The organism is Ramlibacter sp. Leaf400, from assembly GCF_001424545.1.
GTDB lineage: Bacteria > Pseudomonadota > Gammaproteobacteria > Burkholderiales > Burkholderiaceae_C > Ramlibacter.
In genome coordinates, this window is record NZ_LMQL01000014.1 from 110,387 (window position 1) to 164,670 (window position 54,284).

Sequence of the window (54,284 nt, forward strand, 5' to 3'; positions counted from 1 at the left end):
CGCCACCACGCTGGAGTGGCAGACGGCGCAGACGCCGCCGGCGCACGGCAACTTCGGCAAGGAGCTGCCGGCCGTCTACCGCTGGGCCTACGACTACGGCGTGCCCGGCCTGAAGACCGACTACATCCCGCAGACCGTGCCGCCCTCGGAAGTGGCGGCCGAAGCCTGGGTGCGCCAGCAGCCGCAGCCCAAGGGAGTCGAGGAATGACGATCGCGCTGGTCTTCCTCTCGGTGATGATGGCCGTCATCGTCGGCTGGCTGCTGCGCCAGACGTTCAACGTGCAGCCCTGGCAGGCCCAGGCCGCGGGCCCGGAGTTGCCGGCCCTGCAGGCGGGGCGGCCGCCGATCACCACGGCCCTGTGGGTGTTCCTGGGCGTCGCCACCTCGCTGTTCGTGCTCTTCGTCAGCGCCTATGCGATGCGGCTGGGCCTGGCCGACTGGACGCCGTTGCCGCGCCCGCGCCTGCTCATGCTGAACACCGCGCTGCTGGTGGGCGCCAGCCTGGCGATGCAGTGGACGGTGCTGGCCGCGCGACGCGGGGCAGCAGCCCACGTGCGCAAGGGCCTCGCGGCCTCGGGCGTGCTGACGGTGGGATTCCTCGCCGGCCAGCTGGTCGTGTGGCAGCAGCTGCGGGGCGCCGGCTTCTTCGTCTCCACCAGCGCCGCCACCGCCTTCTTCTACCTCTTCACCGCGGTGCACGGCCTGCACGTGCTCGGCGGGCTGGTGGCCTGGGCGCGCGCGTCGGCGCGGGCCTGGCGCGGCGCGGACACCGAGCGCACGCGGCTGGCGATCGGCCTGTGCGCGACCTACTGGCACTACCTGCTGGCCGTGTGGGTGGTGCTGTACGCGCTGATCGTCTCCGATGCCGTCGGGCTGGCGATCTGCTCGTCTGCCCCCTTGTGACACGCGTGAGGGAACCATGACGCCCCCCCCCGAAGCCACCGCAAGCGCCGCCACCCTCGACGCGCCTGCCACCCTGGAGCCGCCGGGTGTCGCGCCCGGCCGCGCGGGCTGGCAGAGCGTGGTGCGCGACGCGGCTTCGGACCAGCGGCTGTTCAAGGACGTGCCCTGGGGCAAGCCGATGATGTGGATCTTCCTGCTGAGCGACACCTTCATCTTCGGCAGCTTCCTCATCTCGTACATGACGGTGAGGGCCTCCACCACCGTGCCGTGGCCCAACCCGAGCGAGGTGTTCTCGCTCACGATGTTCGGCCAGAACGTCCCGCTGCTGCTGATCGCGATCATGACGTTCGTGCTGATCACCAGCAGCGGCACCATGGCCCTGGCCGTGAACTTCGGCTACCGGCGCGACCGCCGGCGCACCTTCGCGCTGCTGCTGGCGACGGCGGTCCTGGGCGCCACGTTCGTGGGCATGCAGGCCTTCGAATGGACCAAGCTGATCCACGAGGGCGTGCGGCCCTGGGGCAACCCGTGGGGCGCGGCCCAGTTCGGCTCGTCGTTCTTCATGATCACGGGCTTCCACGGCACGCACGTCACCATCGGCGTGATCTTCCTGGTCATCGTGGCGGTGAAGGTGCTGCGCGGCGACCTCGACCACGAGCGGGCCGGCTTCCTCACCGGCCGCAGCGGCAACTACGAGATCGTGGAGATCATGGGCCTGTACTGGCACTTCGTGGACCTGGTGTGGGTCTTCATCTTCGCGTTCTTCTACCTCTGGTAGCAGGAGCCCCGGCATGGACCAGACCGACCACCCCCACCCCCACGCGCCGCCCGCCGGCGGCACGACCGGCTCGCACGCCCATGGGCAGCAGCACCCGCTGGGCATCTATTTCAAGATCTGGGCCCTGCTGTTCGTGCTCAGCATCGCCTCGTACATGGTCGACTGGTTCCAGGTGCAGGGGCTGCTGAGGTGGACGCTGATCGTCGCCTTCATGCTGCTCAAGGCCGGCTTGATCGTCGCCGTCTTCATGCACATGCTGTGGGAGCGGCTGGCGCTGCTCTACGCCATCGTCGTGCCGCCGCTGCTGCTCATCACGCTGCTGGGCATCGGTGCCCTCGAAGCCGACTACACCTTCCTGACCCGGGGCACGTTCTTCGCGCCCGCGGCCGAGAATTCAACTGGGAGATGACACCATGACCACTCGCATCTACTGGCTCCTGCCCGACGTGGAGAGCGCACAGGACACGATGGACGACCTGCTGCTGGCGCACGTGGAGTACCGCCACATGCACTTCGTCGGCCGCGAGGACCTGGACATGAAGGACCTGAACCGGGCCAACGTGATGCAGACCTCGGACGTGGTGCGCTCGGCCGAGATGGGCCTGATCCTGGGTGCCTCGCTGGGCGCGCTGATCGGCGGCCTGGTCGCGGTGTTCTACCCCATCGTCGGCGACAAGCCGCAGTGGGGCGTGGCCGTCGGCCTGGCCATCGCCGGCGCGCTGTTCGGCGTGTGGACCTCGACCATGATCGGCGTGTCCACGCCGAGCAAGCGGCTCAAGCGCTTCGCGCCGCAGATCGAGCAGGGGCAGGTGCTGCTGATGCTCGACCTGCCGCGGCTGCGAGTGGACGAGATCACGGCGCGCCTGCAGAAGCGGCATCCGGAGGCGCACTTCGAGGGCCGCGAGGCGGAGACGCCCGCTTTCCCGTAGCGACGCGCGGGAGACCCCATGGACGACGAAGCCCTGAACATCAGCATCCGCAAGTTCCTCAAGACCGTGGGCGTGAGCTCGCAACGGGAGATCGAGCGCGCCGTCGCCCGGGCCCTGGAGGAGCGCACCATCGCCGGTAACGAGAGCTTCCCGGCCCGCATGACGCTGGAGATCGCAGGCCTGAAGCTGAAGGCGCAGTTCGATGGCGAGATCCGCCTGGCCGAGGGCGCCGCCGGCCCGATTTGACAAGGAGATCCCACCATGGCGAACACCGGCAGGCAGCCCACGCCCGACGACATCGAGGCCGCACGCGGCGAGGAGCCGATCCCGCCCGCCTCCGAGGACGAGGTCCTGGAAGAAACCGCGCGCCTGGCGCGCGAGGGCAAGAAGGAGCTGGAGTCCGACCCCAAGGAACCGAAGCCGGCCGCGCCGTGATCAGGCCGCGGCAGCCGCCACCCGCGGCTTGAGCCTGGCCTCGCGGATCGGCAGGTGCACCAGCGCCGCGCCGACGGCCAGCACGATGTCCACGTACCAGACCCAGTCGTAGCTGCCGGTGGCCTGGAACACGGTGCCGCCCATCCAGGCGCCCAGGAAGCCGCCGACCTGGTGCGACAGCATGACGATGCCGAACAGCGTGGCCATGTTCGCCGGGCCGAAGAACTTGGCCACCAGGCCGGCGGTGGGCGGCACGGTCGACAGGAAGGTGACGCCCATCACGGCCGAGAACACCAGCACCACCGGGCCGGTCTTGGGCGCCAGCAGGAACAGCAGCACGGCCAGCCCGCGCACGGCGTACACCAGCGACAGCAGCGACTTCATGCGCCAGCGGCCCACGGCCCAGCCCATGGCGATGCTGCCCACGATGTTGAACAGGCCCAGCAGCGCCAGCGCCCAGCCGGCCCATTCGGTGCTCAGGCCGCAGGCCGCCACCACGCCCGGCAGGTGCGTGGCCAGGAAGGCCACGTGGAAGCCGCAGACGAAGAAGCCGGCGGCCAGCATCAAGTAGCTGGGGTTGCGCAGCGCCTGGCCGATGGCCTCTCGCGTGCCCAGCGGCCTGGGGCCGGTGGCGCCCGCGGCCTGCAGCGAATTGCCCTTGAGGATCCACGCGGCCGGCAGCGCCAGCAGCACCAGCACCGCCAGCACCTGCATGGCGCCCACCCAGCCGATGCCCACCATCAGCGTGGCGGCCAGCGGCGCCAGCAGGAACTGGCCGGTGGAGCCGCCGGCGTTGACGATGCCGGTGGCCAGGCCGCGCTTGTCCAGCGGGATCAGCCGCATGGTGGCCGACATCAGCACGGCCGGCCCGGCCATGCCGGCGCCCCCGGCGGCCAGCACGCCGATGACCAGGATCAGCCCGAGCGTGGTGTCCATGTAGGGCGTGAGGAAGGTGCCCAGCGCGACCAGCAGCGCGCCCGTGAACAACACCCGGCCGGTGCCGATCTTGTCGGCGATGGCCCCGGCGAAAGGTTGCGTGAGGCCCCACCACAGCTGGCCGAAGGCGAATGCCAGGCTGATGCTGGCCAGGCCCAGGCCGGTGGCCGTGTTCAGCGGCGACAGGAACAGGCCCATGGTCTGGCGTACGCCCATGGTGAGGGCGAAGGTGCCGGCGGCGGCCAGCAGCACGGCCCAGAGGGCGAATCGGCGTTCACTCATCTTCGTCTCCCGGGCCGGCCGGGGCCAGCAGTTCGGTGCATTCGTCCAGCAGCGCATGCAGCGCCAGCACGCGGCGGACCCCCAGTTGCGCGTTCAGGTTCTCCTGCGCCACGCGCCAGCGCCGCTGGGCCTCGTGCCGCTTGTCGCGCCCGGCGTCGGTGGCCAGCACCCGGTGGCTGCGGGCGTCGTCGCCCGCCTCCAGGGCCAGCAACCCCGCGGCCAGCAGCGGCTGCAGGTTGCGGCTGAGCGTGGAGGCGTTCACCTTCATCTCGCGCGCCAGGTCGACCGGGCGGATGGGGCCCAGCTTGCAGACGTAGGAGAGCAGCGAGTACTGCGTGCCCCTCAGCCCGGTCTTGCCGACCTCGGCGTCGTAGTGCTGCGCCACCCGGCGCATCAGCTGGCGCAGCTTCAGGTTGGTGCAGCCCTGCGGCTTGACAACGGTGTCCATGGGCGATTATTGTAGATGCAACCGTTGCATATGCAAGTACCAGATGCGAAAAGGACCAGGAGTCGACCGATGACGCAGCACGACATGCTCGAACAATGGCTGGCGCAGGAGCGCGAGCAGACCGCCCGCTTCGAAGGGGGCGCCGGCTGCGGCGTCGCGCGGCCGGACCAGGTGGCCGGCCTGAGCGGGCTGGAGATGCTGCATGCCATGCTGGCCGGCCGGCTGCCCTACCCGCCCATCGCCCGCACGCTGGACTTCCTGCTGGTCGAGGCCGAGGACGGCCGCGCCGTGTTCCAGGGCACGCCCGGCCCGGCCCACCTCAACCCCATGGGCGGCATCCACGGCGGCTGGTACGCGACGCTGCTCGATTCGGCGCTGGGCTGCGCCGTGCACACCAGGATGCCGCCCGGCCGCGGCTACACCACGGCCGAACTGAGCGTGAACATCGTGCGCGCCCTGGGCAGCAAGGCGCAGCGCGTGCGCGCCGAGGGCAAGGTGCTGCACGCGGGGCGGCAGCTAGCCACCGCCGAAGGCCGGCTTTATGGCCCCGACGGCACGCTGTACGCGCACGCGACGACGACCTGCCTGGTGTTCGAGTTGCCGGCCGCGCGCTAGCTGTTCCAGGCGGGTCGCCCCCGCCGGTCGCACGCTGCGCCGAAAGTCGACAAACTCGAGCAGCTCGGCCTGACCTTCTACCTCTTCCGTCCGGCAACCATCCTTCCCAATCACCCCCCGACAAATCGGAGGAGTGATGAAGAAACTGTGCTGCCTGATGGCGCTGGCCGTTCTCGCCGGCATCGGTCCTGGAGAGGCATCCGCTCAGCCTGCGCCGGGGGAGATCGTCGAGTACCCAGATACCAGCCTCACGGCCTGCCCGACCCAGCATGAAGTCCTGTCCCACTTCTACTACGTGGTCGATTCCCCTTTCTACCGTGGAGCAACGTGGTGCGGTGCGGCGCAAGCCGTGACCAACTACTGGAGCGAGACCGGTCCCTTGCGGCCCTACATCCTGGAGGAGTGCACCGCGGGGCATCACTGGAGGTTTTCAACTGCCTGCAGCACCACCACTTTCTGCGACGGTTCGGGCCGGGACCACCACTGGCCTCCCATGCGCGGCATCACCATGGTGTGCATCGGTGTGGCCCCGCCGCCGGAGCCGCCACTGGATCCGGGGAATCCACCCCTCGGCTGCATCACAGGTTCGGGCGGTTTCTCCCGATGCCTTCGCGACGAGGGCGTCCTCCCCTCCGGCACGCCCCCGGGCACTCCCGCGGTCGGCGGCCTCAATCCGAATGCCGGTTCCCCTGGCAACGACGACTCGCACGCCGAAGCCCCGCCCCAGGTGCTGCCTGACGCCGGCGCCAACCAGGGTTCCTGCACGCGCGCCGAGGCGGTAGGCAACCCGATCTTCGCTGGCACCGGCAACAAGTTCCAGGAAGAGGTGGTCGCCTAGATGATTCGCAACACACGCCATGCACGTACGCTGCCCGGATGGATGCGGCTGCTCTTTTCGCTGTTCGCGGGCCTGCTCTGGTTAGGTGTCCTTGAGAGCATGCTCGTGCTCCGGTCGCTGTGGGTGAATTCAGGGCCGTCAGAGTACGTGGCAGTTCAGCTGGTCATGGCCGCAGCAGTATCAGGCTGCATGCTTATTGCTACGTCACTAGGAGCACTTGCACTTTCTTCACTTGCCTTCACGCCGACGTTGTTCCGGAAGGTCAACATTGGCTTGATCGGCGGCGGTTTGACGATCTTCACGGCGCTCCTGTTTATGGACCTGACCACGTCACGAGCGGTGATGCACGGAGAACTCTTGGAAGGAAAGAGAGCCAGCTTGGTCGTATATGGCCTTGTACTAACTCTGACAGCTGGACTGCTGCATCTGCTGCACCGACGCCGGTCTTCGTAGCCGAGTTCGCAACGGCTCAGACGGCAAGAGGCGACCGGTGTGGCAATGGCCGTACAGCGCGTTCGGGGATAACAAGCCGAGAGGGGCGTTGGTGCGAACGCTGCCGCGCGGCAACGAGCCGGCGCAGCTGATAGCTACGGAGCCGATCGAATTCGGCCTGAGGTTTCCTGGACAGCAGGAGGATGCCGAGGCTGGCTTGTCGGATAACTTGTTCCGGTGGCATCACTCCAAAGGCGGGCGCCAACTCCAAAAGCTCGACCTAGGCGAAATGTTGACCGTTGCCTACGTGAAGTCTGGCACAGACAACTGGGCGACAGTAGTTGGCGAGCCAGTCATGATCGGGATCCACGGCGCAGAACTCTAAGACCTCGCCGGCTTCCGAGTCGTCACGTGCAATTGACACCGACCAGATGCCGGGCCTTCGGCAACATGATTCCGTCCAACATTTCCGAGCAGATCATCTATGCTTAGTTCGCTCAGATCAGTGCTGGCCAGCATCATCCGTGGGCTCTTGTGCGCCATATTCGCCCTCGAGATGTTTGGAGCAGCGCTTGCAACAGAAGGCTTGTGGGCTTACCGAGATGGTGTCGATGCTTCGCCAGCAGACGCTGTGACGCTCTGCGCCGTGTTGCTCGTCATGATGATTGCTTCCGTTCTTTCCGTCTTCTCGCTGTTCGGCCCGCAGTTGAAACTGCAAACACGGGCTCTGGGCTCCTTGTCTGCCTCAGTCTCACTCCTGCTTCGAACTGCTTTGCTTCTCGCTCCAGCAAGCGTGGCGATGCCGTGGACGAGCGAGCTTCTCTCGGGCAAGAGGTTCGATGTGATCTTTGGAACTCTCGCCACCTGCGTGGCACTTGTCTTCGCGGCAGCGGACGACGTGCACGCTGCGCGCCCCGAGGCTCGCTCCTGAAGGGCGCCGGTACTGCACCCACCCTGCCCTCGCGGCTCGTGGGCTACGACAGCCGGGACCGCGCCATCCGGTTGGCGGCACTCCACCGGCGACAATGCCCCGGCCGCGCGCGCTCCTCCGTGCGGGCCCCTGCAACCTCCCGAGCCTCGCGCCCACCGACATGAACCTGGATTCGCCCCGCACCGGGACCGCCCTGCCGCTGTCCGTCCCACGCCGCCTCGGCTTGCGCAGCGAGTCCGGCCGCATCGCCTTCACCCTGTGCCTGCTCGCGGCCAGCGCCGCGGCCCACGCGCACACCGAGGAAGTCACCGCCGGCGGCTTCGTCTCGGGCCTGCTGCATCCGGTGACCGGCATCGACCACCTGCTGGCCATGGTGGCCGTGGGCATCTGGGGCGCGGTGCTGGGCGCCCCGCTGCTGTGGGCGCTGCCCATCGTGTTCCCGCTGCTGATGGTGGGCGGCGGCATGCTGGGCATCGCGGGCATGCCGCTGCCCTTCGTCGAGGGCGGCATCGCGCTGTCGGTGCTGCTGCTGGGCCTGGCCATCCTGGCGGCCTGGCGGGCGCCGGTGGCCGTCGCGGTCGCGCTGGTCGCCGCGTTCGGCGTGCTGCACGGCCATGCGCACGGCACCGAGTTGCCCGCTTCGGCCTCGCCGGCCGCCTATTCCACCGGCTTCGTGCTGGCCACCGGCGCGCTGCACCTGGCCGGCATCGGCCTGGGCGAGTTGCGGCGGCTGCCGCGCGGCGCGGCGGTGATCCGGGCGATCGGCGCGGCCATGGCGGTGGCCGGCTCCTGGATGCTGGTGACCAAGCTGGCCTGAACAAGGAAAGCCCGAGCGCCACGCCGGGAGATTCGGCCGCCCACATCGGGGACGCCGCCCGCTGCGTATTGAGGTCCTGCCGCGTCGGCAGCGAAGGAGCACCTCATGCGCAACTCATTCCCGTTCCGGGCCTCGGCCGTCGCGGCCGCGCTGGCCCTGGCCAGCGGCATAGTCTCGGCCGCCAGCCACCGCGAAGCCCCGTTCATCACCACCGTGCCCAAGGTGGACTCGAGCGACTTCTACCTCTTCCGCAGCTATGAAGGCGTGGCCCCCGACGGCAGCGGCGGACGCAGCGACTTCGTGACGCTGATCGCCAACTACCTGCCGCTGCAGGACGCGTACGGCGGCCCCAACTACTTCTCGCTGGACCCGAACGCGCTCTACGAGATCCACATCGACAACAACGGCGACGCGGCCGAGGACATCACCTTCCAGTTCCGCTTCAACAACAAGCTGAACGACGTCGCGCTGCCCATCGGCAGCAAGAGCGTGGCGATTCCGCTCATCCAGGCCGGGCCGGTGGCCAACGTGGGCGACGCCAACCTCAACCTCAGCGAGACCTACACGCTGACTGTGGTGCGGGGCGACCGCCGCCGCGGCACCGCCCAGCAGGCCACCAAGGCCGGCGGCGGCGCCACCTTCGAGAAGCCGGTCGACTACATCGGCACCAAGACGCTGGGCAACGCCGCGGCCTATGCGGCCTACGCCAACCGGCACGTGCACGCCGTCAACCTCCCCGGCTGCGCCACGCCCGCCCGCGTCTTCGTCGGCCAGCGCCAGGAGGGTTTCGCGGTCAACCTCGGGCCGATCTTCGACCTGGTGAACGCGCCGCTGTCCACCATCACCGACCCGTCCCAGATCAATGCCGCGGCCGCCAACTCCATCCAGGGCAAGAACGTCACCTCGCTCGCACTGGAAGTTCACCGCAGCTGCCTGACCCAGGGCAGCGAGCCGGTGATCGGCGGCTGGACCACCGCCAGCCTGCGCCAGGCCCGCCTGCTCAACCCGACGCCGGCCGCGGGCCACCAGGCCACCGAACGCGCCGGCGGGGCCTGGTCGCAGGTTTCGCGCCTGGGCCAGCCGCTGGTGAACGAGGTGGTGATCGGCGTCAAGGACAAGGACCGCTTCGGCGCCTCGCGGCCGCGCGACGACGCGCAGTTCCTGGACTACGTGACCAACCCCACGCTGCCCGCGCTGCTGGGCACGGTGCTGCAGGCCAACCTCGCGCCCACCAACCTGCCGCGCACCGACCTGGCCACCGTGTTCCTGACCGGCATCACCGGCGTGAACAAGCCGGCCACCGTCACGCCGTCGGAGATGCTGCGGCTGAACACCGCGACGCCGCCGGTGCCCTTCGCCAGCCAGAACCGCCTGGCCATCGTGGGCAGCCTCAAGGCCTCGCCGGCGGGCACCGACTTCGCCGGCTTCCCGAACGGCCGCCGTCCCAAGGACGACGTGGTGGACATCGCCCTGGTCGCGATGCTCGGGGGCCTGTGCGTGGCCAACGGCGATGCCAACACGCTGGGCCTGAACACCATCCCCGGCGTCGCGGGCGTGAGTTCCGCCTGCCGGCCGGCCAGCGTCCCCACGGGCGCCACTTCGCTGGACGTGCACGACGCGGTCGACCAGGCCGCCGTTCCCTTCCTCGCCGGCTTCCCCTACCTGAACACGCCCAACCCTGGCGCACAATGAGGCCCGCCATGACCAACCGAATCCTGATGAAGACCCTGGCGGCCGGCCTGGCCGGCGCATCCCTGCTGCTCGCCGCCTGCGGCGGCGGTGGCGGTGGCGGCAGCGGTGGGGGTGGCGACGCTGCGCCCACGGTGCAGTTCGTGCCCGGCACCGACGTGCCGGCTTCGGCCACCGCGTCGGCTGGCGGCGCCTTCGAGTTCGTGCTGGGGCTGCTGGCCACGACCAGCGAGACGTCCGACCCGATCACGGTCGGCAACGCCACGCTGGGCACCAGCGAAACCGAAGACTCGCGCGCGCTCCAGTGAGCCGCCCCGTCCTGCGACGGCTTGCCGCCGCCAGCGCCCTGCTGGCGGCGTGCGCGGCCGCCTTGGCCCATGACAGCTGGCTCAGTCCCGGCGCGGAGCCCGCGGGGCCGGGCCTCCTGCGCGTGGAGCTGGCCGTGGGCGCGCACTTCCCGGTGCGCGACCCGGCGGTGGCCGCCGCGAGCATCACGCGCGCCGCCTGCGTCGAGCCCCAGGACCGCGAACCGCGCGCCCTGCTGCCGCGCGAAGAACACGATCGCCACGTCGAACTGCGCGCGCGGGCCGATGCCGCGCGCGGGGTCGCCTGCTGGGCGGAGCTGCGGGCGCACGAGGTGACGCTGACGCCCGAGGTGGTGCAGGGCTACTTCGCCGAGATCCGTCCCCCCGAGGCCGCCAGGCAGCTCTGGGCGCAGCAGCTCGCGCGCGGCGTCGCCTGGCGCGAGAGCTACCGCAAGTTCCTGCGCATGGAAACGGTGCCGGCCGCGGCCGCCGTGGACGGCGCGGGGCTCGAGGTGCTGCGGCGCCCGCGCGGCCTGGCGATGGAGATCCTGCCGGTCGGCACCGAAATCCTGCAGGCCGGCCGCCCCGCCGCGTTCCAGGTGCTGCTGGACGGCCGCACGCTCGCCGGCCAGTGGGTGCAGATGGTCAGCGAGCGCCACACCCAGGGCGTGTGGCGCCAGACCGATGCGCAGGGCACGGTCCGCGAAGCCCTGCCGTTCGGCGGCCAGTGGCTGCTGCGCGCCACCCACCTGGAGCCGCCGGTCCAGGACAGCCAGCCCTGGCGCAGCCGCTTCGCCACCCTCGTGGTGAATGTCCGGTGAAGGCGCGGCCGTGACGGCCGGCGCCCTCTTCTTCCTGCAGCAACCGCTGGCCTGGCTGCCCGTGGTGGCGGTGCTGCTGCTGGTGCGCGATTGCAGCGGGCGCACCGCGCTGTCGGCCGCCGCCGTGCTGCTGGCCGCCGCCGCGGCGACCCACTGGCTGCCGCCGCAGGGTCTGCTGCGCCTGGGCGCCGCGGGCTTCGTCGCGGCAGCCGGGATCGGCGTCGCCGCGTCGCTGCGACTGCGGGGCGCCCCCGCGGTCCTGGTGGCGGGGCTGGGCGGCGTGGCCCTGGCGCTGGGCGCGGACTTCGCCATCGCCACGCCCGCCGAGGCGGCGGGTGCGCTGCTGGTCGCCACCCTGCTGATGGCCGCGCTGGCCGCGGCCTGGCGGTTGGTGCCGCCCCGCTGGCGCGAGGCTCCCGTGGCGCGGGTCGGCGTGCGCGTCGCCGGCGCCTGGATGGGCGCCATCGGCCTGCTGCTGCTGTCGCTGCAGGTCGCGCGCGGCTGACGTCGTCGCCGGCCGCGCGTCGCAGCGCGACTCGATAATCCGGCCATGCGACTCCTCCACACCATGCTCCGCGTCGGCGACCTGCAGCGGTCGATCGACTTCTACACCCGCGTGCTCGGCATGAAGCTGCTGCGCACCACCGAACGGCCCGAGCAGAAGTACTCGCTGGCCTTCGTGGGCTACGGCACCAACCCGGACCACGCGGAGATCGAGCTCACCTACAACCACGGCGTCTCCAGCTACGAGCTGGGCAGCGCGTACGGCCACATCGCGCTGGGCATGGCCGACGTGTACGCGGCCTGCGACAGGATCCGCGCGGCCGGCGGGGCCATCACGCGCGAACCCGGGCCGGTCCAGGGCGGCACGACGGTGATCGCCTTCGTCACCGATCCCGACGGCTACAAGATCGAACTGATCCAGCGCGACGCCTGAGCCGGCCTGGCTGAGCGGCTGATCCGCTGAGCCGGGACGGGCCGGACCCGTCCTACCGTCCAGGGGACCCCGCGGCCATGCCGCTGATGGCCCGCTCCGACAGGAACGGCCGCCTGGGGTGCCTACGGTGGAGACTTCCCTCACACAGGAGTCTTCCATGGACACTGAGATGTTGGTCGTGGGATTGGTGATCCTTGCGCTGATCGCCATCGCCCTCGTGCTCTACCAGCGCAAGACGCGGTCAAAGAACCTGCAGCATCACTTCGGCGCCGAGTACGGCCGCGCCGTCGAGACCACCGGCAGCCGCGACAAGGCCGAGGCGGAACTGCTGGCCCGCCGCAAGCGCGTGGACCAGCTGCACATCGCGCCGCTGTCGCCCGCCGACGCGCAACGCTTCACCCAGGCCTGGCGCTCGCTGCAGGCCCGCTTCGTAGACAACCCGCAGGACGCTCTCGCCCAGGCCGACGCGCTGGTGCAGGACCTGATGCGCACGCGCGGCTACCCCATGGGCGACTTCGAGCGCAGCGCGGCGGACATCTCCGTCAACCACCCCGGCGTGGTCGAGCACTATCGCGCCGGGCACGCCATCGCCGAACGCCAGGGCCGCGGCGAGGTGGACACCGAAGGCATGCGCCAGGCGGTCATCCACTACCGGGCCCTGTTCGCCGAGCTGCTCGAAGTCGACCAGCCCGAGCACCACGACCACCACCCCGACATGAGGACGCAATCATGAGCCGCGAAGACCGAGACCATCTGGGCACCGCCGACCTCGTCGCCGGTGCGGAACACCGCGAGAGGCACGCGGACGCCGAGCGGGCCCCTGTGCAGGAAAACGCGCAGGGCCAGGACTGGCAGCAGACGCTGGGGGGCATGCAGCCCCAGCCCACGGCGCAGGATCCCACCCGGCCGGCGCAGATACAGGGGCAGGAGCAGCGGCAATCCAGCGAGCCGGCACGCGACGTCCAGGCCGACCGCATGCCCCCGAGCGGCATGGGCGCCGGCGCCGCAGCCGAGCAGTTGGCGGCGCTGTTCCCGCCGCAGGTGGCTTCGGACTTCCGCGGCCGCTGGGACCAGGTGCAGATCGGCTTCGTGGACGACCCGCGGCGCGCGGTGCAACAGGCCGACGAACTGGTGGCCGACGTGATGAAGAGCCTGGCCTCCAGCTTCGCCGAACAGCGGGCGCGGTTGGAGGCGGGGCTGGGGCAGGACAAGGAGGCCAACACCGAGGACCTGCGGATGGCACTGCGGGGGTATCGGTCGTTCTTCCAGCGGTTGTTGTCACTCTGAGCGCACCGGTCTCGGCGCCGTATGGGCAGGGCGCGGGAGGTACGCAGGGGCGCATTGCTGTCCGTTGCCTGCGGCACCGGGTCCCCCCGGCGGGGGGCTCATGCTGTGCCTCTCCGCCTGCTTCGCTGCGCCCGCTTGCCGCGGGCTCGCAGGGCCCGCACCACTGCGCGACGCTCGCCACGCCGTTCCCGCTCGCCCTGTTCCGTCATTCCCGCGAAGGCGGGAATCCAGAGCGTCCACCTTCAGCGGACTTCAAGGAAGCACTGGATCCCCGCCTTCGCGGGGATGACGGTGGCGAAGACAGCGAACGGCGGTGACGAGGCGAGAGGCGGGACGCTGACGGTTTTCCGGCCCGCCCCCGAACCCTGCCGCGCGGGCGGCACGGCCCGAGCAACACGCCTCAAGAAGCCGCGGTCACCTCCACACCCCCCACCGTCGCCGGAGCAACAGATCCCTCCTCCCGCGGCATCTCAAACAACCAGAACGGCGCCACGTCCGGCCGCTTGCGCATCAGCAACGGCTTGGCCACGTTGTAGACCGGCACGCCATTGATCGTGCGCCCCTCCGGCGTGCCCCGGTGCGCGTGCCCATGGAACACCGCGTCCACCGGATACCGCAGCAACGGATCCTCCAGCCGGCTGCTCCCCAGGAACGGGAAGATCTCCAGCGGTTCGCCCTGGATGGTGCTGGCCACCGGCGAGTAGTGCAGCAGCGCGATGCGCCGTTGCGTGCGCAGCTTGGCGAGCGCGGCCTCCAGCTTCATCGCCTCGTTCAGCGCCTCCTTCACGAACAGCTTGATCGCCGGCTCGCCCCAGGCGCCCAGCGAGCCGCGGCCGAAGCCGCCCGCGAAGCCCTTGGTGCCGGCGATGCCCACGCCCAGGATCTCGCAGGCCTCGCCATCGAGGACGCGCACGCCGGCGTGGGTGAGAACCTCCGTCACCTTCTCCGGCGTGCCGCTCTCGTAGTCGTGGTTGCCCAGCACCGCGATGATCGGCACCGAGACGCCACCGAGTTCCTCGGCGAGCACGTGCGCCTCCTCGGCGGTGCCGTAGTCGGTGAGGTCACCGCAAAGCAGCAGCGCGTCGGCCGCGTCCGAGGCCTGGGAGAAGAAGTCCCGCAGGCTGCCGGCGGAATCCTTGGTGACGTGGATGTCGCCGACGGCGGCGAAGCGGATGCAGCTGGCGGATTTGGGCTTGGGCATGAAGGGTCGGCGGTCGAGGCAGGAGGGAAGACCCGGTCATGCTGCCGTGCCACGCCGGCGGGGGCCATGTCCATCCGCCGTCGCGATCTGTAGGCGCAGGCCGACGCTTGCTGGAGCCTGCGCGCCAGTGGCGCAGCCGGGCGCCGCGATTACGCTGACTTGACTCTTTCGGCGAGCCCGCCGCAACCCTGGAGTCGCATGAGCCGAGGCCGGCCGCCCGAAGCGGCTCGTACCGCAGTGCGCAGCACGGAGGTTATCGAATGTCCGCCACCCCGCTCGCACCTTCCCTGGAGGAAGAGGTTCTGCCCGAGACCGCCGCGTTCTACCGCCGCGCCTTGACAGTGCTGGCGGACGCCGGCGTGCCCTTCCTCGTGGGCGGCGCCTTCGCGCACGCCTGCTACACCGGCATCCGCCGATCCACCAAGGACCTGGACCTGTTCATCCGGCGGGAGGACTACGAGCGCGTGGCCGGGCTGATGCAGGCCGAGGGCTGGCGCCCCGAGCTGACCTACCCGCACTGGCTGGCCAAGGTCTACGCGGGCTCGGACTTCATCGACCTCATCTTCAACTCGGGCAACGGCGTCACGCCGGTGGACGGGCGCTGGTTCCACGACAACCCCGAGGCGGACGTGCTGGGCGTGCCGGTGCGCGTGGCCAACATGGAGGACAGCCTGCTGTCCAAGGCCTTCATCATGGAACGCGAGCGCTACGACGGCGCCGACATCGCGCACCTGCTGCAGGTCAACGCCGAGCGGCTGGACTGGGCGGCCATGATCGACCGCTTCGGCCCCAACTGGCGCGTGCTGCTGGCCCACCTGACGCTGTTCGGCTTCATCTACCCCGGCGAGCGCCACCGCATCCCCGCCTGGGTGATGGACCAGCTGCTGACCCGGCTGGCCGTCGAGAGCCGGCAGGTGCCCGAGCAGGACCCGCACATCTGCGCCGGCACGCTGCTGTCGCGCGAGCAGTACCTGCACGACGTCGAACAGCTCGGCTACGTCGATGGGCGGCTCACGCCGGCCAGCACGATGACGCCCGAGGACGTGGCGCAGTGGACCGAAGCCATCCCGGCGCGGCAGGAGCCCGACCTGCCGGGCGGAGTCGCGAGCCCCAAGCCCGTCGCGGCGGGGGCCGCGCGTGACATCCCGCCCCAGTGAATGACGACCAGCGCCACGGCGACCCGCCGGGCCGGGCGCCGGAGCGCTAGAGCGGCGTACCGGCCGTACCGGCCGTACCGGCCGTACCCGCCGCCGGCTGCGGAGCCGGCGGGTTCTGCAGCACGGTGGCCAGCAGCTTGGCGAGCTGCTCCGGATGCACCGGCTTGACCAGGTGGTGGTCGAACCCGGCGGCGGCGGCCTCGCGCATGTCCTCGCGCCGGCCCCAGCCGGTGACGGCGATCAGCATCGCCGCCGGCACCTTCTCGCGGATGCGGCGCGCGGCCGTGTAGCCGTCCATGCGCGGCATGCCGATGTCCAGCAGCACCACGTCGGGCAGGAACGCGGCCGCGGTGTCCACCGCCTCCTGGCCGTCGACCGCCATGCGCACCTCGTGGCCCAGCACCTCCAGCAGCACCGACATCGTCTGCGCGGCATCGTGGTTGTCGTCGGCCACCAGCACGCGCAGGTGGAGGCTGGTGGGCTCGCGCTCCGGCGGGCGCGGCACCGGCGCGATGGCGTGCAGCAGGGGCATGCGCACCACGAACTCGCTGCCGCGCCCCACGCCTTCGGAATGCGCCTCGACCGAGCCGCCGTGCATCTCCACCAGGCCACGCACCAGCGACAGCCCGATGCCCAGCCCGCCCTGGGCCCGCTCGCGCGCCGGCCCGGCCTGCGAGTACATGCGAAAGAGGTTGGGCAGCATCGACGCCTCGATGCCCATGCCGGTGTCGCTCACGCGGACCACGGCCTGGCCGTCCTCCACGCCCGCGACCAGCCGGATGTCGCCGCCGCGGTCGGTGTACTTGGCGGCGTTGTTCAGCAGGTTGGCGAACACCTGGGCCAGCCGTGGTGCGTCGCCCTCGACCAGCAGCGGCTGGTCGGGCAGCTGCGCCTGGAAGCGGTGGCCGTGCGCGTCCAGGATCGGCCGGCTGGTCTCGATGGCGCGCTCCAGCGGGTCGGCCAGGTCCACGCGCTCGCGCCGCACCTCGAGCTTGCCGCGCGCGATGCGGGTGACGTCCAGCAGGTCGTCGAGCAGCCGCGACATCTGGTCGACCTGGCGCTCGATGATGCTGCGGGCCCAGGCCGAGCGGCTGTCGTCGTCGCGGCAGACCTTGAGCACGTGCACGGCGTTGCGGATCGGCGCGAGCGGGTTGCGAAGCTCGTGCGCCAGCACCGCCATGAACTCGTCCTTGCGGCGGTCGGCCACCCGCAGCGCCTGCTCGGCGGTGCGGCGCTCGTGCACGTCGATGCAGGTGCCGATCCATTCGCTGATGTGGCCCTGCGCGTCGGTGTTGGGCACGGCGCGCACTTCGATGTGGCGCCAGCGGCCGCTCTGCGCATGCCACAGGCGGCCTTCGGCGACGAAGAGCGAGCCTTGGGCGCGGGCCATGAGCCAGCCCTTCCACAGGCCGTCCAGGTCGTCGGGGTGGATGGCCTTCTGCCAGCCGAGGGCGCGGTGGTCTTCCCAGGCCTGGCCGGTATAGGCCGACCAGGTCGACTGCGGCGCGGTGAAATGGCCTTCGCCGTCCGTGATCCACACGATGTGTGTGGGCGCCCGTGTGAGCGAGTCGAATCGGGATTCGCTCGGGACGGGTGCCGGGATCATCGTGGGATGCCTCCTGTGCCGCACGCTGCGGCCGAGGCAAATTATTTGCGGCCGGGCGACGCCCCAACAAGCCAGCCGTGAGAAATGCACGCCGATTTACCGGTCGAGCTTGGTAAATATCTGTTCACGGGTCATCCGGTGGACTCGGCAGTCGCCTTGCGGCGGCCACGTCGTGCGGCGCTGCGCGCCGGCTTCTTCCTTTCCTGCAACGCGACCAGGCTCTTGCCGAGCTGGCCTTCCAGCGTCCGCTCCAGCCGGCCCTGCAGCAGGGACAGCACGGCGGACTCCTCGGGATTGAGCGCCGCCGGCCCGCGCAGTTCCCGCTCGGCCTCGCGGCCGACCTCCAGCAGCAGTTCGCCTTCGGCATGGGCCGCGAAGATCTCCGGGTGCACGTAGCATTTGCGGCAGATCGCCGGCGTGTTGCCCAGCCGCGCGGCGACCCGCTCGACGGCGGCGCGGACGTTCTTCTTCATCGCCGCCTGGGTGTCCACCCGCTCCACCTCCTGCAGCGCCAGCGCCGCCATGACGGTGCCGGCCCAGGTGCGGAAGTCCTTGGCGGTGATGTCCCGGCCGCCTATCTCGCGCAGGTAGTCGTTGACGTCCGAGGAGGTCACCTCGCGCAGCTCGCCGTCCTCGTCCCGGTACTGGAAGAGCCGCTGGCCCGGCAGCTCCTGGCACGCGCGCACCACCCTGGCGACGCGGCGGTTCTGCACCTGCAGGCGCCAAGTCTTGCCGCTCTTTCCCTTGAATTCGAAGCGCAGCTGCGAGCCGTCGATCGCCACATGCCGGTTGCGCAGGGTGGTCAGCCCGTAGCTGCGGTTGTCGCGCGCGTAGTCGTCGTTGCCCACGCGGATCAGCGTGGTCTCCAGCAGGTGCACGACCGTGGCCAGCACCTTCTCGCGCGGCAGGCCGCGAAGCGCCATGTGCTCGGCCACGCGGGCGCGCAGCCCGGGCAGCGCCCTGGCGAACTCCAGCATGTGCCCGTACTTGGTCTCTTCCCGTACTTCGCGAAAACGCGGGTGGTAGCGGTACTGCTTGCGGCCGCGGGCGTCGCGGCCGGTCGCCTGCAGGTGGCCGTCGGCCGACGGGCAGATCCAGACGTCGGTCCAGGCGGGCGGGATCGCCAGCTTGCGGATGCGCTGGACCTCGTTGTCGTCGCGCACCGGCAAGCCGTTGGTGCGCAGGTAGCGGAAGCCCTCGCCGTCGGGCTCGCGCCGCAGGCCCGGGTCCTCGTCCGTGACGTACTTCAGCCCGGCCGAGCGCGCCGCCTCGACCGGATCGTCGGCAGTGGCGGGCTCATCGGTGCGCTCTTCCTTCATGGCGGGCTCCTGGACCCTGGATGCTCGCGCCCCGGTTGCTGATGAGTCGTAGGACGGCAGCGGCGCTTGGCACGAGGCAAGGCCGACACCTGCGGTAGAGCTCAGCCATTTACATCCGCGCCTCATAATTTGGGTCCCACCAAAAACCAACCCGACTTGGCCGAAACCACCCCTTCCTCGTCCGACATGCCCATCGAGCAGCGGCTGCAGCTCCTGGTCGAGGCCGTGGTCGACTACGGCATCTTCGTGCTCGACACGGACGGGCGGGTCTCGTCCTGGAACAGTGGCGCGCAGAAGCTCAAGGGCTGGACGCGCGAGGAGATCGTGGGCCGGCACTTCTCCGTCTTCTACCCGCCCGACGCGGTGGCGCGCGGCTGGCCCGACGAAGAGCTGCGCCGTGCCACGGCCGATGGCCGCTTCGAGGACGAGGGCTGGCGCATCCGCAAGGATGGTTCGCGCTTCTGGGCCAACGTGGTGATCACCGCGCTGCGCGACCCCGCGACGGGTGAGCTGGCCGGCTTCGCCAAGGTCACGCGCGACCTGACCGAGCGGCGCCGCCACGAGGAAGAGCTCAGCGCCGGCGAGGAAAGGCTGCGCCTGCTGGTCGACAGCATCTCCGACCACGCCGTCTTCATGCTCGACGAGAACGGCCTCATCCAGAGCTGGAACCGCGGGGCCGAACTCATCAACGGCTACACCGGCAGCGAGATCGTCGGCCAGCACTTCAGCGTCTTCTTCTCGCCCGAGGATCGCCTGGCCGGCAAGCCCGAGCGCGAACTGGCGCAGGCCCGCGCCCACGGCCGCTTCGAAGACCAGGGCTGGCGGGTGCGCAAGGACGGCAGCCGCTTCTGGGGCAAGGTGGTGGTCACGGCCGTGTACCGCCGCGACGGCCAGCTGCTGGGCTTCGCCAAGGTCACGCAGGACCTCTCGCTGCTGCGCCGGCTGGAGGACCTGGAGCGCTCGACCCAGCGCACCAACGAGTTCCTGGCCATGCTGGCGCACGAGCTGCGCAATCCGCTCGCGCCCATCCGCAACGCCGTCACCATCCTGCAGAAGATCGACGAGCAGGTGCCGCCGCAGGTGCGCCGGCTGCGCGACATCGTCGACCGCCAGGTCTCGCAGCTCACGCGGCTGGTGGACGACCTGCTGGACGTCTCGCGCCTGGCCACCGGCAAGATCAAGCTGCGGCGCGAGCTGGTGGACATGGGTGACGTGGTCACCCGCAGCATCGAGACGGTGCGGCCGCTGATCGAGGCGCGCCGCCACGAGCTGGTGCTGCAGCACCCGCCCGAGCGGCTGGTGGTCGACGGCGACGCCACTCGCCTGGCGCAGGTGCTGCAGAACCTGCTGGTCAATGCCGCCAAGTACACCCCCGAAGGCGGCGAGATCCACGTGTCCACCCGGCGCGTGGGGCGCGATGTGGAAGTGGCCGTGCAGGACAGCGGCCGCGGCATCGAGCCGCAGGAGCTGGAGCACATCTTCGAGCTGTTCACGCAGGTGGAAGGCGCCCAGCCCGCGACGGCCGACAGCGGCCTGGGGGTGGGTCTGGCGCTGGCGCGCGCGCTGGTGCACATGCACGGCGGCAGCATCCGGGCGCAGAGCGAGGGAACGGGGCGCGGGGCGACGTTCCGCTTCCGGCTGCCGCTGGCGCACCAGGCCTCGGCATAACCGACATAACCGACATAACCGTCATAGCCGTCATAGCCGTCATAGCCGTCATAGCCGTCATTCCCGCGAAGGCGGGAATCCAGCGCGGTGCGCCTGCCGTAGTGGGTTGAAGTCGGAAGCCCTGGATTCCCGCCTCCGCGGGAATGACGCGGGGATGCGGGAATGACGGATCATCCCCGCTGGCTCCAGGAGCGCCCCATGAACATCTCCGACACCGCCCCGACCCGCGCGCCGCTGATGAGCGGCGACGACTATCGCGAGTCGCTGCGGCGCCTCAAGCCCACCGTGTACGTCGATGGCCGCCGGGTCGACAGCGTGGTCGACGATCCCGCGCTGCAGCCGGGCGTGAACGCCCTGGCCTACACCTACGACTTCGCCCGCAACCCGGACTACGCGCCGGTCGCCCTGGCCACGCAGGCCTCGCGCAGCCGCGTCGTCAACCGCATGCTGCACCTCAACGACTCGGCCGGCGACCTGCTGAACAAGCTCGAAGCGGTGCGGCTGCTCTGCCAGGAGACCGGCTGCGCGCAGCGCTACCTGGCGCACGACGCGCTCAACGCGCTGGCCCAGGTGACCGCCCGCATCGACGACGCGCGCGGCGGCAACGAGCACCGCTCGCGCTTCCAGGCCTACCTGGAGCGCTTCCAGGACGAGGACCTCACCCTGGGCATCGCGATGACGGACGCCAAGGGCGACCGCAGCAAGCGGCCCCACCAGCAGGCCAACCCCGACACCTACGTGCACGTGGTCGAGCGCAACGCCAGGGGCATCGTGGTCAGCGGCACCAAGGCCATCGTGACCGGCGCGCCCTACATGCACGAGTTGCTGGTCATGCCCAGCCGCAACATGGTCGAAGCGGACCGCGATTTCGCCGTCTGCTGCGCGCTGCCGGTGGATGCCAGGGGCATCACCATCGTCTCGCGGCCCGCGGGCCGGCCCGGCGAGAAGCTGGAGCACGGCAGCGCCCTGTTCTCGCGCAAGTACGGGCAGTCCACCGCGGTGGTGGTGTTCGACCGCGTGTTCGTGCCCTGGGAACGCGTGTTCTACGAAGGCGAGTGGGAGCACAGCCAGGTGCTCACCTACAGCTACGCCACGCACCACCGCCACAGCTGCATCGCGGCGCGCGCCGGCTTCGGCGACCTCCTGATCGGCGCCGGCGCGCTGATGTGCGAGGCCAACGGGTTCGACCCGGGCGAGAAATCCAACCTGCGCGAGCCCATGGTGGAGCTGATCAAGATCACCGAGGGCTTCTACGCCTGCGGCGTGGCGGCGAGCGTCTACGGCACGCCCGACCCGCTCAGCGGCAACTTCATGCCCGAGCCGGTGTTCAGCAACATCGGCAAGCTGCTGCTGGCCACCCAGATCTACGACATGCACCGGCTGGCGCACGAGGTGTCCGGCGGCCTGATCGTCGCCCTGCCCGGCCCGGACGAGGACCACAACCCGGCCACCAGCGCCACGCTGGCCGAGGTGCTGCGCGCCAACCCCTCGGTGCCGTACGACAAGCGCATCGAGGTGGCGCGCTTCATCGAGGACCTCACCGCGTCCTACCAGGGCGGCTGGTATTCGCTCATCAGCCTGCATGGCGGCGGCTCGCCGGCCGCGATGAAGCAGGAGATCTGGCGCCACTACCCGGTGGGCAGCAAGGTGGACCTGGTCGAGCGGCTGCTCGAGCGCGGCGTGCTGGCCCAGGAAGGGCGGGCCATCACGAAGAACCGGCAGCCGGGGCGTTGCTGCGACACCGGCTGCACCACGCTGGGCCAGCCGGTGATGGTGCCGCTGCCGGCCCCTCGCAAGGCCGGCGACTAGCCCGTCATCGACTGCCAGAACCGGCGGGTGGCTTCCAGCCCCGCCGGCGTCCAGTGCGCGGCGGGGGACATGGCCTCGACGCACAGGGCATGCCGCTGTTCGTCGTCCGTCGCCTGCGAGTACTTTGCCGTGAACACGTCCAGGTCGGGGTCCATCAGGCCCGTGGCATCGCCGGCGGCGCCCGTCCCCACCATCCCGTTGCGCAACGCCGCACGGAAAGTCGGGCGCCGGCGCGCGCCTTCGGGCGGCGCGCACTCGGTGTAGGGCTGGCCGTCGGCGCTCGCGTCGCCACGCAGCCAGTCGTGGACCACCTGCAGCTCGTAGGAAGAGAACACGCCGAACATCTCGGCGCGCTCACCCTGCAGCAGCTTCCAGAAGCGGCTGTTCTCGGCCGGCTCGCCGCGCCGGATCCAGCCGGCCTGCTGCAGGGCCTGCAGGAAGTCGGGCAGCTGCTGCGGCTCGGACAGCCATTCGTTGACGTTGCGCCCTGCCACTCGGCAGTAGTCCGAATGCGCGCCACTGCCGGCGCGGGCCTTGTGCCGCAGGATGCGAAGCACCTCCTGGTCGATGTCGAAGCCCTGGATCACGGCGGTCGTGCCCAGGCCCGCATCGGCCAGCCGCGCGCCGTTCTGCACGCGACGCCAGAACTCGCCGCCGTCGTCCAGCCGCGGCACCAGGTCCAGCACGGCCTGACAGGCGCGCCGCGCATGGCCGCTGTCGGGGTTGTCGACGGTGACGTGCAGCGTGAAGTAGTAGGGATCGAGGCCCAGCTCGTTCAGCTCGTAGGCCGTGATCAGCAGGTGCAGGGGCAGCTGCTCGTAGGCCAGGTTGAAGCCGGCCACCTCGGGCAGGAAGCTCTCGGCGTTCCAGCCCAGCGCCAGCTGGATCAGGCCCTGCCGGTACAGGTCGTCGTCCAGGTCGTCCAGCGGATCGAGCGCATGGCGCGCCAGCAGGGCGCGATAGAGCACCACGTGGTTCTTGTCCAGGGCGCCCTCGCCCAGCTCCTCGACATAGGTGCGCACAAGGTCGGCCAGGCGCGGGTTGCGCCAGTGCTGCACCAGGCCATAGAGCCAGGCGCCGTCCACCAGCTTGGTGGGCGCGATCGAGCGCAGCACGTAGAGGGCGTGCGCGCGGTTCGTGAAGAAACGGCGCGGGGCGCCGGCGCGGCGCTCCTGCAGGTAGGCGGCGTAGCGTTCGTGCACCGACTGCGTGTTGGCTTCCATCCAGCCCAGCAGGCCGTCCGGCGAATCCGGCAGGTCGTGGGGCGCGGCCGCGAGGGCGTCGATCTCCCCGCGCAGGAAGGCCTCGGCCTCGGCCCGCGTGGGCGCGTCGGGGGTGCCCGCTTGCAGCCTTCGATAGAGCGAGGCCAGCGACGTGGGGGCGGCGGGAACCGGGCGCACCGAAGTGCCGGCCTGCAGCTGCTGCCATTCCTGGCGACCTATGTACATGGAGGGGATTCGTTCTCGTTGTCGGAGTCCCCACTGTGCCGCTCGCAGGGAGCCCCCGGTATCGGGAGCGGGCGCGCAGGGCCGTGCGCAGGCTCCTACGCCAGCGCAGGAGAACCTCAGGGCCGGCGCACGGACAGCGCGACGGCGGCGATGCGCTCGGCCCGCGCATAGGCGGGTTCCGAGAGCTCCTCGCCGAACACGTCGGGGTCCAGCTCACGGTAGCGCCAGCGCCAGCCTTTCTTCTCCAGCGCGGGCCGCAGCGACTCCAGCAGCGGGTCACGGGCATCGACCATGGCGGCGCCGGTGTAGAGCAGCAGGCGGCCGCCTGGCGCGAGCCGCTCCAGGCCCTCGCGCACGATGCGCTCGGACAGGCCCTCGCCCCACTCGCCGCCGCCGTGGCGGTAGGTGCGCTGCGCGGCGTCGTTGAGGTAGGGCGGGTTCGAGACGATCAGGTCGAACGCGCCTTCCACCGCGGCGTAGAGGTCGCCCTGCGCGAAGACGACGTCCTGCGCATCGGCCAGGGCCGCGTTCGCGCGGGCGAATTGCAGCGCGCGGGGGTTGATGTCGGCCAGCACCAGCGCGGGGTGGGCGTCCGCGCAGGCCTGGGCGGCGACCAGACCGCCCGGCCCGCCGCCGCAACCCAGGTCGAGGAGGCGCGGGCTTCCACCGCCCGCGCCCGCCACCGGCTCGCGCGCCAGTTCGTCCGCGATCCAGGCGGCGAAACGGTAGGTGTCGGGGCCGAAGAAGACCGCGTCTTCATCGGTGGTCGGATAGGCGGAATGGGCGTAGAGGCGCCCGTCCAGCGTCGAGAAGCGCACGCGGCTTCGCAGCAGGCCATCGGCCTGTTCCTGCACCAGCCCGCTGCCGCGCAACGTGGCCAGAACGTGGGCGGGCAGCAGCTCGCCCTGGAACGGGCGGCTCCAGCCGAACACGTCGCGCAGATCGCGCGCGAGCCGCGCTTCGGGACGGGCGTTCACGCGCGCGTGCGTGGCGGGGCTGACGGTGGTGAAGTCGTAGCCGCCCGATTGCAGCCAGCGGCCGATGGCCACCAGGCTCTCGGTCACGGCCGAAGCGGACGGCACCTCGCTCGACGGGCTCATCGGGGAGCGATGGAATGTCCGGGCATGGATCGCAGCTTGCCGTTCCGCACGCGACCGCCCCGTAGGCCGGCGGCGCATCGCGGCCCCGGTGGTTGTCGCCTGGACGCGCGCTGGCTCGTCCTTGCGCTAGCCGAACCGCGCGGGCAGCCAGGTCGCGATGGCCGGCAGCCAGAACACCGCCGCGAGCAGCACCAGGCTCATCACGACATAGGGCACCACCGCCTTGAAGATGTGCACCATGGTGACCTCGGGCGGTGCGACACCGCGCATGGTCATCAGCAGCAACCCGTGCGGCGGCAGCAGCAGGCCCAGCTGCATGCAGATCAGGAACATCACGCCGAACCAGATCGGATCGATCCCCAGGCGCTGCACGATGGGCATGAAGATTGGCAGCGTGATCATCATCATGCTGACCTGGTCCACGAAGATGCCCAGGAAGATCAGCATCAGCATCATGCCGGCCACGATCATCGGCGTGGACCAGCCCTGCCCCGTGATCAGCTGGACCAGCCCGTTGCTCGCGCCGGAGAACGACAGGATCTGCGCGAAGGTGGTGGCGCCCAGGATGATGAACAGGATCATCCCCGAGATGCCCGCCGTGCCCTTGAGCGCCTTGAGCAGCGCATCGAACGTGAGTGCGCGGTAGGCCAGGGCCAGCACCAGCGTCGCGAAGGCGCCCAGGGCCGCGCATTCGGTGGGCGTCGCCCAGCCGCCGGCCAGCGCGCCCACCACCACGCCGAAGATCGACAGCGTGGGCAGCACGTAGCCGAAGAAGGGCTTCCAGCGGGCCCAGCCGGTGTACTCCGGATGGTCCTCGGTCGCCGGCGCCAGCGAGGGCGTGAGCCGCACGCGCAGCACGATCCACAGCACGAAGGCGGCCGACAGGACCACCCCGGGCAGCACGCCGCCGATCAGCAGCTTGGAGATCGAGATGCCGGACAGCGAGCCCAGCAGCACCGTGAGCGCCGAAGGCGGGATCAGCATGTCCACCGCGCCGATGGCCATGATCGGCCCGGTGGCCAGCGTGGGAGCGTAGCCGCGCGCCAGCATCACCGGCAGCAGCAGCGAGCCCAGCATGGCCGTGGTGGCGATGGTGGAGCCGGAGATGGCGGAGAACACGGTGCCGGCCACCACGGCCACCACGGCCAGCCGCCCCGGCAGTCGGCGGATCAGCCGCTCGATGCCTTCGATGACCTTGAGGGCCAGGCCGGTGTGGAAGAGCACCTCGCCCATCAGCACGAACAGCGGTATGGGCGTGAGCGAGAACGCGGTGACCGAGCCCACGCTGCTGCGGGCCAGCTGCGCCAGCCCGGGCTCGCCGCCCATGTACAGCCACGCGCCGACGATGTTCACCGTGATGAACGTCAGCGCCACCGGCATGCCGATGAACAGAAGCAGCGTGGAGCCGCCCAGCATCATCCAGGCGGCGAGGACCCAGTCGCTCATGATGGGACCTTCCTCACGCCGCGCTCACCGCGTCGCGCCGCGGGGCGCGCTCGCCTTCGTGCAGGCGCTTCATGCGGAACAGCATCTCGATCGACAGCAGCAGGAAGGTGATGGGCAGCGGCGCCAGCGACCACCACTCCGGCGTCACCAGCGTCTTGATGTTGAGCGCGCCCTCGCGCCAGCTGGCCAGCGCGGCGCGGGCGCCGTACCAGGTCATGAACAGGCAGCAGGCCAGGCCGATGGCGTCGCCCACCCATTCGAGGTACCAGGCCAGCCGCGGCGGCAGCGCCGTGAGGACGATGTCGACCCGGATGTGCTGGCCCTGGCGCAGCAGCCAGGGCGCCACCAGCATGGTGGTGAGGTAGAGCATCAGCTCCGAGACCTCGTTGCTCCACTCCACCCCGCGCGGCAGGCCGGGCACGGCGATGTTGCGCAGCGCGACGTCCGCCACGATGACCAGCATCATGGCGAACATCACCGCGCAGCCGCCCAGGGCCAGGGCGGCCAGCAGCCGGCCGAACGCGTGGGAGGCGCGCCCGGTCACTTGGGTGCGAACAGCGGCTTGAAGCGCCCGGCGATCTCGGGGCTCTGCTTCTCGGCATTGGCCCAGCCGACCTGGTAGGCCTTGTCGACGAAGGCCTTGGCGGTGGCGGGATCGAACTTGATGGTCTCGATGCCGGCCTTCTGCTGGCGGGCCATCTCCTCGGTGGTGTAGCGGGCCCAGAAGCTGTTCTGCGACTCCAGCGCGAGCAGCTGCTTTTGCAGGTAGTCGCGCTGGGGCTGCGTGAGCTTCTTGAACGCCGGCAGGTTCATGATGAGCGAGACCTCGGCGTCGTAGAACCCGGGGTCGATGCGGAACTTGGTCTTTTCCTGCCAGTTCAGGTCGAAGATGCCGCCGATCGGCCAGCCGTAGCCGTCGACCACGCCGCGCTCCAGGGCGGTGTAGACCTCGCCGGGCGCGGTGGTCACCACGTTGGCGTTGAGCGACTGGAAGAACTCGCGGTACACGGGCGTGATGCGGATCTTCTGGCCCGACAGGTCGGGCTTGTCGACCTTCTTGTTGGTGTAGATGTGGAACGGCTGGTTCTCCACCATCCGCGCCAGGTACTGCATGTTGCCCTTCTCGTTCCACACCTTGTTGATGGCATCGAAAGCGCCGTTCTTGCGCTGCTCGGCCACCGGGACCTGGGTGAGCTTGAGGAAGTCGGCCTCGGGCATGACGTTCGTGTAGAACGCGCCGGTCGCCAGCGCCATGTCCACCACGCCGGTCTTGACCGCGTTGCCCACCTCGAAGGTCGGGATGGCCTTGGGCCCGCCGATGAAGTTGATCTGCAGGACGCCCTTGCCCTCGGCGTTGAACTTCTGCACCCAGGGCAAGAGGCGCTGCACGTAGATGCCGTTCTCGGCGAAGGCGCTCACCAGCCGCAGGCTGGTCTCCTGCGCGGCCGCCCCGGCCGCGAATCCGGTGGCCGCCAGCAGTGCCGCGGCCTGGCAGAGGACTCGTCGCTTCATTTCGTTGTCTCCTTTTGTTGGGCGTCGAACATAAGTGCTGGGCTGCGCGCGGTCAATCAGGCCGACGCGAGCATGCGGTCCAGGGCCTGGCCGCTCTCGTCGGCCAGTGCGGCCCCGGCCAGCTGGCGCAGGTGGTCGCCGCCATCGGTGCGCGACTCCAGCCGGGGCAGCGTGGCCATGATCCGCTCGAAGTTGCGCCAGCCGCGCGCGTGGGTGTCGCCATAGCCCTTGACCAGGCGCTGGGCGCGCGCGACCTCAAGCGCCAGCGCCGGCTGGGTGGCGGCCAGCCGCCGCACCTGCGCCAGCCAGGCGTCGATGCGGCCGTGCTCGACGGCGAAGCGCAGCGAGCGGCGGCGCGTGCCGCGCAGCGAGGCGATGGCGTAGAGCTGCAGGAAGCCGCCCAGCGAACTGGTGCGCACCACCCGGCCCTCGCGCGTGAAGGGGCCGAGGGCCGAGCGGGCGGCGCGGCTGCGCAGCAGCCAGCGGCCCATCGCGGCCGGCAGGATGTCGGCGATCTCCTCCACGCGCGGGTGCATGAACTCGTTGATCGCCAGCACCTGGCCGGGAGTCAGCCGCACCTCGCCGGCCACGCGGTCGAAGCGCGTGCGGCGGGTCTTGAGGTCGGCCACGCGGATCGCATCTTCGTAGCTCATCCACAGCGCGAGGTGGCGCGCCGTCTCGGCCAGCACCTCGCCGGTCTCGCGCAGCGGCTGCAGGCGGTCGAGGTACTCGGCCGCGTAGGCGATGTCCTGGTAGTCGGCCAGCCGCAGCACCCCGTGGCGCAGCGTGGCGTGGGCGGCGGGGGGAAATTCGCGTGCGATGCGATCGGCCAGCGCGGCCAGGCGCGGGCCCAGCGGCACGTCCGCGGGGGCGGCAACCGCCTGCGCCGCCGGGGGGGCCATCGACGCGTCGTAGCCCGCCGAGAAGGCCTTGAGGCTGGCGTTCACGCCCACGCCGCCGCGGCGGATCGACTCCTCGAACTGCGCGCGCGTGAAGGGCAGTGCGCCGGATGCGGCCAGCGCGCCGAACAGCACCGGCGCGATCGGGCCGCCGGCCTGCTCGGCCAGGGTGGCGAAATCGGCCGCGACCAGGCGCGCGGCCGCGGCGCGCGCGCCCTCGACCAGCTTGTCGGCGTCGACCCGGCCGTCGCCCATGGCGGTGCGCTCGGTCATGGAGAACACGCGGTGGGTGGATACCACGAAGGTCGTGCGGTCCGCCGTCACCAGCCCGCGCTGCAGCGCGCGGCCGGCCTCCATCAGCTCGGAGGCGATCACCACGTCCAGCTCGCCCGGCACCGGTGCGAGCGCCAGCACGGGGTGAAGGCCCTCGGGCACCGCGCCGGCCGGGAAGAGCTCCAGGTAGTACACCGTGGCGCCGGTGCGCTGCGCCACGCCGGGCACGGAGGTGGCCTGCGCCAGCCAGCCGTTGCACTCGGCCAGGTCCACCAGCCAGTCGGAGAGAACGCCGCCGCCCTCCCCGCCCATGGCGAGCAGCGCGATGGTGATGGCGCGTTGCGAGCTCATGCCGCCAGGCCCTCCAGGCGCCGGTCGATGCGGGCCTGGAACCAGCCGATCACGGCCGCTTCCACGCGTTGCCGCAGGCGGTCCCAGCGGGTCGGGTTGTTCACGATCTCGGCCCGGTAGAACGACGGGCAGAGCACGGCGGCATGGGCCGCCTCGCCGCACAGGCCGCAGCCCACGCAGCTGTCCACCACCGTCGCCACCGGATCGGTGCGCAGCGGATCGGGGTTGGGGCGGACGGTGAGCGAGGGGCAGCCCGAGAGCCGGATGCAGGAATGGTCGCCGGTGCAGGTGTCGGGGTCGACGCCGAAGCGCTCGCGCACCACGCGCTTGCCTTCGCCGATGGCCTTGCGCACCAGCGGCTTGACGCGGCGCTGCTTGTTCAGCATGCACTCGCTGGAGGCGACGATCACCTTGGGGCCCTTGACCGGCGTGGTCAGCGCCTCGCGCAGCGCATCGCGCATCTTCGACAGGCTGTAGGTGTGGTCCACCGTGCGCACCCACTCCACGCCCACGCCTCGCACCGCCTTCTCGATCGGGTGGTTGGTGTCGCGGATCGGGTTGGCGGCCTTGGACGACAGCACGTCCTGCCCGCCGGTGGCCGCCGAGTAGCCGTTGTCGATGACGACCAGCACGTTGTCGCTCTGGTTGAACACCGCGTTGCCCACGCCGCTGGTCAGGCCGTTGTGCCAGAAGCCCCCGTCGCCCATGATGGACAGCGTGCGCTTGCCGGTCTCCGGCGTGTTGAACGCCGAGGCGCCCGCCCAGCCCAGGCCGTAGCCCATGGTGGTGGCGCCGATGTTGAAAGGCGGCAGGATGGAGAACAGGTGGCAGCCGATGTCGCAGCTCACGTGGTGGTGGCCGAGTTCGCGCTCCACCAGCTTGATGGCGGTGAAGATCGGCCGCTCGGGGCAGCCGGTGCAAAAGGAGGGCGGCCGCCCGTGCACCTGGGCCGCCGCGTCGCGGATGGCGATGGCCTTGGGGTTGCCTTCCATGCGCGCCGGCTCCGGCGCAGGCCGCGCGGCCGCGGGCAGGGCCTGCCCTTCCAGCAGCGCCGGCGCGTACTGGCGCACGAAGGAGGCGATGCCCTTGACCAGCACCCCGCCGGTGTACTCGCCGGCCATGGGCAACACGTCCTTGCCGTGCAGGCGCGTCTGCACGTCGGCGCGGCGCAGGATGGCGTGCACCGCCTGCTCGATGAAATCCGGCTGGCCTTCCTCGACCACCAGCAGCCCGCGCTTGCCCGCGCAAAAGCGCGTGAACTCCGCATCGACCAGGGGGTAGGTGACGTTCAGGACGTAGAGCGGCACGCGCGAGCGGCCGAAGGCGTCGGCCAGGCCCAGCAGCTCCAGCGCGCGCAGCACGCCGTTGTACATGCCGCCCTGCAGCACGATGCCGAAGTCCTGCGCATCCTCGGCGAAGAACTCGTTGAGGCCGCGTTCCTGGATGAAGCGCACTGCGGCGGGCCAGCGCTGGGCGATCTTCTCCTGCTCGTGCAGGTAGGTCGCCGGCGGCAGCGCGATGCGCTCGGTGTCGCGGCGCGGCTGCTCCATCGCGTCCTTGAGCGTGAAGTCGGCGCGCCGGTTGTCCTTGCAGGTGAAGCGGCCGTGCACGTGGCAGGCGCGGATGCGCAGCTCCAGCATCACCGGCGTGCGGCTGGCCTCGGACAGCTCGAAGCCCTGCTCCACCGCCTGCACGATGCTGGGCAGGTTGGGCCGCGGGTCCAGCAGCCAGACCTGGGACTTCATCGCGAAGGCGTGCGAGCGCTCCTGCATGATGCTGGAGCCCTCGCCGTAGTCCTCGCCGACGATGATCAGCGCCCCGCCGGTCACGCCGCCGGAGGCCAGGTTGGCCAGGGCGTCCGAGGCGACGTTGGTGCCCACCGTGGACTTGAAGGTCACGGCGCCGCGCAGCGGGTAGTTGACCGAGGCGGCCAGCGTGGCGGCCGCGGTGGCCTCCGACGCGCTGTGTTCGAAGCGGACACCCAGCTCCCGCAGGATGTCGTTGGCATCGGTGAGCACGTCCATCAGGTGCGAGATGGGCGCGCCCTGGTAGCCGGCGACGTAGGAGACGCCGGACTGCAGCAGCGCCTTGGTCACCGCCAGGATGCCTTCGCCATGGAACTCCTCGCCCGCGCCCAGGCGCAGCTTGCGGACTTCGGCGGCAAAGGATCTTTCGGCCATGGCAGGAACGGATGGAACTGGAGGCGGGGGGCTGTCGCGCCCGAATCTACGCAGCGCCCGTGCATTTGGCGAATGGATTGTGTCGATGGGATACATTCACCGCATCGATGATCAGGGGCAACCCTGAAAACGAAGGCATGAATTTTCGCCAGCTCGACCTCAACCTGCTGCGCGTGCTCGCCGCGATCCACCGCGCCGGCTCGGTGACGGCGGCGGCCCGCGCCCTGTCCCTCTCGCAGTCGGCCACCAGCAACGCGCTGGGGCGGCTGCGCGAGTTCTTCGGCGACGAACTCTTCGTGCGCTCACCGGCCGGGCTGCAGCACACGCGCCTGTGCGCGCAGCTGGCGCCGGCCGTGGTCGCGCACCTGCTCTCGCTGGAAGCGGTGGTGACCGGCGTGGAGGAGTTCGATCCCGAGCACAGCAGCACCACCTGGCGGCTGTCGCTGTCCGACCTGGGCGAGATGCTGTTCCTGCCGCGCCTGACGGCCGCGCTGCGCCAGCGGGCGCCGCACACGCGCGTCTCCAACATCTCGGTGGCGGCGCCGGCGGTGGCCGGCGCCCTGGAGGCGCGAGAGATCGATTGCGCCGTGGGCATCCTGCAGCCGCGCCAGCGCGGCGTGCATGCGGAGCTGCTGTTCCGCGAGCAGTACGTGGCCATCACCTGCCGCGGCTGGAAGCCGCCGTCCGGCCGCACCGGCAAGTCGCTGACCCAGGCCCAGCTGGCGGGCGCTTCGCTGGCGCTGGCCTCGCCGACCGCCACCTTCCACAGCAGCGTGGAGGAGATGCTGGTGGGGCTGAAGCTGGCCGACCGCATCGTGCTGCGGGCCCGGCACTTCGGCGCGCTGCCCGAGCTGGTGACCACGTCCGACCTGCTGGCCATCGTGCCCGCCATGTACGCGGCCAGCCTGCCGGACGTGCAGACGTGGACGCTGCCCTTCGCGCCGCACTACGACGTGCGCCTGGTGTGGCATGCGAGCACCGCGCGCGACCCGGCCCAGCAGTGGCTGCGGGCGCTGCTGCACGAGCTGTTCGGGCGGGCACCCGACTAGGAGCCGACGCTCCGTCAGCCGGCGTCTTCGGGCAAGGCCGGGAGCGTCAGCGTGAACTGGCTGCCGGCGCCACGGCCCGCGCTGTGCACGGCGATGCTGCCGCCGTGCATCTGCGCGAACCGCCGCACCAGCGCCAGCCCGATGCCGAGGCCGCCTTCCGCGTAGCCGCGCGCGCTGTCGGCCTGGGCGAACGGCTCGAAGATGAGCGGCAGCATCTCCGGCGCGATGCCGATGCCGTTGTCGGCGACGCGGATCACCGCCTGGCCGCCGGCGCGGTGGACCCGGACCGTGATGAGGCCCCCCTCCTGCGTGTACTTGCCGGCGTTGCTCAGGAGGTTGGTGAGCATCTGCTCGACGCGCACGCCATCGGCTTTCAGCCGGATCGGCGCCCCCAGGTCGACGTCGACCCGGTGGGCGCGCCTGTCCATCAGCGGACGGGTGGCCTGGAGGGCGCCCAGCACGATGGGGCCGAGTTCCAGCGCCTCCAGCCGCAGCTCCACCTTCCCGCTGGTGATGCGGGCCATGTCCAGCAGGTCGTCGACCAGGCGGCTCATGTGCCGCACCTGCCGGTCCATGATCTGCAGCGCCCCCTGCACCACCGGGTCGTCGCCCGCGGGGCAGGTCTTCCTCAGGATGTGGAGCGCATTGGCCATGGGCGCGAGCGGGTTGCGCAGCTCGTGGCTCAGCGTGGCCAGGAATTCGTCCTTGCGCTGGTTGGACTGGCGCAGCGCCTCCTCGACCCGCTTGCGCGCGGTGAGGTCGATGACGTAGGCGATGTAGTGCTCGGGCTGGTCCAGCAGCGTCGTGAAGGCGATCTGGACCGGCACGCGCACGGCGTCGATGTGCCGCCGGTATTCCTTCTCGTAGGGGGCGCAGGCGCCGCGCCGGTCGGCCTGCGCGATGGCGTCGCGGTCGAGCGGCAGGTACTCGGGGGGCGTCAGCCGCGACCACCAGACCTGCCCCGCCTCGAGCTCCCCGTGCGTGTGCCCGAGCAGGCGCAGGTACTCGTCGTTGGCCTGGAGCACCTGCCCGCCCGCGTGGGTCAGGCCGATGCCGATGATGTTGGAGTCCAGCAGGCGCTGGAACCGGGCCTCGCTGGCCAGCCACCGGAGGTCATCCGTTCCTGCTTCGTTGTGCATCGGGCCATTGTTCGGCCACTGCCCCGCAGAACGAAGGACGCAATGGCTCGCGTCCGAGGTCCCGGACGTGCTAGGCCGGCGGCGCCGGGACCGCGGCCGGCACGATGGGCACGTAGCGCGGCACGGCGCCTTCGACCTTGCCGCGGGCCCGCAGCTGGCCGCACCCGCCGTCCACGTCCTGCCCCGCCGAGCGGCGCAGCTTGGTCAGCACGCCGCGGCGGTGCAGCTGGCGCGCGAGTTCCGCGGCCCTCTCCCACGCCGGGCGCCGGTAGGGCAGGCCTTCGACGGTGTTGTACGGGATCATGTTCAGGACGGCGAAGCGACCTTTCAGCAGCCGCACGATGCCGTCCACTTCCTCGGCCGTGTCGTTCACGCCGTCCAGCAGCGTCCACTGCACCTGCAGCGGGTAGCCCGTCTCGCGCGCGTAGCGGTCTCCCGCCTCGACCAGGTCGGCCGGCGTGATGCGCGGCGCGCGCGGCAGCAGCTCGGCGCGCAGGTCGTCGCGGGTGGTGTGCAGCGACAGGGCCAGCGCCGGCTTCACCGGACCGCGCGGCAGGCGTTCGAAGACGCGCTCGTCGCCCACGGTGGAGAACACCAGCGACTTGTGGCCGATGTTGCCCACCGTGCCCAGGAAGTCGATCGCGTCCATGACGTGGGCCAGGTTGTGGGCCGGCTCGCCCATGCCCATGAAGACCACCTTGCGCACGGCGCGCAGCCGTCGGGCCAGCGCCACCTGGGCCACGATCTCGGCGCTGCCGATCTGGCGCAGCAGGCCTTCGCGGCCGGTCATGCAGAAGCGGCAACCGACCGCGCAGCCCACCTGGGACGACACGCACAGGCCGCCGCGCGGCAGCAGCACGCTCTCGCAGGTCTGGCCGTCGGCCAGGCGCACCAGCAGGCGCACCGAGCCGTCTTCGCCCGGGTGCTGCGAGACCAGGGTGGCCAGGGCGTCGAAGTCGGCCGTGATCGCCGGCAGCTCGTCGCGCAGCGACTGCGGCAGGAAGGTCTCGATCGCGCGCGGGCCGTCGTCCTGCGGCCGGCCGTGCGACCACAGGCGCAGCACGCGGCGCTCGTGCGCCGGCCCGGCGCCGGCGGCGCGCAGGCGGTGGCGGAGGTCGTCGAGGGAATGCACGGGGGGGAGCTTACCTGCAGGGAAGCCCGTCATCCCCGCGGAGGCGGGAATCCAGGGCTTGCGCCTTTCGTGAAGGCTGAAGAGGAAGCCCTGGGTCCCCGCCTGCGCGGGGACGACGGCTAGTTCTTCTTCGCCACCAGCGTCAGGATGTCGTAGCTCGCCACCAGCTCCCCGTCCTGGTTGGTCACTTCCACGTCCCAGGCCACCACGCCCTGCCCCACTCCCTTGGCGTCCTTCTTGCGCTTGTCGATCTTGCGCTTGGCCGTCAGCCGGGCCTGGATGGTGTCGCCGATGCCCACGGGCTTGACGAAGCGCAGCGTGTCCAGCCCGTAGTTGGCCAGCACCGGCCCCGGCGCGGGCGAGACGAACAGCCCGGCCGCCGCCGACAGCACGAAGTAGCCGTGCGCGATGCGCTTGCCGAACGGGCTTTCCCTGGCCGCCAGCTCGTCGAAATGCATGTAGAAGTAGTCGCCCGACAGGCCGCCGAAGGCCACGATGTCGGCCTCGGTGACGGTGCGGCGGTGCGTCAGCAGCGAATCGCCGATCTGCAGGTCCTCGAAGTGCCGGCGGAACGGATGGACCTCGCTCTCGCGCACCTTCGCGCCGCGCACGTGCTCGCCAGTCACGGCCGACAGCATGGTGGGCGAGCCCTGCACGGCGGCGCGCTGCAGATAGTGCTTGACGGCGCGCACGCCGCCCAGCTCCTCGCCCCCGCCGGCGCGGCCCGGGCCGCCGTGCTTGAGCACCGGCAGCGGCGAGCCGTGCCCGGTGGACTCGGCCGCGGCCTCGCGGTCCAGCACCAGGATGCGGCCATGCGTGGCGGCCGCCGCCGGCACGAAGCGCGCCGCCACCGCCGGGTCCTTGGTGACCAGCGTGCCGACCAGGCTGCCCTTGCCCTTGGCGGCCAGCACCAGCGCCTCGTCCAGGTCCTCGTACGCCATCAGCGTGCTGACCGGGCCGAACGCCTCGATGTCGTGCACGCTGTCGTCGCCGGCGGGGTTCTTCGCCAGCAGCAGCGTGGGCGAGAAGAAGGCGCCCTCAGCCACGCCGTCGCCGCGCGGCGAGAAACCATCCTTCTCGCCGAAGACCAGCTCGGCGTTCTTCATCAGAGCCTTGACACGCTCGGCCACGTCGACGCGCTGGTCCGTGGAGGCGAGCGCGCCCATGCGAACTTCCTCAAGGGACGGATCGCCGACCACCACCTTGGCCAGCCGGGCGCGCAGCCGCCTGGCGACCTCGTCCACGTGCCGGCGCGGCACGATGGCGCGGCGGATCGCCGTGCACTTCTGTCCGGCCTTGACCGTCATCTCGCGCACGACTTCCTTGACGAACAGGTCGAACTCCTCGTCGTCGGGCGTGACGTCGGGCGCCAGCACCGCCATGTTCAGCGAATCGGCCTCGGCGTTGAACGGGACCGAGTGCTTCACCAGGTTGGGGTGAACACGCAGCTTCGCCGCGGTGTCGGCCGAGCCGGTGAAGGTGACCACGTCGGCCCCGTCCAGCCGCTCGAGCAGGTCGCCGGTGGAGCCGATCACCAGCTGCAGGCTGCCTTCGGGCAGCAGGCCGGACTCCACCATCAGCCGCACCGCCTTCTCGGTGAGGTAGCTGGTGGAGGTGGCGGGCTTGCCGATGCAGGGCACGCCGGCCAGGAAGCTGGGCGCGAACTTCTCCAGCAGGCCCCACACCGGGAAGTTGAAGGCGTTGATGTGCACCGCCAGGCCGCCGCGCGGCACCAGGATGTGGGTGCCCGCGAAGCCGCCCTTCTTGCCCAGCGGGATCGCCGGGCCTTCGTGCACCAGGTTGCCCGAAGGCAGCTCGTTGGCGCCCACGCCCGCGTACGCGAACAGCGTGCCGCTGCCGCCCTCGATGTCGATCCAGCTGTCGGTGCGCGTCGCGCCGGTGTGGGCGGAAACGGCGTACAGCTCCTCCTTGCGCTCGGACAGGAACTTGGCCAGGGCCTTCAGGCGTTCGGCGCGCGCCTGGAAGTCCAGCTTGAGGAGGTTGGGCACGCCGACCTTGCGGGCGTGCTGCACCGCCTCGGCGAAGTCCAGCTTGTCGGCATGCGTGCTGGCCACCGGCTTGCCGTTGACGGCGCTGCGCAGCGCCTGCGCGGCCTCGCGGCCGACCCAGCGGCCGGCGATGTAGCTCTGGAGGATGGGGGTGGTCATGGGGAGGTCTCCTTGATCGTTGTCGGGTGGTGGCGCGGGTCGCGCACGGCCTGGAGGCCGCCGAGGAAGAGGTCGGTGACGAGGGGCGCCATGGCCCCGTGGTCCAGCGCACCGTCCGGCTTCATCCAGGTGAACATCCAGTTGACCATGCCGAACAGCAGCATCGTCAGCGGCTTGGACAGCGCGGCCTCGTCCAGGTCCGGGCGCAGCACGGACACGCTCCTGGCGAAGGCCGCGACCACCTCACGCTCGCGGTCGAGGATGCGGCGGCGGTCGGCCGCCTCCAGGAAGCGCACCTCGCTGGTCAGCACCCAGTGCTCGTCCTGCGCGTCGGCGTACTCCTCGACCAGGCGCGCGATGAGCGTGCGCAGCTTGTCCTCGGCCGTGCCGGGGGTCTCGCCGGCTTCCATGGCGATGCGCTGCAGCCGCTCCACGTGCGTGTCGGCGATCGAGAACAGCAGCGCGTACTTGTCGCGGTAGTAGTGGTAGAGCGTCGCCTTGGACAGGCCGCAGGCCTCGGCCACCTGGTTCATCGAGGTGGCCGAGTAGCCCTGGGTCGCGAACAGCCGCGCCGCGCTGGCCAGGATGGCCCCGCGCTGGTCGTCGTATCCGGCGTGGCGGCCGCGGCCCATGGCTCGTCTAGCGCTCGTCGAACGACAGCACCACGCGATCCGTCGTCGGGTGCGCCTGGCAGGTCAGGATGAACCCCGCCGCCACTTCTTTCTTGTCCAGCGCGAAGTTGCGCTCCATGCGCACCTGGCCTTCGACCAGCTTGGCGCGGCAGGTGCCGCACACGCCGGAGGTGCAGGAGAACGGCACTTCCATGCCGGCGGCCGAGGCGCAGTCCAGGATGCTGGGCTGGTCGCGGGTGAAGGTGATCTCGCGCTGCAGTCCGTCGCGGATGATGACCACCCTGGCCTGCTCGGCATCGTCCGGGCTGGCCTGGTGCATCACCGCGCCCACCGCCCCGGCGGCCGGCAGCGGCACGCCGAAGCGCTCGATGTGGATGCGGTCCTCGGGCACGCCGGCGCCCAGCAGCGCGGCCTCGGCCTCGTCGTTCATCTGGAAGGGCCCGCAGACGAAGACGTGGTCGATGCGGTCGGCCGGCACCACGGTGCGCAGGAACTCGCCGATCTTGTCGCGGTTCATCACGCCCATGTTGATCGGCGCGTCGGTGTGCTCGTCGGAGAAGACGTGGTGCAGCACCAGCCGCGTCATGTAGCGGTCCTTCAGGTCCTCGATCTCCTCCTTGAACATCGTGGACTTGAGGCTGCGGTTGCCGTAAATGAGGGAGAAGCGGCTCTTCGGCTCGCGGGCCAGCACCGTCTTCATGATCGACAGGATCGGCGTGATGCCGCTGCCACCGGCGATGCCCACGTGGTGGCGCTGCACGCCGGGCTCGATCGGCACGAAGAAGCGGCCCTGGGGCGCCATCACGCTGATGGTGTCCCCGGGCTGGAGCGACTCGTTGATCCAGTTGGAGAACACGCCGCCGCGCACCTTGCGCACGCCCACGCGCAGCTCGCCGTCGTCCACGCCGGCGCAGATCGAATAGGAGCGGCGCAGGTCCTGGCCGTCGATCTCCTTGCGCAGCGTGAGGTACTGGCCCTGGGTGAAGCCGAACACCGGCTGCAGGGCCTGCGGCACCTCGAAGGCGACCACCACCGCCTCGGCGGTGTCGGGGGTGATGGAGCGGACCTTGAGGGGGTGGAACAGGGGGGTGTTCATCGTGGTATCTCCGTCATCCCCGCGAAGGCGGGGATCCAGGGGGAGCGCGGCGAAAGCGGAAGCACTGGATTCCCGCCTCCGCGGGCATGACGGTATCGGTTCATATCGGCTTGAAGTGCTCGAAGGGCTCGCGGCACGAGAGGCACCGGTACAGCGCCTTGCAGGCCGTGGAGCCGAAGGCCGCGAGCTTCTCGGTGTGGGCGCTGCCGCAGTGCGGGCAGGCGATGCCGGGTTCGCGGCGGAAGATGCGGATCGGCACGCCCTCGTCGGGCAGCGTGGGCCCGGGCGGCGCGATGCCGTAGTCGCGCAGCTTGCGCCGGCCCTCGTCGCTGATCCAGTCGGTGGTCCAGGCCGGTGCGCGGCGCAGCGTGGCGCGCGCGGGGCCCAGGCCCTCGGCCTGCAGGGCGCCGAGCACGCTCTGCTCGATCACCTCGGTGGCCGGGCAACCGGAATAGGTGGGCGTGAGGACCACCTCCAGCTCGGCGCCGTGGTCGATGACGTCGCGCACGATGCCCAGGTCGCGCACCGACAGGGCCGGCACCTCGGGGTCGGGCACGGTGTCCAGCACGTCCCAGGCACGCCGGACGCGGTCCTGCGCGGCCATCACCACACGCCGCCCGGATAGGCCCGCTGCAGGTACTGCAGCTCGGCCACCACGTAGCCCATGTGCTCGCTGTGCTGGCCGCGCTTGCCGGCGGAGACGAACTTCGAGGGCGCGGGGATCTCCAGGCCGGCGTGCTGCATCACGGTGGCCATGTCGGCGTCCCACTGCGGCTTGAGTTCGCTCCAGCGCGGGCCCAGGCCGCTGGCCGCGGCCTGCTCGTCCACCGCGTCGTCGGCGAACAGCTCGGCCGAGTAGCGCCACAGCTGGTCGACGGCGGCGACCATGCGCCGGCGCGATTCGTCCGTGCCCTGCGCCAGCCGCACCACCCAGTCGGCCGAGTGCTGCTGGTGGTAGCGCGCCTCCTTGACGGCCTTGCCGGCGATGGCCGCGACCTCGGGATCCGAGGAGTCGCGCAGCCGCAGCCACAGCAGGCGCAGGAAGGTGGCGAGCATGGTGTTGCGCAGCACCGTGACGGCGAAGTCGCCGCGCGGCAGCTCCACCAGCGTCACGTTGCGGAACTCGCGCTCCTCGCGCAGGTAGGCCAGCTGGTCCTCGTCCAGGCCCTGGCCTTCCAGCGAGCCGGCGTAGGTGAGCAGCGCGCGGGACTGGCCGACCAGGTCCAGCGCCATGTTGGCCAGGGCGATGTCTTCCTCCAGCACGGGCGCGTGGCCGGTCCACTCGCCCAGGCGCTGGCCGAGGATGAGGGCCGTGTCGCCGATGCGCAGCAGGTACTGCACGGCCGGGGACTGGCTGACGGAGATGGAAGCGGTGGGCATGGCGGCTCTCACATGTGGTCCACGGCGCCCGGGAGCTTGTAGAAGGTGGGGTGCCGGTACACCTTGTCCTCCATCGGGTCGAAGTACATGTCCTTGTCGGCGGGGTCGCTGGCCACGATGTGGTCGGAGCGCACCACCCACACGCTGTTGCCTTCCTGGCGCCGCGTGTAGACGTCGCGCGCCATCTGGATGGCCATCTTCGGGTCGGCGGCATGCAGGCTGCCGCAGTGCTTGTGGTCCAGGCCCGACTTGGACCGGACGAAGACTTCCCACAGCGGCCACTCGGCCTTCAGGTTCTGATCGCTCATGCGGCCTCCTTGACCGGTTCCTGCTTCGCCGCATAGGCCATCGCCGCTTCGCGCACCCAGGCGCCTTCGTCCCAGGCCTTCACGCGTGCCGCGAGCCGTTCCTTGTTGCAGGGCCCGTTGCCCTGGATCACGTTCCAGAACTCGTCCCAGTCGATGGCGCCGAAGTCGTAGTGCTGGCGCTCCTCGTTCCACTTCAGGTCCGGGTCGGGCGGCGTGACGCCCAGCACCTTGGCCTGCTCCACCGCGGCGTCGACGAAGCGCTGGCGCAGCTCGTCGTTGGAGACGCGCTTGATGCCCCAGCGCATCGACTGCGCGGTGTTGGGCGACTGGTCGTCCGGCGGGCCGAACATCATGATGGACGGCCACCACCAGCGGTTGACGGCGTCCTGCACCATGGCCTTCTGCGCGTCGGTGCCCTTCTCCATCATGGTCAGCAGCGACTCGTAGCCCTGGCGCTGGTGGAAGCTCTCCTCGCGGCAGATGCGGATCATGGCGCGCGCATACGGCCCGTAGGAGCAGCGGCAGATCGGCACCTGGTTCATGATGGCCGCGCCGTCCACCAGCCAGCCGACCACGCCGACGTCGGCCCAGGTCAGCGTGGGGTAGTTGAAGATGGAGCTGTACTTGGCCTTGCCGGTGTGCAGCGCGTCCAGCATCTGGTCGCGGCTGGTGCCCAGGGTCTCGGCGGCGGAATACAGGTACAGGCCGTGGCCGCCCTCGTCCTGCACCTTGGCCAGCAGGATGGCCTTGCGCTTGAGCGAGGGCGCGCGGGTGATCCAGTTGCCCTCGGGCAGCATGCCCACGATCTCCGAATGCGCGTGCTGGCTGATCTGCCGCACCAGCGTCTTGCGGTAGTGGTCCGGCATCCAGTCCTTGGGCTCGATGAATTCGCCGGCGTCGATGCGCTCGTCGAAGCGTTCCTGCAACCGCATCTCGTCGGCCGAACGCAACGGCTTGCCGGCCGCCTCGTCCTTGCCCATGGTGTCCATCGCCTGCGTGTACATGCCGTCTCCTGAGAGGGAAAGGCCGGGTTTAACCGACCGGTCGGTCGATAATAGGGGAATCGCGCGATGGGGGCAAGCCCAGCAACAACGCTGGGAAGAACCTCGCACTGCGGCTTCAAATCCTGCTGTCGAGCTGGGCGCCGGATCGGGCGGAGCCGCCTGCGTGCTACCTTCCCCCGCCGCGAATTGAGCCCGCACCGACGCGGCGGGCCGGCGCCAGGAACACCACATGGACAACGAACTTCTTCTCCCCCGGGTCGCCTACTTCTCGATGGAGATGGCGCTGGAGCCCGGCATGGGCACCTACAGCGGGGGCCTGGGCGTGCTGGCCGGCGACCACATGCGCAGCGCGGCCGACCTGGCCCTGCCCCTCGTCGGCGTCACGATGCTCAGCCGCCAGGGCTACTTCCGCCAGAGCATCGAGGGCGACACCCAGGTCGAGCACGACGCCACCTGGGACCCCAGCAAATATGCCAAGCGCCTGCCGGCCAAGGTGCGCGTCACCATCCGCGGCCGCGAGGTCTGGGTCGGCGGCTGGCGCCACATGGTGGGCAGCCGCTGCGAGGACTCCAAGGCGGTGCCGGTGATCCTGCTGGACACGGACCTGCCGGAGAACCACCCGGAGGACCGCAAGCTCACCGCGTTCCTCTATGGCGGCGACGAGACCTACCGCCTCTGCCAGGAGATCGTGCTGGGCATCGGCGGCGTGCGCCTGCTGGCCGCGCTGGGCCAGCAGGTGCAGAAGTACCACCTGAACGAAGGCCACGCCGCGCTGCTGACGCTGGAGCTGCTGCGCGAGCGACTGGCCGCGGGCGAGACGCGCGAGGAAGCCATCGCCGGCGTGCAGGCGCACTGCGTCTTCACCACCCACACGCCGGTGCCCGCGGGGCACGACCAGTTCGACTACCCGCTGGCGGCCGAATGCCTGGGGCCCCTGGTCAAGGACCTGGGCGTGCAGGAACTCGCCGGCAAGGAGCGCCTGAACATGACGCACCTGGCGCTGCGCCTGTCCAACTGGGTCAACGGCGTGGCCAAGCGCCACGCCGAGGTCTCGCGCACCATGTTCCCCGGCTACGAGGTGCATGCGATCACCAACGGCATCCACCCCTGGACCTGGGCGTCGGACGCGCACCGCCGGCTGTACGACCAGCACGTGCAGCACTGGTGCCACGAGCCCGAACTGCTGCTGCACGCCGACCGCATCCCCTCGGCCGAACTTCTCGCGGCGCACCGCGAGGCGAAGCAGGCGCTCATCGCCCTGCTGCAGCGCTCCGGTGGCCGCCGGCTGGAAGCGGACCGCTTCACCATCGGCTTCGCCCGCCGCATGACCGACTACAAGCGGCCGTCGCTCCTCTTCAGCGACATGGCGCGGCTGCAGGCGATCGCGAAGAAATACCCGATCCAGATCGCGCTGGCCGGCAAGGCCCACCCGCGCGACGAACTGGGCAAGCGCCACATCGCGCGCCTGCACGCCTTCGCGCGCGAGCTGGGCGACAGCATCCCGATCGTGTTCGTGCCCGACTACGGCATCGAGGCGGGACGCCTGCTCGTGGGGGGCGTGGACCTGTGGCTGAACACGCCGCAGCGGCCGCTGGAAGCGTCAGGCACCAGCGGGATGAAGGCGGCGCTGAACGGCGTGCCCAACCTCAGCATCCTGGACGGCTGGTGGCTGGAAGGCTGCGAGGAAGGCCTGACCGGCTGGGCGATCGGCGAGGACGGCCCGCACGACGACGCGCTGGACTCGAAGGCGCTGTACGACAAGCTGGAGAAGACCGTGCTGCCGCTGTACTACGAGAACCCCGAGGGGTGGATGGCGGTGATGCGGGGGGCGATCACCCGGAACGGCTCGTTCTTCCACAGCCACCGGATGGTGCGGCGGTACATGCTGGAGGCGTATACGCGCTGACGCTTGTGCCCGGCGCGTCGCCTCACGCGGCGGCGGCGTGGAACTTCACACCCAGGGCGCGCGCCACCTTCAGGACGGTGGCGAAGCTCGGATTGCCGGTTTCGCTCAGCGCCTTGTACAGGCTCTCCCGGCTCAGGCCCGCATCCCGCGCCACCTGGCTCATGCCCTTGGCGCGCGCGATGTCGCCCAGGGCGCGCGTGATGCCCGCGGCATCGTCGGGCGCTTCCTGCAGCCAGGCTTCCAGGTAGGCCGCCATTTCCTGCGGCGTGCGAAGTTGCTCGGCGACGTCGTACGCGACCGTCCGGGTGCGGGCGGCGGCGGTGTCCTTGGCGTTCGATTCGGCTTTGGCCATTACTGCTCCTGCAGATTCCTCACCAGCGAGATCGCTGTTTCGATGTCCTCCTGTTGCGAAGACTTGTCTCCGCCAGCCAGAAGAACGATCAGAACCCCTGCGCGCTCGGTGTAGTACACGCGGTACCCGGGCCCGACGTCGATCTTGAGCTCCGACACCCCGCCCGCCAGCCTGCGGTACAGCCCGGGGTTGCCATGCGCCAACCGGTCGACGCGGACCTGGATGCGTGCACGACCGGAGCGGTCTTTCAGGGCGTTGATCCAGTCCCGATAGAGCTCCGTCATCTCCACGCGAGTCGGTGCATTGTATCCCATGGGCTACACGATAGGCAAGCCCAACCATGGGCGCAACCCCACGTCGCGCTAAGCGAGGGCGGCAGCTACCTGGCCCGCAACCTCCTTGTCGCCTCTTTCAGGCCGGCCGCCGCCTCCAGAGGCAGCCGCGTCTCCGACTTCACCTCCTTGAGCACCACGCTCGACCGCACGTGCGTCACCCCGGGCAGCCGGAACAGCGTCTCGTGCAGGAAGCTCTCGTACCGCTTGATGTCCGGCACCAGCACCTTGATGACGTAGTCGGCCTGCCCGGTCGTCGCGTAGCAGCTCACGATGCTGGGCTCCGCGGCCACGGCCTGCTCGAACCGCCGGACGTCGTCCTCGTTGTGCCGCGTGAGGTTCACCTCCGCCAGCACGCACAGGGCCAGGCCGACCTTCTCGCGGTCGACCAGCGCGGTGTAGCCGCGGATGATCCCGGCCGCCTCCATCTCCTTGACGCGCTTCCAGCAGGGCGTGCTGGACAGGCCCGCCGCCGAGGCGAGTTGCTGGACGGTCTGGCGGGCGTCGCGCTGCAGTTCGGCCAGCAGCAGCACGTCGTGGCGGTCGAGGTCACTCATTCCTGAAACCTGGCTTAATGGAGAACAGGATTCTCCTACAAAGGCCATTCGGGAGGAAATGAGAAGCCTTTTCCTCGCTCCCAAACCTATGCTCTTCCGACCGGCAGCCGCAGGAGACGCAAGCCCTGGATTCCCGCCGTCGCGGGAATGACGAAGCCAGGGCAGCGGCAGGAGACAGGCCATGACCACCACCACCGCACCCCGCAACGACACGCCCGCGCGCACCGACTCGCTCGCCCGGCCCGACTACAAGCTCAGCGACAGCCTGTGGGCGCGCAGCGGCGCCATCTTCCTAACCGGCACGCAGGCGCTGGTGCGCCTGATGCTGATGCAGCGCCAGCGCGATGCGGCCGCCCGCCTCCACACGCAAGGCTTCATCAGCGGCTACCGCGGCTCGCCGCTGGGCATGGTCGACCAGGCGGTGTGGAAGGCCGGCAAGAAGTTCGAGGAGGCGGGCCTGCGCTTTCTGCCCGCGATCAACGAGGAACTGGGCGCGACGGCGGTGCTGGGCACGCAGCGGGTCGAGGCCGACCCCGAGCGCACCTGCGACGGCGTGTTCGCGCTCTGGTACGGCAAGGGCCCGGGCGTGGACCGCGCGGGCGACGCGCTCAAGCACGGCAACGCGTACGGCGCCTCGCCGCACGGCGGCGTGCTGATGATCGCGGGCGACGACCACGGCTGCGTGTCGTCGTCGATGCCGCACCAGAGCGACCAGGCCTTCCAGTCCTGGCACGCCCCCGTCGTCTCGCCGGCCTCGGTGGCCGAGTACCTGGAGTTCGGCCTGTACGGCTGGCAGCTGTCGCGCTTCTCGGGGAACTGGGTAGGCTTCACGGCGCTGTCGGAAGTGGTGGAGAGCGCGTCCACGGTGGACCTGGACCTGGTCAACGCCCGCGTGGCCGCCTGGCAGGACGGCGACACGGTGCGCCAGCTCACCGGCTGGCAGCCGCCGGTGGGCGGGCTGCACTACCGCTGGCCCGACCTGCCCTCGCTGGTGATCGAGCAGCGGCTGCATGCCAAGCTGGACGCGGTGCGGGCCTTCGCGCGCATCAACAGCATCGACCGCCACGTCGTGTCGAGCGAGCACGCCACCGTGGGCATCGTCACCGCCGGCAAGGCGCACTACGACTTCATGGAGGTGCTGCGGCGGCTGGACGTCTCGACCGAGGCGCTGGCGCAGCACGGCGTGCGCATCTACAAGCTGGGCCTGACCTACCCGATCGAGCCGACGCGCATGCGCGAGTTCGTGCGCGGCCTCAAGGAGGTGCTGGTCATCGAGGAGAAGGGCCCGGTCGTCGAGGAGCAGCTGCGCTCCATGTTCTACAACGACGCGGACCGGCCGGTGATCGTGGGCAAGACCGATGCCAAGGGCGGGCCCTTCGTGTCATCGCTCGGCGAACTGCGGCCCTCGCGGCTGATCGAGCTCATCGCCCACTGGCTGGCGGCCCACTACCCCGACCTGGACCGCCGCCACCTGGTGCGCGACTTCACGCTGCCCGAGCTGCTGTCCAACGAGGGCGACAGCGTCAAGCGGCTGCCCTACTTCTGCGCCGGCTGCCCGCACAACACCAGCACCAAGGTGCCGGAAGGCTCGCATGCGCAGGCCGGCATCGGCTGCCACTTCATGGCCAGCTGGATGGACCGCGACACCGAGGGCCTGATCCAGATGGGCGGCGAAGGCGTGGACTGGGTCTCGCACGCCATGTTCACCAAGGTTCCGCACGTGTTCCAGAACCTGGGCGACGGCACCTACTACCACTCGGGCTACCTCGCCATCCGCCAGGCCGTCGCGGCGCGCGCGACGCTCACCTACAAGATCCTGTTCAACGACGCGGTGGCCATGACGGGCGGCCAGCCGGTCGACGGCATCATCAGCGTGGACGGCATCGCGCGGCAGGTGGAGGCCGAGGGCGTCAAGCAGGTCGTGGTGCTGTCCGACGACATCGGCAAGTACGACGCCATCCGCAGCCGCTTCCCGGCCGGCACCGAGTTCCATGACCGCGCCGAGCTCGACGCCGTGCAGCGCCGCCTGCGCGAGATGCCGGGCGTCACCGTGCTGATCTACGAACAGACCTGCGCCGCCGAGAAGCGCCGCCGCCGCAAGAAAGGCGAGCTGGTCGACCCGGCGCGGCGCGTGTTCATCAACGACCGCGTTTGCGAAGGCTGCGGCGACTGCAGCGTGCAGAGCAACTGCGTCGCCGTGCAGCCGCTGGAGACGCCGCTGGGGCGCAAGCGCAAGATCGACCAGAGCAGCTGCAACAAGGACTACTCGTGTGCGAAGGGGTTCTGCCCGAGTTTCGTGGGCGTGCTGGGCGGCGGCCTGAAGAAGCGGGCCGGGGCGCTGGCGGGAGCATCGGCGGACTTCCTGCGCCAGGTCGACGCCCTCCCCCACCCCGCCCCCCACGCCTGGACCGCCCCCTACGACCTGCTGGTCACCGGTGTCGGCGGCACGGGCGTGGTGACGGTGGGCGCGCTGATCACCATGGCCGCGCACCTGGAAGGCAAGAGCGCCAGCGTGCTGGACTTCATGGGCTTCGCGCAGAAGGGCGGCTCGGTGCTCAGCTTCGTTCGCCTGGCCGACCAGCCCGCGCGCCTGAACCAGGTGCGCATCGACACGCAGCAGGCCGACGCCCTCCTCGCCTGCGACCTGGTGGTGGGCGCCTCGCCCGAAGCGCTGGCCACCGTGCGCCACGGCCGCACGCGCATCCTGGCCAACACGCACCAGGTGCCGGTGGCCGAGAGCCTGCGCAACCCCGACGCCAGCCTCAAGGTGCCGGCGCTGCTGGAGAAGCTGCGCTTCGCCGCCGGCGAGGACCGGGTGGAAACGCTGGACGCGCAGGCGCTGGCCGAAGCCTTCCTGGGCGACTCCATCGTCTCCAACATCCTGGCCCTGGGCTACGCGTGGCAGCGCGGCCTAGTACCGGTGGGCGTGCAGGCGCTGCTGCGCGCCATCGAGCTCAACGGCGTGGGCGTGGAAAACAACAAGCTGGCCTTCTCCCTCGGCCGCCTGGCCGCGGCCGACCCGCAGGCCGTGGCCGCGCTGCTGCGCGAGCCCCAGCCCGAGCCGCTGCCAGCGCAGGAAACCCTCGACGCCATCGTCGCGCGCGGCATGAAGCACCTGGCCGGCTACCAGGGCGCCGCCTACGCGCGCCGCTATGCCGAGTTCGTCGCCCGGGTGCGCACGCGCGAAGCCTCGCTGGCCTGCGACGCGTCACTGCCCTTCACGCGAGCCGTGGCGCAGTCGCTGCTCAAGCTGATGGCCTACAAGGACGAGTACGAGGTCGCGCGCCTCTACACCGACGGCGAGTTCCTCAAGTCCCTGCTTCAGCAGTTCGAGGGCGACCCGGCGCTGGAGTTCTACATGGCCCCGCCGATCCTCAGCCGCGCCAGGCCGGGCGAGCGCCCGCGCAAGGTCCGGCTGGGCGGCTGGATGTTGCCGGCGATGAAGGTGCTGGCCCACGGCCGGCGCCTGCGCGGCACCGCGCTGGACGTCTTCGGCTACACGCACGAGCGGCGCATGGAACGCTCGCTGATCGGCGAATACACGAGTCGCGTCGAGGCCCTGCTGCCCGCGCTCTCGGCCGAGCGCCTGGGCGTTGCCACCGAGATCGCGCTGCTGCCGCTGTCGATGCGCGGCTTCGGGCCGGTCAAGCAGGCGAACGTGGCGGCGGCGCGCCTGCGCGAAGCGGAGCTGCTGTACCGCTTCGATCCGCAGACCTACCCTCGTCCGGAGCAGAAGCCGGCGGCGGGGCAGATCCGGGGGATCCGGGTGACGGCGGCGGCTTGAGGCTCGGGGCCGCGCCTCAGTTGCGGCGACCGAGCACCTGTTCGGCCAGGTCCATGCAATCGTCGAACGAGCGCTCGTAGGCCAGACGATCGATCCGGTTGAATTCGGCGCGCGCCAGGTCGCGGTAGTCCTGAAGGCGCTCCAGGAAGGTGCGCGAGTGCTCGGCGAAGAACGGCCGCGCCACCTCGATGGCCTCCGGCTCCAGTTCCGCAACCGCGCACAGGTCGAAGAGGTCTCGCGCCTTGGCCATGTGGCCGCGATGGTGCATCTTCTTGGCGATGATCTCGGCGCAAGTTTCCACGTGGAGGGTGCGCCCGAGGTAGTGGACGGCTTCCCACGGGGCATCCGTCAACGGAGTCCCCACGACGATGTCGATCTCGCCGGTGGGCAAGAGGAGCTTGATGTACTCGGCCGCCTCCTGGTAGTTCGTCGTCAAGGCTTCGGCCGCGTCCGTCAGGCGCGGCGAGAAATGCCCCAGGTACTGAGGATCGGGCACGAACAGGTCGATGTCCTTGCTGTGCCGGTGATTCAGGCGAAGCATGAGGACCGTTCCGCCACCGAAACTCCACACCGGCTTACGGACCATCGTGGCCAGGTGGTCCGTCAGCGTCAGCGCTTGAGCGAGCAACTCTTGCCATGCGCCTGGCCGGGTGAAATCGGCCCGCTTCATGACCAGATGCCTCGGGTGCACCCCAGCACGCTCGCAAGCTGGCGCATCCTCTGCCAGGTCACCTTCGCGGGCACCTCGTCTTCCCTCTCCAGTTGCTTCGCAACGGACGAGAGCACGCCCACCGGTGCCTCCTCGAGCAGCGTCCGCAGCTGAGGGATGTAGTCGGGCGGCACGACGCCTTTGAGCAGGACCGAGCGAAGCGTCTTGACGGGGATGGGATCGGCGTAGCTCACGCTGGCCGTCCGCGCGGCGGTTTCCAGGGCACTGGCCGCGTCCTTAGCGTTGCGCGAACCCGTGACGCCCAAGCCGTAGCCCAGCAAGTTGGCCACCTGCTCGGCATTCGTTAGGCTGAGGTTGGCAATCTTTCCGGTCTCAAGCTGGTTGATGGTGGCGCGGGACAGGCCAACGAGTTCGGCCAGGCGCTCCTGGGTCAAGCCCATCTCCGCCCGCTGGCGTTTCACCAGGTTGGAGAGTTCGTGGAGGATGGCCATGGCCCTGACAATCTAGCACCCATGACCGGACGTGTCAAATTTATTCGACACAATTATGTCTGATATTTTTCTCTTTTAGAAGTCAAATTTACCGAACATCAGACTGGAATGCTCTCTGCTGTTGCCTTCGCCCCCGCCAGCACCATCGCCGCCCCCTTCTCCCCGATCATCACCGCCGCCGCATTCGTGTTGGTCGACACCATCGCCGGCATCACCGACGCATCGATCACCCGCAGCCGCTCGACGCCGCGCACGCGCAGCTGGGGATCGACGACGGAGCGCTCGTCGGCCCCCATGCGGCAGGTGCTGGTGGGATGGAACACGGTGCCGCCCCTGGTGCGCGCGAACGCCTCCAGCGGCGCATCACCCTGCACCCCGTTGCCCGGCAGGTACTCCTCATCGGTGACCAGGTTGCGGAACGACGGCTGGCGGTAGATGTCGCGCAGCATCTTCAGGCCGGAGACGAGCACCCGCGCGTCGTGCGGGTGCGTGAGGTAGTTCGAGACGATGCGCGGCGCCTGCAGCGGGTCGGCTGAGCGCAGTTGCACGGTGCCGCGCGACAGCGGCCGGCACTGCGCGGCCGAGGCCGAGAAGCCCGAGAAGCGGTGCAGCGGATCGCCCGGCTTGTCCACCGACAGCGGCATCACGTTGAACAGCACGTCCGGCCGGCCACCGGTGGCGTGCTCGCTGCACACCATGCCGCCGACCTGGCCGGCGCCCACGGTGAGCGGCCCGCGCTGGCCGGCCAGCCACTGCCAGCCCATCGAGGCCAGCGCCATCGGGTTGCGCACCTGGTCGTTGAGCGACATGCGCCGCTTGAGCTTGACGATCACGCGCGCCTGGTAGTGGTCCTGCAGGTTCTCGCCGACCTCGGGCGAATCGGCCTTCACCTCGACGCCGTGGGCGGCCAGCAGGCCGGCGGGTCCGACGCCGGACAGCTGCAGCACCTGCGGCGACTGCAGCGCGCCCGCGGCCAGCAGCACTTCGCCGTCGGCCTGGGCGCGGCGGGTGCGGCCCTGCGCCAGCCATTCGACGCCGCGCGCCACGCCGCGCTCGATCAGCACCCGCGTGACGTGCACGCCGGTCAGCACCGTCAGGTTGGGCCGGTCCAGCGCCGGCGCCAGGAAAGCGGTGGCGGCATCGCAGCGCCAGTGCCCGCGCAGCGTGAGCTGGTAGGCGCCCAGCCCTTCGGTTCTTGCGCCGTTGAAATCGGGATTGCGCCCGAAGCCCGCCTCCACGCCCGCATCGATCCAGGCGTCGCAGTAGGGATGCTCGTTGCGCAGGTCCGAGACGCACAGCTCGCCGCCGCCGCCGTGGTACTCGCTCTCGCCGCCCTGGTAGCGCTCGGACTTCCTGAAGTACGGGAGCACGTCGCGGTAGCCCCAGCCTTCGCAGCCGGCGCGCGCCCAGTCGTCGAAGTCGGCGTGCTGGCCGCGGATGTAGAGCAGGCCGTTGATCGCGCTGGAGCCGCCCAGCACCTTGCCCCGCGGCCAGACGATCTGCCGCCGGCCGGTGGCCTCCTGCGGCTCCAGCGGGAATTGCCAGGTGAAGCGCGGGTCGTAGATGCTGCGGAAGTAGCCGATCGGCAGCCGCAGCCAGAAGTGCCCGCCCTTGCCGCCGGCCTCCAGCAGCAGCACGCGGCAGGACGGGTCGGCGGAGAGGCGGTTGGCCAGCACGCAGCCGGCCGAGCCGGCCCCGACGATGACGTAGTCGTAGCCGGCCGCGGCTACGTCGCTCATGCCTTGATCGATTCCAGGAAGGGCTTCGGGTCGAAATACTGGTCGGCCTTCAGCGCGCCCTGGATGTTGGCGTTGGACACGAAGAAGTCCGTCACCTGCTGCAGCCACTTGGTGACCGTGCCGTCCTGGTAGCGGGTGCGCCACTCGGCGTTGGTGTAGTACTTGGACGCCTTGAACTGCTCCTTGAAGTCGGGCAGCGGCACTTCCTTGTAGTTGGACTTCTGCAGCTGCTCGGCCGCAGCGTCGGGCTTGGAGGTGATGAACTCGTTGGCTTCGGCCCAGCCGGCGATCAGCTTGTTGATGGTCGGGCGGTTCTTGTCGTACCAGTCGTTGCGCGCCGCCCAGCCGCCCATGATGGCCGCTTCCGGGAAGAAGGCCGACGCGTCGCTGATCTTGCGGGCGTTGGGCATCTTCTGCTTGACCGTCACGTCGAAGGGCACCCACAACGCCACCGCCGGCACCGCGCCGGAGATGAACGACGTCACCGCCTCGGTCATGCGCTGGTTGACCAGCTGCACGTCCTTGGCCGGGTCGACCTTGGCCGAGCGCAGCGCCCGGTCGAGGAACACGTGGGCGGTGGTGCCGGTGGTGGTGGAGATCTGCTTGCCCTTGAGGTCGGCGATGGACTTGATGTCCTCGCGCACCCACAGCTGGGCGGTGGCGTACTCGATGTTGTTCATCAGGAACACCTTGCCCTGGCCGCGCGCCGGGAAGTTGGACAGCACCGCGCCGGTGGCCAGCATGTCCAGGCTGCCGCCGATCATGGCCTGGAACAGCTCCAGCCCGGTGGTGAACTGCACCAGTTCCAGCCCGAGCCCCTGCTTGGCGAAGCTGCCGTTCTGCTGGCCGATCCAGATGTGGCCGTCGACCGCCGGCGTGTGCAGGTAGCCGACCTTCACCTTGGTGCGGGCCTGCGCGAAGGCGGGGAAGGCGGCGGCCGCCGCGGTGGCGGCAGCGGCCGCCCGGATCACTTGCCTGCGTTGAAGGGCCATGGTTGTCTCCTGGTGGTGGGATGGAAGAAGGCGCGGCCTCAGTCCGACAGGCGCACCGGTTGCTGCCGCGCCTGCGCGGCGTACTCCTGCATCACGAGCTCGCGGATCTGCGCGCGCAGCTCGCCGAAGCGGGGATCCTCGTGCACGCCCTCGGCGCGCGGGTAGCCGAACGGCACCTCGATGATGGTGCGGATGCGGGCCGGCCGCGCCGTCACGACCACGATGCGCGAGGACAGGTAGATCGCCTCCTCGACCGAGTGGGTGATCAGCATCACGGTCTTGCCCTCGGTCTGCAGCACCTCCAGCAGCAGGTCCTGCATGGCCGAGCGGGTCTGTGCGTCCAGCGCGCCGAAGGGCTCGTCCATCAGCAGGAACTGCGGCCGCACCGCGTAGGCGCGGGCGATGGCCAGGCGCTGGCGCATGCCGCCCGAGAGGTGCTTGGGATAGTGGTCGGCGAAGTCGGACAGGCCCATAAGCCGCATGTAGCGCTGCGTCACCTCCTCGCGCTGGCCGGCGGCGGCGCGATTGGACTTCAGGCGCAGGCCGAACTCGATGTTCTGACGCACCGTGAGCCAGGGGAACACGCCGTACTCCTGGAAGATCACGCCGCGGTCCGGCCCCGGGCCGGGCACGGGCTGGCCGTCCAGCAGCACGCGGCCCTCGCTGGGCTGCACGAAGCCGCCCAGGATGTTCATCATGGTGGTCTTGCCGCAGCCCGAGGGGCCGATGACCGAGACGAACTCGCCGTTGGCGATGTCGAAGCTCACGCCGTCGAGCACGCGCATCGGGCCCTGCGCGGTGGGGAACTCCACCGACACGTTCTCGAATCGGATGCGGGGCGCGGCCCCGTTGACGGCGGCGCTCATGCGATGCGGTCCTGCCAGGCGAGCAGCCGGCGCGTGGCCACGCGCAGCAGCAGGTCCATGACCAGCGCGACGAAGCCGATGCAGATGATGCCCACGTAGATGATGTCCAGCTGGAAGAACGAGGACGCGTTCTGGATCAGCGCGCCCAGCCCCTGCTGCGCGGCGATCAGCTCCGAGGCGACCAGCGTGGCCCAGGCCACGCCCAGCGCCACGCGCACGGCGGTGAGGATGTGCGGCACCGTCAGCGGCACGATGACCTTGGCGAAGATCTCGGTGTCGCTGGCCCCGAGCGTGCGCGCCACCTTGATGAAGATCGGGCTGATCTGGGCGATGCCCTCGTACATCACGATCACGCCGGCGAAGAACGAGGCGTAGAACAGGATGGCGGTCTTGGCCGCCTCGCCGATGCCGAAGTAGACGATCACCAGCGGGATCAGCGCGATGGGCGGCAGCGCGCGGAAGAAGTTGATCACCGGGTCCATGAAGCGGCGCAGCCCCCGGTACCAGCCCAGGCAGAAGCCCACCGGCACCGCCAGCGAAACCCCCAGCAGCACGCCCAGGAACACGCGCTGCGTGGACATCAGCACGTCCTGCCACAGGCGGCCCTGCGACAGCTCGAGGAACTTGCTGAACACCTGGTGCGGCGCCGGCACCAGGGCCGGGTTGATGAAGCCGCTGGCGCGGATGGCGTACCAGACCGCGAGGATCAGCAGCCACGGCGCCAGCAGCCAGAGGACGTTTCTACCCAGCATTTCTACCCAGCATCCGGGCCCGGGAAGGCCTGTTTACCTAACATCCTATCGATAGTACTATTTCACCGTGCGCGCCACAACCCCGACATCCCTGGCCCCGCTCCTGGACAGCGCCGTGCCGATGTACCAGCAGCTGGCCGACCTGATGCGCTCGCGCATCGAGCGCGGGCAGTGGCCGCGCGAGCACCGCCTGCCGTCCCTCGAGGAGCTGATGCGCGAGTTCGGCGTCGCCCGGGTCACGGTGCGCCAGGCCATCGACGTGCTCGCCCGCCAGGGCCTGCTGTCGCCGCAGCGCGGGCGCGGCACCTTCGTCACCGGCGAGCCGGAGCGCAAGCGCATCATCAACGTGGTCACCTCCCTGAGCGAGCTGGCCCGGGTGTACGAGGACACGCAGCCGCGCATCGTGAACATCGACGAGTCGGTCACGTCGGCGCCGCTGTCGCTGGCCGAAGGCACGCCGGCGGAGCGCTACGCCTACATGCGGCGCGTGCACCTGCGCGACGGCAAGCCCTACTGCGTGATCGACATCTACCTGGACGAGCGCATCTTCCGCCAGGCGCGCTCGCGCTTTCGCAACAACACG

At 70.2% G+C, this 54,284-nt stretch carries 56 protein-coding genes and 1 pseudogene (2 of these 57 running past the window's edge); 27 read left to right on the forward strand and 30 right to left on the reverse strand.

The annotated features are described in order from the left end of the window. The 7 genes in view from ASG30_RS20600 to ASG30_RS22710 are tightly spaced (at most 18 nt apart) and all read left to right on the forward strand, a layout consistent with a single transcriptional unit that may run on beyond the window. Window positions 1–208, forward strand: the 3' portion of a protein-coding gene (locus ASG30_RS20600; protein ID WP_055901486.1) for a cytochrome c oxidase subunit I. Its footprint begins 1,601 nt before the window's first position; the window shows 208 of its 1,809 coding nt (coding positions 1,602–1,809); its start codon lies beyond the left edge, outside the window; its stop codon occupies window positions 206–208. Continuing rightward, window positions 205–903: a cytochrome c oxidase subunit 3 gene (locus tag ASG30_RS20605; protein ID WP_055901489.1), complete on the forward strand. Its 699-nt coding sequence runs from the start codon at window positions 205–207 to the stop codon at window positions 901–903. The genes ASG30_RS20600 and ASG30_RS20605 overlap by 4 nt, the downstream gene beginning before the upstream one ends. Before the next feature lie 16 nt (window positions 904–919). After that, a complete protein-coding gene (locus ASG30_RS20610; RefSeq protein ID WP_082522232.1) occupies window positions 920–1,681 on the forward strand; it encodes a heme-copper oxidase subunit III family protein in 762 nt (253 codons plus the stop codon). Window positions 1,682–1,694: 13 nt separating this feature from the next. Then, on the forward strand, window positions 1,695–2,090 hold the full coding sequence (locus ASG30_RS20615) for a cytochrome C oxidase subunit IV family protein (protein WP_055901500.1): 396 nt from the start codon (window positions 1,695–1,697) through the stop codon (window positions 2,088–2,090). A 4-nt stretch (window positions 2,091–2,094) separates the two neighbouring features. Next, window positions 2,095–2,610, forward strand: coding sequence for a DUF1269 domain-containing protein (locus tag ASG30_RS20620; RefSeq protein ID WP_055901503.1), 516 nt, complete (start codon window positions 2,095–2,097; stop codon window positions 2,608–2,610). An 18-nt stretch (window positions 2,611–2,628) separates the two neighbouring features. After that, entirely contained in the window at window positions 2,629–2,856 is a 228-nt protein-coding gene (locus ASG30_RS20625) for a DUF6494 family protein (RefSeq protein WP_055901506.1), read from the forward strand. Between the two features lie 15 nt (window positions 2,857–2,871). Continuing rightward, on the forward strand, window positions 2,872–3,045 hold the full coding sequence (locus ASG30_RS22710; RefSeq protein ID WP_156385639.1) for a hypothetical protein: 174 nt from the start codon (window positions 2,872–2,874) through the stop codon (window positions 3,043–3,045). Here the strand turns inward: ASG30_RS22710 and ASG30_RS20630 are convergent, their stop codons facing one another. Then, window positions 3,046–4,263: an MFS transporter gene (locus tag ASG30_RS20630; RefSeq protein ID WP_055901511.1), complete on the reverse strand. Its 1,218-nt coding sequence runs from the start codon at window positions 4,261–4,263 to the stop codon at window positions 3,046–3,048. Then, entirely contained in the window at window positions 4,256–4,711 is a 456-nt protein-coding gene (locus ASG30_RS20635) for a MarR family winged helix-turn-helix transcriptional regulator (RefSeq protein ID WP_055901514.1), read from the reverse strand. Before ASG30_RS20635 ends, ASG30_RS20630 begins: the two co-directional genes overlap by 8 nt. Window positions 4,712–4,780: 69 nt before the next feature. Between ASG30_RS20635 and ASG30_RS20640 the strand changes: the two genes are divergently transcribed. The 12 genes from ASG30_RS20640 (at window position 4,781) to ASG30_RS20695 (ending at window position 13,383) form a co-directional block, all read left to right on the forward strand. After that, window positions 4,781–5,326, forward strand: a complete 546-nt coding sequence (locus ASG30_RS20640) for a PaaI family thioesterase (RefSeq protein WP_082522233.1) — start codon at window positions 4,781–4,783, stop codon at window positions 5,324–5,326. A gap of 136 nt (window positions 5,327–5,462) precedes the next feature. Then, window positions 5,463–6,164, forward strand: coding sequence for a hypothetical protein (locus ASG30_RS22715; protein ID WP_156385640.1), 702 nt, complete (start codon window positions 5,463–5,465; stop codon window positions 6,162–6,164). Beyond that, the gene (locus ASG30_RS22720; RefSeq protein WP_156385641.1) at window positions 6,165–6,617 is read left to right on the forward strand and encodes a hypothetical protein; all 453 of its coding nucleotides are present in this window, start codon (window positions 6,165–6,167) and stop codon (window positions 6,615–6,617) included. 484 nt (window positions 6,618–7,101) lie between these two features. Further along, complete coding sequence (locus tag ASG30_RS20655; protein WP_235579857.1) at window positions 7,102–7,527, forward strand: hypothetical protein; 426 nt, start codon at window positions 7,102–7,104, stop codon at window positions 7,525–7,527. A gap of 160 nt (window positions 7,528–7,687) precedes the next feature. Then, the gene (locus ASG30_RS20660) at window positions 7,688–8,344 is read left to right on the forward strand and encodes a HupE/UreJ family protein (protein WP_082522234.1); all 657 of its coding nucleotides are present in this window, start codon (window positions 7,688–7,690) and stop codon (window positions 8,342–8,344) included. Window positions 8,345–8,449: 105 nt separating this feature from the next. After that, window positions 8,450–10,036 (forward strand): DUF4331 domain-containing protein, encoded by a 1,587-nt coding sequence (locus tag ASG30_RS20665; protein ID WP_055901527.1) that lies wholly within the window; start codon window positions 8,450–8,452, stop codon window positions 10,034–10,036. 8 nt (window positions 10,037–10,044) lie between these two features. Next, complete coding sequence (locus ASG30_RS22825; protein WP_055901531.1) at window positions 10,045–10,341, forward strand: hypothetical protein; 297 nt, start codon at window positions 10,045–10,047, stop codon at window positions 10,339–10,341. Beyond that, window positions 10,338–11,159, forward strand: coding sequence for a DUF4198 domain-containing protein (locus ASG30_RS20675; RefSeq protein WP_055901533.1), 822 nt, complete (start codon window positions 10,338–10,340; stop codon window positions 11,157–11,159). The genes ASG30_RS22825 and ASG30_RS20675 overlap by 4 nt, the downstream gene beginning before the upstream one ends. Then, window positions 11,149–11,664, forward strand: a complete 516-nt coding sequence (locus tag ASG30_RS20680; RefSeq protein ID WP_055901536.1) for a hypothetical protein — start codon at window positions 11,149–11,151, stop codon at window positions 11,662–11,664. The genes ASG30_RS20675 and ASG30_RS20680 overlap by 11 nt, the downstream gene beginning before the upstream one ends. A 45-nt stretch (window positions 11,665–11,709) precedes the next feature. Continuing rightward, window positions 11,710–12,096 carry a lactoylglutathione lyase gene (gene gloA / locus ASG30_RS20685; protein WP_055901539.1) on the forward strand — a complete coding sequence of 129 codons (387 nt, stop codon included), beginning with the start codon at window positions 11,710–11,712 and terminating at the stop codon, window positions 12,094–12,096. A gap of 157 nt (window positions 12,097–12,253) precedes the next feature. Then, window positions 12,254–12,829 (forward strand): hypothetical protein, encoded by a 576-nt coding sequence (locus ASG30_RS20690; protein ID WP_055901543.1) that lies wholly within the window; start codon window positions 12,254–12,256, stop codon window positions 12,827–12,829. After that, window positions 12,826–13,383 carry a hypothetical protein gene (locus tag ASG30_RS20695; RefSeq protein WP_055901547.1) on the forward strand — a complete coding sequence of 186 codons (558 nt, stop codon included), beginning with the start codon at window positions 12,826–12,828 and terminating at the stop codon, window positions 13,381–13,383. The genes ASG30_RS20690 and ASG30_RS20695 overlap by 4 nt, the downstream gene beginning before the upstream one ends. 400 nt (window positions 13,384–13,783) lie before the next feature. Here ASG30_RS20695 and ASG30_RS20700 read toward each other — a convergent pair whose 3' ends face one another. Beyond that, entirely contained in the window at window positions 13,784–14,584 is an 801-nt protein-coding gene (locus ASG30_RS20700) for a metallophosphoesterase family protein (protein ID WP_055901550.1), read from the reverse strand. 260 nt (window positions 14,585–14,844) lie between these two features. On the opposite strand from ASG30_RS20700, the gene ASG30_RS20705 reads away from it, so the two are divergent. Then, window positions 14,845–15,741 carry a nucleotidyltransferase gene (locus tag ASG30_RS20705; RefSeq protein ID WP_082522236.1) on the forward strand — a complete coding sequence of 299 codons (897 nt, stop codon included), beginning with the start codon at window positions 14,845–14,847 and terminating at the stop codon, window positions 15,739–15,741. 46 nt (window positions 15,742–15,787) lie between these two features. On the opposite strand, the gene ASG30_RS20710 is transcribed toward ASG30_RS20705, so the two are convergent. Both ASG30_RS20710 and ASG30_RS20715 read right to left on the reverse strand, forming a co-directional pair. Beyond that, a complete protein-coding gene (locus tag ASG30_RS20710; protein ID WP_055901553.1) occupies window positions 15,788–17,347 on the reverse strand; it encodes a hybrid sensor histidine kinase/response regulator in 1,560 nt (519 codons plus the stop codon). Window positions 17,348–17,478: 131 nt separating this feature from the next. Then, entirely contained in the window at window positions 17,479–18,666 is a 1,188-nt protein-coding gene (locus ASG30_RS20715) for a DNA topoisomerase IB (protein ID WP_055901555.1), read from the reverse strand. A 186-nt stretch (window positions 18,667–18,852) separates the two neighbouring features. Here ASG30_RS20715 and ASG30_RS23240 point away from each other — a divergent pair. From ASG30_RS23240 to ASG30_RS20725, 3 genes and pseudogenes are all read left to right on the forward strand, one after another. Next, window positions 18,853–19,824: pseudogene (locus tag ASG30_RS23240) on the forward strand (PAS domain-containing sensor histidine kinase); the annotation flags it as partial. Between the two features lie 45 nt (window positions 19,825–19,869). Further along, window positions 19,870–20,334, forward strand: coding sequence for a sensor histidine kinase (locus ASG30_RS23245; RefSeq protein ID WP_442965698.1), 465 nt, complete (start codon window positions 19,870–19,872; stop codon window positions 20,332–20,334). 198 nt (window positions 20,335–20,532) lie between these two features. Further along, window positions 20,533–22,143: a 4-hydroxyphenylacetate 3-hydroxylase family protein gene (locus ASG30_RS20725; protein ID WP_055901557.1), complete on the forward strand. Its 1,611-nt coding sequence runs from the start codon at window positions 20,533–20,535 to the stop codon at window positions 22,141–22,143. Here the strand turns inward: ASG30_RS20725 and ASG30_RS20730 are convergent. The 7 genes from ASG30_RS20730 to ASG30_RS20760 all read right to left on the reverse strand — a co-directional run bounded on the left by ASG30_RS20730 (window position 22,140) and on the right by ASG30_RS20760 (window position 31,352). Continuing rightward, window positions 22,140–23,591, reverse strand: coding sequence for an iron-containing redox enzyme family protein (locus tag ASG30_RS20730; RefSeq protein ID WP_055901560.1), 1,452 nt, complete (start codon window positions 23,589–23,591; stop codon window positions 22,140–22,142). The genes ASG30_RS20725 and ASG30_RS20730 overlap by 4 nt on opposite strands. Before the next feature lie 116 nt (window positions 23,592–23,707). Then, a complete protein-coding gene (locus ASG30_RS20735) occupies window positions 23,708–24,691 on the reverse strand; it encodes a methyltransferase (protein ID WP_055901564.1) in 984 nt (327 codons plus the stop codon). A gap of 126 nt (window positions 24,692–24,817) precedes the next feature. Beyond that, the gene (locus ASG30_RS20740; protein WP_055901567.1) at window positions 24,818–26,137 is read right to left on the reverse strand and encodes a TRAP transporter large permease; all 1,320 of its coding nucleotides are present in this window, start codon (window positions 26,135–26,137) and stop codon (window positions 24,818–24,820) included. 13 nt (window positions 26,138–26,150) lie between these two features. Then, on the reverse strand, window positions 26,151–26,681 hold the full coding sequence (locus ASG30_RS20745; protein ID WP_235579859.1) for a TRAP transporter small permease: 531 nt from the start codon (window positions 26,679–26,681) through the stop codon (window positions 26,151–26,153). Beyond that, entirely contained in the window at window positions 26,678–27,649 is a 972-nt protein-coding gene (gene dctP / locus ASG30_RS20750) for a TRAP transporter substrate-binding protein DctP (protein ID WP_055901574.1), read from the reverse strand. The genes ASG30_RS20745 and dctP overlap by 4 nt, the downstream gene beginning before the upstream one ends. Before the next feature lie 56 nt (window positions 27,650–27,705). Then, window positions 27,706–29,172 (reverse strand): indolepyruvate oxidoreductase subunit beta family protein, encoded by a 1,467-nt coding sequence (locus ASG30_RS20755; protein ID WP_055901577.1) that lies wholly within the window; start codon window positions 29,170–29,172, stop codon window positions 27,706–27,708. Beyond that, window positions 29,169–31,352 (reverse strand): thiamine pyrophosphate-dependent enzyme, encoded by a 2,184-nt coding sequence (locus ASG30_RS20760; RefSeq protein WP_055901580.1) that lies wholly within the window; start codon window positions 31,350–31,352, stop codon window positions 29,169–29,171. The genes ASG30_RS20755 and ASG30_RS20760 overlap by 4 nt, the downstream gene beginning before the upstream one ends. Before the next feature lie 137 nt (window positions 31,353–31,489). Here ASG30_RS20760 and ASG30_RS20765 point away from each other — a divergent pair, with 137 nt between their 5' ends. Next, window positions 31,490–32,401, forward strand: coding sequence for a LysR family transcriptional regulator (locus ASG30_RS20765; RefSeq protein ID WP_055901583.1), 912 nt, complete (start codon window positions 31,490–31,492; stop codon window positions 32,399–32,401). Window positions 32,402–32,415: 14 nt separating this feature from the next. Here ASG30_RS20765 and ASG30_RS20770 read toward each other — a convergent pair whose 3' ends face one another. From ASG30_RS20770 to paaA, 9 genes are all read right to left on the reverse strand, one after another. After that, window positions 32,416–33,540, reverse strand: a complete 1,125-nt coding sequence (locus ASG30_RS20770; protein WP_055901586.1) for a PAS domain-containing sensor histidine kinase — start codon at window positions 33,538–33,540, stop codon at window positions 32,416–32,418. Window positions 33,541–33,610: 70 nt separating this feature from the next. Further along, on the reverse strand, window positions 33,611–34,672 hold the full coding sequence (locus tag ASG30_RS20775) for an RNA methyltransferase (protein ID WP_442965697.1): 1,062 nt from the start codon (window positions 34,670–34,672) through the stop codon (window positions 33,611–33,613). A gap of 119 nt (window positions 34,673–34,791) precedes the next feature. Then, the gene (paaZ, locus tag ASG30_RS20780; RefSeq protein ID WP_055901592.1) at window positions 34,792–36,840 is read right to left on the reverse strand and encodes a phenylacetic acid degradation bifunctional protein PaaZ; all 2,049 of its coding nucleotides are present in this window, start codon (window positions 36,838–36,840) and stop codon (window positions 34,792–34,794) included. Further along, the gene (locus tag ASG30_RS20785) at window positions 36,837–37,472 is read right to left on the reverse strand and encodes a TetR/AcrR family transcriptional regulator (protein WP_055901596.1); all 636 of its coding nucleotides are present in this window, start codon (window positions 37,470–37,472) and stop codon (window positions 36,837–36,839) included. Before ASG30_RS20785 ends, paaZ begins: the two co-directional genes overlap by 4 nt. Window positions 37,473–37,479: 7 nt before the next feature. Continuing rightward, on the reverse strand, window positions 37,480–38,568 hold the full coding sequence (gene paaE, locus ASG30_RS20790) for a 1,2-phenylacetyl-CoA epoxidase subunit PaaE (RefSeq protein ID WP_055901599.1): 1,089 nt from the start codon (window positions 38,566–38,568) through the stop codon (window positions 37,480–37,482). 100 nt (window positions 38,569–38,668) lie between these two features. Further along, entirely contained in the window at window positions 38,669–39,172 is a 504-nt protein-coding gene (paaD, locus tag ASG30_RS20795) for a 1,2-phenylacetyl-CoA epoxidase subunit PaaD (RefSeq protein WP_055901604.1), read from the reverse strand. After that, on the reverse strand, window positions 39,172–39,948 hold the full coding sequence (gene paaC, locus ASG30_RS20800; protein ID WP_055901607.1) for a 1,2-phenylacetyl-CoA epoxidase subunit PaaC: 777 nt from the start codon (window positions 39,946–39,948) through the stop codon (window positions 39,172–39,174). Before paaC ends, paaD begins: the two co-directional genes overlap by 1 nt. A gap of 8 nt (window positions 39,949–39,956) precedes the next feature. Beyond that, window positions 39,957–40,256: a 1,2-phenylacetyl-CoA epoxidase subunit PaaB gene (paaB, locus tag ASG30_RS20805; RefSeq protein WP_055901610.1), complete on the reverse strand. Its 300-nt coding sequence runs from the start codon at window positions 40,254–40,256 to the stop codon at window positions 39,957–39,959. Continuing rightward, the gene (paaA, locus tag ASG30_RS20810) at window positions 40,253–41,260 is read right to left on the reverse strand and encodes a 1,2-phenylacetyl-CoA epoxidase subunit PaaA (RefSeq protein WP_055901613.1); all 1,008 of its coding nucleotides are present in this window, start codon (window positions 41,258–41,260) and stop codon (window positions 40,253–40,255) included. The genes paaB and paaA overlap by 4 nt, the downstream gene beginning before the upstream one ends. A gap of 229 nt (window positions 41,261–41,489) precedes the next feature. On the opposite strand from paaA, the gene glgP reads away from it, so the two are divergent. Beyond that, a complete protein-coding gene (glgP, locus tag ASG30_RS20815) occupies window positions 41,490–43,166 on the forward strand; it encodes an alpha-glucan family phosphorylase (RefSeq protein WP_055901615.1) in 1,677 nt (558 codons plus the stop codon). Between the two features lie 22 nt (window positions 43,167–43,188). Here glgP and ASG30_RS20820 read toward each other — a convergent pair whose 3' ends face one another. From ASG30_RS20820 to ASG30_RS20830, 3 genes are all read right to left on the reverse strand, one after another. Beyond that, on the reverse strand, window positions 43,189–43,518 hold the full coding sequence (locus tag ASG30_RS20820) for an addiction module antidote protein (RefSeq protein WP_055901617.1): 330 nt from the start codon (window positions 43,516–43,518) through the stop codon (window positions 43,189–43,191). Then, window positions 43,518–43,802: a type II toxin-antitoxin system RelE/ParE family toxin gene (locus ASG30_RS20825; RefSeq protein ID WP_235579863.1), complete on the reverse strand. Its 285-nt coding sequence runs from the start codon at window positions 43,800–43,802 to the stop codon at window positions 43,518–43,520. The genes ASG30_RS20820 and ASG30_RS20825 overlap by 1 nt, the downstream gene beginning before the upstream one ends. A gap of 95 nt (window positions 43,803–43,897) precedes the next feature. Beyond that, on the reverse strand, window positions 43,898–44,407 hold the full coding sequence (locus ASG30_RS20830) for an Lrp/AsnC family transcriptional regulator (protein ID WP_055901622.1): 510 nt from the start codon (window positions 44,405–44,407) through the stop codon (window positions 43,898–43,900). A 181-nt stretch (window positions 44,408–44,588) separates the two neighbouring features. Between ASG30_RS20830 and ASG30_RS20835 the strand changes: the two genes are divergently transcribed. Continuing rightward, entirely contained in the window at window positions 44,589–48,191 is a 3,603-nt protein-coding gene (locus ASG30_RS20835; RefSeq protein ID WP_055901625.1) for an indolepyruvate ferredoxin oxidoreductase family protein, read from the forward strand. A gap of 16 nt (window positions 48,192–48,207) precedes the next feature. On the opposite strand, the gene ASG30_RS20840 is transcribed toward ASG30_RS20835, so the two are convergent. From ASG30_RS20840 to ASG30_RS20865, 6 genes are all read right to left on the reverse strand, one after another. Beyond that, window positions 48,208–48,861, reverse strand: coding sequence for a nucleotidyl transferase AbiEii/AbiGii toxin family protein (locus tag ASG30_RS20840; protein ID WP_055901628.1), 654 nt, complete (start codon window positions 48,859–48,861; stop codon window positions 48,208–48,210). Next, on the reverse strand, window positions 48,858–49,352 hold the full coding sequence (locus tag ASG30_RS20845) for a helix-turn-helix transcriptional regulator (RefSeq protein ID WP_055901630.1): 495 nt from the start codon (window positions 49,350–49,352) through the stop codon (window positions 48,858–48,860). Before ASG30_RS20845 ends, ASG30_RS20840 begins: the two co-directional genes overlap by 4 nt. Before the next feature lie 98 nt (window positions 49,353–49,450). Further along, window positions 49,451–51,091 (reverse strand): GMC family oxidoreductase, encoded by a 1,641-nt coding sequence (locus ASG30_RS20850; protein ID WP_055901632.1) that lies wholly within the window; start codon window positions 51,089–51,091, stop codon window positions 49,451–49,453. Continuing rightward, window positions 51,088–52,083, reverse strand: a complete 996-nt coding sequence (locus tag ASG30_RS20855; RefSeq protein WP_055901636.1) for an ABC transporter substrate-binding protein — start codon at window positions 52,081–52,083, stop codon at window positions 51,088–51,090. Before ASG30_RS20855 ends, ASG30_RS20850 begins: the two co-directional genes overlap by 4 nt. Window positions 52,084–52,121: 38 nt before the next feature. Next, a complete protein-coding gene (locus ASG30_RS20860) occupies window positions 52,122–52,949 on the reverse strand; it encodes an ABC transporter ATP-binding protein (protein ID WP_055901639.1) in 828 nt (275 codons plus the stop codon). Beyond that, window positions 52,946–53,701 carry an ABC transporter permease gene (locus ASG30_RS20865; protein ID WP_055901641.1) on the reverse strand — a complete coding sequence of 252 codons (756 nt, stop codon included), beginning with the start codon at window positions 53,699–53,701 and terminating at the stop codon, window positions 52,946–52,948. Before ASG30_RS20865 ends, ASG30_RS20860 begins: the two co-directional genes overlap by 4 nt. A 67-nt stretch (window positions 53,702–53,768) precedes the next feature. On the opposite strand from ASG30_RS20865, the gene ASG30_RS20870 reads away from it, so the two are divergent. Next, window positions 53,769–54,284: the 5' portion of a GntR family transcriptional regulator gene (locus ASG30_RS20870; RefSeq protein ID WP_235579860.1), read on the forward strand. 231 nt of this gene lie beyond the right edge of the window; only the first 516 of its 747 coding nucleotides appear in the window; its start codon is at window positions 53,769–53,771; the stop codon falls past the right edge of the window.

Excerpts from the sequence above, each read along its gene's own strand:
- ASG30_RS20605 (WP_055901489.1), top strand. The coding sequence starts at position 205 with ATGACGATCGCGCTGGTCTTCCTCTCGGTGATGATGGCCGTCATCGTC.
- ASG30_RS20610 (WP_082522232.1), top strand. The coding sequence starts at position 920 with ATGACGCCCCCCCCCGAAGCCACCGCAAGCGCCGCCACCCTCGACGCG.
- ASG30_RS20615 (WP_055901500.1), top strand. The coding sequence starts at position 1,695 with ATGGACCAGACCGACCACCCCCACCCCCACGCGCCGCCCGCCGGCGGC.
- ASG30_RS20620 (WP_055901503.1), top strand. The coding sequence starts at position 2,095 with ATGACCACTCGCATCTACTGGCTCCTGCCCGACGTGGAGAGCGCACAG.
- ASG30_RS20625 (WP_055901506.1), top strand. The coding sequence starts at position 2,629 with ATGGACGACGAAGCCCTGAACATCAGCATCCGCAAGTTCCTCAAGACC.
- ASG30_RS22710 (WP_156385639.1), top strand. The coding sequence starts at position 2,872 with ATGGCGAACACCGGCAGGCAGCCCACGCCCGACGACATCGAGGCCGCA.
- ASG30_RS20630 (WP_055901511.1), bottom strand. The coding sequence starts at position 4,263 with ATGAGTGAACGCCGATTCGCCCTCTGGGCCGTGCTGCTGGCCGCCGCC.
- ASG30_RS20635 (WP_055901514.1), bottom strand. The coding sequence starts at position 4,711 with ATGGACACCGTTGTCAAGCCGCAGGGCTGCACCAACCTGAAGCTGCGC.
- ASG30_RS20640 (WP_082522233.1), top strand. The coding sequence starts at position 4,781 with ATGACGCAGCACGACATGCTCGAACAATGGCTGGCGCAGGAGCGCGAG.
- ASG30_RS22715 (WP_156385640.1), top strand. The coding sequence starts at position 5,463 with ATGAAGAAACTGTGCTGCCTGATGGCGCTGGCCGTTCTCGCCGGCATC.
- ASG30_RS22720 (WP_156385641.1), top strand. The coding sequence starts at position 6,165 with ATGATTCGCAACACACGCCATGCACGTACGCTGCCCGGATGGATGCGG.
- ASG30_RS20660 (WP_082522234.1), top strand. The coding sequence starts at position 7,688 with ATGAACCTGGATTCGCCCCGCACCGGGACCGCCCTGCCGCTGTCCGTC.
- ASG30_RS20665 (WP_055901527.1), top strand. The coding sequence starts at position 8,450 with ATGCGCAACTCATTCCCGTTCCGGGCCTCGGCCGTCGCGGCCGCGCTG.
- ASG30_RS22825 (WP_055901531.1), top strand. The coding sequence starts at position 10,045 with ATGACCAACCGAATCCTGATGAAGACCCTGGCGGCCGGCCTGGCCGGC.
- ASG30_RS20680 (WP_055901536.1), top strand. The coding sequence starts at position 11,149 with ATGTCCGGTGAAGGCGCGGCCGTGACGGCCGGCGCCCTCTTCTTCCTG.
- gloA (WP_055901539.1), top strand. The coding sequence starts at position 11,710 with ATGCGACTCCTCCACACCATGCTCCGCGTCGGCGACCTGCAGCGGTCG.
- ASG30_RS20690 (WP_055901543.1), top strand. The coding sequence starts at position 12,254 with ATGGACACTGAGATGTTGGTCGTGGGATTGGTGATCCTTGCGCTGATC.
- ASG30_RS20695 (WP_055901547.1), top strand. The coding sequence starts at position 12,826 with ATGAGCCGCGAAGACCGAGACCATCTGGGCACCGCCGACCTCGTCGCC.
- ASG30_RS20700 (WP_055901550.1), bottom strand. The coding sequence starts at position 14,584 with ATGCCCAAGCCCAAATCCGCCAGCTGCATCCGCTTCGCCGCCGTCGGC.
- ASG30_RS20705 (WP_082522236.1), top strand. The coding sequence starts at position 14,845 with ATGTCCGCCACCCCGCTCGCACCTTCCCTGGAGGAAGAGGTTCTGCCC.
- ASG30_RS20710 (WP_055901553.1), bottom strand. The coding sequence starts at position 17,347 with ATGATCCCGGCACCCGTCCCGAGCGAATCCCGATTCGACTCGCTCACA.
- ASG30_RS20715 (WP_055901555.1), bottom strand. The coding sequence starts at position 18,666 with ATGAAGGAAGAGCGCACCGATGAGCCCGCCACTGCCGACGATCCGGTC.
- ASG30_RS23245 (WP_442965698.1), top strand. The coding sequence starts at position 19,870 with ATGGGTGACGTGGTCACCCGCAGCATCGAGACGGTGCGGCCGCTGATC.
- ASG30_RS20725 (WP_055901557.1), top strand. The coding sequence starts at position 20,533 with ATGAACATCTCCGACACCGCCCCGACCCGCGCGCCGCTGATGAGCGGC.
- ASG30_RS20730 (WP_055901560.1), bottom strand. The coding sequence starts at position 23,591 with ATGTACATAGGTCGCCAGGAATGGCAGCAGCTGCAGGCCGGCACTTCG.
- ASG30_RS20735 (WP_055901564.1), bottom strand. The coding sequence starts at position 24,691 with ATGAGCCCGTCGAGCGAGGTGCCGTCCGCTTCGGCCGTGACCGAGAGC.
- ASG30_RS20740 (WP_055901567.1), bottom strand. The coding sequence starts at position 26,137 with ATGAGCGACTGGGTCCTCGCCGCCTGGATGATGCTGGGCGGCTCCACG.
- dctP (WP_055901574.1), bottom strand. The coding sequence starts at position 27,649 with ATGAAGCGACGAGTCCTCTGCCAGGCCGCGGCACTGCTGGCGGCCACC.
- ASG30_RS20755 (WP_055901577.1), bottom strand. The coding sequence starts at position 29,172 with ATGAGCTCGCAACGCGCCATCACCATCGCGCTGCTCGCCATGGGCGGG.
- ASG30_RS20760 (WP_055901580.1), bottom strand. The coding sequence starts at position 31,352 with ATGGCCGAAAGATCCTTTGCCGCCGAAGTCCGCAAGCTGCGCCTGGGC.
- ASG30_RS20765 (WP_055901583.1), top strand. The coding sequence starts at position 31,490 with ATGAATTTTCGCCAGCTCGACCTCAACCTGCTGCGCGTGCTCGCCGCG.
- ASG30_RS20770 (WP_055901586.1), bottom strand. The coding sequence starts at position 33,540 with ATGCACAACGAAGCAGGAACGGATGACCTCCGGTGGCTGGCCAGCGAG.
- paaZ (WP_055901592.1), bottom strand. The coding sequence starts at position 36,840 with ATGACCACCCCCATCCTCCAGAGCTACATCGCCGGCCGCTGGGTCGGC.
- ASG30_RS20785 (WP_055901596.1), bottom strand. The coding sequence starts at position 37,472 with ATGGGCCGCGGCCGCCACGCCGGATACGACGACCAGCGCGGGGCCATC.
- paaE (WP_055901599.1), bottom strand. The coding sequence starts at position 38,568 with ATGAACACCCCCCTGTTCCACCCCCTCAAGGTCCGCTCCATCACCCCC.
- paaD (WP_055901604.1), bottom strand. The coding sequence starts at position 39,172 with ATGGCCGCGCAGGACCGCGTCCGGCGTGCCTGGGACGTGCTGGACACC.
- paaC (WP_055901607.1), bottom strand. The coding sequence starts at position 39,948 with ATGCCCACCGCTTCCATCTCCGTCAGCCAGTCCCCGGCCGTGCAGTAC.
- paaB (WP_055901610.1), bottom strand. The coding sequence starts at position 40,256 with ATGAGCGATCAGAACCTGAAGGCCGAGTGGCCGCTGTGGGAAGTCTTC.
- paaA (WP_055901613.1), bottom strand. The coding sequence starts at position 41,260 with ATGTACACGCAGGCGATGGACACCATGGGCAAGGACGAGGCGGCCGGC.
- glgP (WP_055901615.1), top strand. The coding sequence starts at position 41,490 with ATGGACAACGAACTTCTTCTCCCCCGGGTCGCCTACTTCTCGATGGAG.
- ASG30_RS20820 (WP_055901617.1), bottom strand. The coding sequence starts at position 43,518 with ATGGCCAAAGCCGAATCGAACGCCAAGGACACCGCCGCCGCCCGCACC.
- ASG30_RS20825 (WP_235579863.1), bottom strand. The coding sequence starts at position 43,802 with ATGACGGAGCTCTATCGGGACTGGATCAACGCCCTGAAAGACCGCTCC.
- ASG30_RS20830 (WP_055901622.1), bottom strand. The coding sequence starts at position 44,407 with ATGAGTGACCTCGACCGCCACGACGTGCTGCTGCTGGCCGAACTGCAG.
- ASG30_RS20835 (WP_055901625.1), top strand. The coding sequence starts at position 44,589 with ATGACCACCACCACCGCACCCCGCAACGACACGCCCGCGCGCACCGAC.
- ASG30_RS20840 (WP_055901628.1), bottom strand. The coding sequence starts at position 48,861 with ATGAAGCGGGCCGATTTCACCCGGCCAGGCGCATGGCAAGAGTTGCTC.
- ASG30_RS20845 (WP_055901630.1), bottom strand. The coding sequence starts at position 49,352 with ATGGCCATCCTCCACGAACTCTCCAACCTGGTGAAACGCCAGCGGGCG.
- ASG30_RS20850 (WP_055901632.1), bottom strand. The coding sequence starts at position 51,091 with ATGAGCGACGTAGCCGCGGCCGGCTACGACTACGTCATCGTCGGGGCC.
- ASG30_RS20855 (WP_055901636.1), bottom strand. The coding sequence starts at position 52,083 with ATGGCCCTTCAACGCAGGCAAGTGATCCGGGCGGCCGCTGCCGCCACC.
- ASG30_RS20860 (WP_055901639.1), bottom strand. The coding sequence starts at position 52,949 with ATGAGCGCCGCCGTCAACGGGGCCGCGCCCCGCATCCGATTCGAGAAC.
- ASG30_RS20865 (WP_055901641.1), bottom strand. The coding sequence starts at position 53,701 with ATGCTGGGTAGAAACGTCCTCTGGCTGCTGGCGCCGTGGCTGCTGATC.